This window comes from Streptomyces sp. NPDC091972 (assembly GCF_044756385.1).
Lineage (GTDB): Bacteria > Actinomycetota > Actinomycetes > Streptomycetales > Streptomycetaceae > Streptomyces.
The window spans coordinates 172,368-227,503 of record NZ_JBIVSV010000014.1 but is presented as its reverse complement, the minus strand read 5'-3'; the positions used below and the strand labels follow the sequence as shown (position 1 = coordinate 227,503).

Genomic DNA, 55,136 nt, shown 5'->3' with positions numbered 1-55,136 from the left:
TCCCGTTCCACCGCCACCAGACACGGAACGCCGCGGCCCTCCTCGTACTGGCGGCGCACCAGGTGGCCCGGGCCCTTCGGGGCGACCATGCACACGTCGACGCCCGCCGGGGGCTTGATGAAGCCGAAGCGGATGTTGAAGCCGTGGCCGAAGAACAGCGCGTCGCCGCCCTTCAGGTTCGGGGCGATGTGCTGTTCGTAGATCTCGCCCTGGAGCGGGTCCGGAACAAGCATCATGATCAGGTCGGCCTCGGCGGCGGCCTCCGCCACCGTCACCACACGCAGGCCCTGCTCCTCGGCCTTGGACTTGGACTTGGAGCCCTCGTGCAGCCCCACGCGCACATCCACGCCCGAGTCGCGCAGCGACAGCGCGTGGGCGTGGCCCTGGCTGCCGTAACCGATGACCGCGACCTTGCGGCCCTGGATGATGGACAGGTCGGCATCGGTGTCATAGAACAGCTCGGCCATGGCAATCCCCTCGCTCGTAACCGCCCGCATCGAACCGCGAGGGAAAACACCCGCCGTCGAGCGACAGTCGAAACACTATCTCATTCAATGTTGTCACACGTCTTGCACTGTGGGGGTACGGCAAGTAGGCGACGCCCCTTCCAGGGGGCGTCGGAGCACCCCCTGAACTCCCCCTTCAGGGGCCCCGGAGCGTACCGCCGACTCCGACACACGGTGTTTTCCAGCTCTGCGTCGCCACCACCCACGCCGCGTCGACGAGGAGGCGAGGGCGAGGGCGATGTCCTGCGTCCGGGCCCGGACCGTCGTCACACCGCCCGTGTCCAGGACCGTGCGCAGCGGAACGCCGGCGCGGTGCAGCACGGCCGCCATGCGGGCGTCGTCGGAGTGGATCACGCCGTAGACCTCACGTACGCCCAACCCGACGGCGCACCGGCCGAGTTCTCCCAGGAGCCGGGTGCCCAGCCCTCTGTTCTGCCAGGCGTCCTCCACCAGCAGCGCTGCCTCGGCGTCACCGTCGTCCGGCAGCAGATGCCCTGTCGCGACGAGCCGCTCTCGCGGGTCCTGCACCGCCAGGTGCACCGCGTGAGGCCGGGACAGCAGCGGCCCCAGGTAGGTGTCGGGGTCGCCCATGGCCCGGTGGTAGCGGTGCCACCGGGCGGCGGCGGAGCACCGGCGGTGCAGAGCGGCCACACGGGGCTCGTCGTCCTGGTCGATGCGCACGATCCGCAGTCCCTGTCGCATGTCCCTCTCCCTCGGCACACCGCCGGTCGGCTGGCCCAGTCACCAGACCGGGGGACGCCTCCGGTTGTGACGGTGTGCCGGTGGAAGGGGCGCACCCGCGTTTCCGCGGGACTGTCACAGACGCCTGCACCCCTCGGTCTTCCCTGCGAGAGCGGGGCGGGCCCGCGGGACCGCCCGGGACACGCGGCTTCCCCGCGTCCGCCCCCAGCGACTTCGAGAAAGGCTGTTCCATGCCGATCGGCGCAATGACCGTTCTGGACGCCGGCCCCTTCGACGGGGTGGACCCCGACGACCACGTCAGGGCGGCCATGCAGTGGCACTTCACTCCCGGGACGGGGTCCCGGTTCTGGCTGGAACGGGTCGAGCGGCTCGGTTTCGACCCTCGCCACGACGTCAAGGGCGTGGCGGACCTGGCGCTCTTTCCCGATCTGACGGACGAGCTGCGCGATGTGCGGGTGACCGATCTCGTCCCCCGCGGCTACGGTCCGGGGGTCCGACCGCTGCACGTGTTCGAGAGCGGCGGCACGACCGGGGCGCCCAAGCGGGTCGTGCAGATGGACGACTGGGCGCGGCACGGCAGCGAGCAGGTGACCCGCCGGCTCCAGGACCACGGACTGCCCGTCGGAGCACTGTGGCTGACCGTGGCACCGACCGGCCCGCACCTCGTGGGCGATGTCCTGCAACGGGCCACGGCAAGCCTCGGCAGCCCCGCGCTGGGGGTCGACATGGATCCCCGCTGGGTCAAGAAGCTCGTCGCCGCGGGTCGTCGCGACGAGGTCGACGCCTACACCGACCATCTTGTGGACCAGTGCCGGCGCGTCCTGCTCGGTCAGGACATCGGTGTCATAGCCGCCACCACGCCGATGCTGGAGCGCTTCGCCCGGGACAGCGACCTCGTGGAGGTCATCAACGACAAGGCGCAGGCGATCATCTGGGGTGGCACCCACATGGATCCAGACACCCGGGACCTGTTGCGGACCGAGGTGTTCCCCGACGTGCCGTTGATCGGCATGTACGGCAACACCATGATGCTCACCGCGCTCCTGGAGCGGGTCGGCCTCACGGCATCCGAGCCGTGTGTGTTCGACCCCGTCTCGCCGTACGTCTTCCTGAGTGTCGTGGATCCGGACACCGGGCAACAGGTCGCGGAGGGCGAGCGGGGCCAGGTGGTGGTGAGCCACGTCAGCAAGTCCATGCTGATCCCCAACAACAGGGAACGGGACACCGCGTTGCGGGTCCGCCCGGCCGAGGGCCACGCCGGGGACGCCGTCGCCGACGTCGCGCCGGTTCCCGCGGTCGCGGGTGAGACCGTCATCGAGGGTGTCTACTGATGGCCCCTGTAGCGACCACCGAGCCGCTGTACCTCGATGCCCTGGGCCCGCGGGGCACCTACCGCACGCGTGAACCGAGCACGGTGACCGACGTGTGCGGCACACCGATCGCGCGGCTGAGTCTGGTTCCCCCGCTGTACGTGGCTCGCGCGATCGGCGCCCTGCGCCAAGCGCCGCCGATCGCCGCGGCCGACATGGACCACGTGTTCGCCACCGCCGGGGAGGCCTTCGCCACCGGCACTCTGGGGGGCTTGAACCTCCGGGAGTACGAACGTCTCGTCAGCCGGACCTCGGGCACGCCCCTCGCCGTGGTGCGCGCCGCGACCCGGGGCACGGCGCACTTCGTTCGGCATGCCGCCTCCTCCGCCGACCGTGGCAGGCCGCGCGGCGCCGCCCGCGACCTCAGCGACCCCGTCCTGCATGAGACGCACACGGTGTGGGCGCGTCAGGGCGACGTGTTCGCCGTCAACGCGTCAGGCAACCATCCCGGCGTACACCGTGTCTGGCTGGAGGCCCTGGCGCTGGGCTACCGCGTCGCCGTACGCCCGTCCCGGCGCGAGCCCTTCACCCCCTACCGGCTCGTCGCGGCGCTGCGCCAGGCGGGAGTCCGGGACGACCAGCTCATGCTGCTGCCCACCGACCACGCGACCGCCGACACGCTCGTCCACGGCGCGGACCGGGCCGTCGTCTACGGCGGCGACGACGTGGTGACCAAGTACGCGCACGACGCGCGGATCCTGCCGCAGGGGCCGGGACGGTCGAAGATCCTCATCACCGCGGACACCGACTGGCGTGACCATCTGGACACCCTCGTCGCGTCCGTCGCCGGCGAGAGCGGCACCGCGTGCGTCAACGCCACCGCCATCTTCGTCGAGGGCGACCCGGCACCCCTCGCCGAAGCCCTCGCGGCACGTCTGGCCGTCCTGCCCAGTCTTCCTCCGCAAGACGAGAGGGCCCGTCTGCCGGTGTGTCCGAAGGAGCGGGCGCGAGCCATCAGCGCGTATCTGAGAACGGCGGCGGCCGGGACGCACGCCTGGCTCGGCGGCGACGGGATCGCCGACGACCTCGGAGACGGCAGCGCGGTGCTGCGCCCCGCCGTGCACCAGACCGCGAGCGCCCGCGCCCCTCAACTGCGCACCGAACTGCCCTTCCCCTGCGTGTGGATCGCCCCCTGGACCCGCGCCGACGGCTTGGCGCCTCTGCGCGACACGCTGGTGCTGTCGGCGCTGACCCGGGACCGGGACCTGTGGGAGGCCCTGGTCGCGGAACCCAGCATCGCCAACGTGTACTTCGGTGATCAGCCCACGCACTGGATGGCGCCGGGCGTCCCCCATGACAGCTATCTCTCCGACTTCCTGATGCGGAGCAAAGCGGTGTACGAGGGCCCTTCCTGAACGACGCCCGCCTCCTCGGCGCTGGCCCGCCGTGAGTGGCGCCCGGCCCCCTGGTGGGCGAAGACCGTCGCTCCCCGACCGGCCGGGGGGGGGGGCCCGGGGGGGGGGGGGGGGGGGCCCCGGCCCCCCCCCCCCCCCCCCGGGGGGGGGGGGGGGCCGGGGGGCCCGCCGGGGGGGCCCCCCGCCCCACCGCGCCTTCGCCGTGCCGGGCGCGGCGGCCCGCTTTCTCCTCGCGCTCAGTGCGGCAGGACCAGCATCACGGCCGTCCCTAGCGCCATCGCCCCTTCACCCACGTGCCGTGACGGCGTCGCCGCCGCGGCACGGCGCGCCGCGCTCACGGCCGAGCGCAGCGAGGGCATGGGGCGGGTCAGCGACCACAGCGCATACACCAGCAGACAGGACGCCAGCGACAGCGTGATCACGGAGCTGCCGAGGGGGACACCGGCGCCCGGGGCGTCGGGCCCGGTGAAGTGCGTGGCCGACTCGGGGTGTACGTGCGCCGGGCCGGTCCCGCTGTGCGGCACGCGCAGCATCCAAGCCATCGCGGCCATACCGGCGGCGTGCGGCAACCGGTGGGTCATCGCCGCCCTCCTCCGGGCCTCCCGACGGCCGACAGGCAGGAGGAACCACACCGCGCCGGCGGTGAAGACACCGCCGGCGACGGCAGCAGGCCCCGGGCGGACGTCGATCCAGGGCATCGCCGCCATGGACGCGGCCATGGCGGCGGCCAGCAGCCGGTCCACCCGGACACCGAGCCCGGTCCCGGGTGACCCGACGCCCCGCGCAGACCCTTGCAGGAGCACCGCCACAAACAGCAGCGTCAGAAGGCAGTGCACCAGGACGACGGGCGTGCCCATGTCGGGCCCTCGCCCGGTCAGGCGGTGGGGCGCGGTGCCCGCAGGTGGGCGCGCTCCGCCAGTTCCTTCTCGTCGACCAGTTCCAGCATCGGCTTGCCCGGAGCACACATCATGGTCACCACGAACCGGGTCCGCGCGTCGGAAAGCGCGTTGCCGTCCTGGTAGTGGATGGCGTCGCCGCCGGGCTCCCAGAAGGTGCCGCCCGCCTCCACCACACGCTCGGGCTCGCCCTCGAGCTCGAAACGGACCGCGCCCTCGACGACGTAACCGAAGGCGGGGCCGGAGTGCCGGTGCGGGGGCGTGCCCGGGTCGCCGGGCTCCCACTCGACGAGGATGGTCATCGCCGACGCCCCTTCCGGGACGGTGATCGGTGCTGCGTCCTGGAGCACCTTGGCCGCCGTCATCCAGCCGCCTTGTCCCTCCTGGTCACCGTGCCCGTGGTGGCCGTGGGCGGAGTGGTCGTGTGCTGTCATGTTGTCCGACACTGTGTTGCACCTTCCGTAGGCGTGAACATCGCTCGTCACTGGTGACCGGGAACTGGGCGCGTGTGTGACAACCGGCCTCCTCGCACAGTCCCTTGCACCTGTCGACCGCGGTCTTCCGGACATGAGACAGGCAGCGGTGCGGGGGCAGAGCCGGCGGACCGGGCGCGACGACTGCCACCGTGTGACCGAAGATCGTGAAAGAGATAGCGTGAGCGGATGCGGCCCGCAGCGCGTACTCTCCCCCCTCGCGCGTAGCATGTAGGGCGCAAAGCCAGAAGGGACGACCCATGCGCACTGGCGCCCACCCCGACACGTTCGACCGCGGTCTCGACGACTTCCTCTCGGCCAGGCCCCGGTTGTTCGGCATCGCGTACCGCATCCTCGGCAGTGCCGTCGAGGCCGAGGACATCCTCCAGGACGCCTGGGTCCGATGGCAGAACACCGACCGCTCCCAGATCCATGAACCAACCGCCTTCCTGACCACGGTCACCACCCGGCTCGCGATCAACCTGGCCCAGTCCGCGCGAGTTCGCCGGGAGTCCTACGTCGGGCCCTGGCTCCCGGAACCGGTCGACACCACCCAGGACCCGCACCTGGGGGCGGAACGCGCCGAGGCGGTCGAGTTGGCGGTGTTGTTGCTGATGGAGAAGCTCAACCCGATCGAACGCGCCGCCTACGTGCTGCGGGAGGCGTTCGACTACCCCTACCAGCGGGTCGCCGAAATCCTGGAGACCAGCGACGCGAACGCTCGGCAGCTGGTCAGCCGGGCGCGCAAGCACCTGGGCGCCGAGCGCAAGGAGCGCGTCAGCCCCGCGGCCCACCGGCGTCTGCTCGAAGGCTTCCTCTCCGCCGCGCGCACGGGAGATCTCTCCGCCCTCGAGGACCTGCTGACCTCGGACGTCATCAGCTATTCGGACGGCGGCGGCATCCGCGGCGCGTCCAGGATCCCTGTGGTCGGCCGTGATCACGTCTCGCGTTACCTGGCTGCCTTCGCCCCGCGGTTCTGGCCGGATGCCGAGACCCGGTTCGTCGAGGCCAACGGCCGGCCCGCCGTGCTCATCGCGCGGGACAACGCACCGGTGGCCCTGTTGTCCGTGGACGTGTCCGAGGCCGGCATCGAGCGCATCATGTGGGTGATGAACCCGGTCAAGCTGAACCCCTACGTGCTGTCCCTGAGTGCCTGACCCGCCGGTTGGCCGCCCGCCCCGAGTTCGGCCCGCCGCACCGGGCCGGGCGGTTCACCACGGGAACCACAGGTCGGCGTCGGCGGCGTCCTCCCTGCGGGCGGCGAATCCGGACAGGTCGTTCCTGACCGCGTGCTGCGGTGGCAGGGCGGCGACCACGGGGTGGTCGGCCCGGGTGGTCCGTCCGGTGCCCTCCCCCGGCGCGTCGCGGAAGTACTCGGCGTTCACGGCCCGGTACTGCGCCCACTGTGCCGGCAGGTCGTCCTCGTGGAAGACGGCCTCGACCGGGCACACCGGCTCGCAGGCGTGGCAGTCGACGCACTCCCGGGGATTGATGTACAGCGTCCGCTCGCCCTCGTAGATGCAGTCGACCGGGCACTCGATCACACACGCACGGTCCTTGACGTCGACGCACGGCTCCGCGATGACGTAGGTCATCGTCCCCACCTTCCCTTCGCCGACCGGCGGTTGTGGGCACGGGCTTCGTGCGCCCGGCCGGCGTGCGGTATGACCGGCCCGGCCGCCGGGGTGTGACACCCACGGGCGGGCCCGGGACACGGCGGCGGTGTCACAAACCCTCGCCCCACCTGGTCGTAGCAGGTGACCACCCCGAGCGATGGGAGCAATCGTGGTTGCCACCGAACAACGTCTTTCCACCACAGTGCTGGTGATCGGCACCGGCGGAGCGGGCCTGCGCGCGGCCATCGAGCTGGCGGAGGCCGGCGTCGATGTCCTCGCCGTCGGCAAGCGCCCCAAGGAGGACACCCACACCTCTCTCGCCGCCGGCGGGATCAATGCGGCCCTGGCCACGATGGACCCCGAGGACACCTGGCAGCAGCACGCCGCCGACACCCTCAAGGAGAGCTACCTCCTCGGCGACCCCCGCACCGCCGAGATCGTCACCAGGGGAGCCGCCCTCGGCATCGACGACCTGGAGCGCTACGGCATGGCCTTCGCCCGGGAGGAGGACGGTCGGATCTCGCAGCGATTCTTCGGCGCGCACAAGTTCCGCCGCACCGCCTTCGCGGGCGACTACACGGGCCTGGAGATCCAGCGCACGCTCATCCGGCGCGCGAACCAGCTGGACATACCGGTGCTCGACAACGTCTACATCACCCGCCTCCTGGTCCACGACGGTGCCGTCTTCGGCGCCTACGGCTTCGGCCTCGGCGACGGCAGGCGCTATCTCGTGCACGCGGACGCCGTCATCCTCGCGGCCGGCGGCCACACCCGGATCTGGCGGCGCACCTCCTCACGGCGCGACGAGAACACCGGCGACTCCTTCCGGCTGGCCGCGGAGGCCGGAGCCCGGCTGCGCGACCCGGAGCTCGTCCAGTTCCACCCCTCCGGCATCATCGAGCCGGAGAACGCCGCCGGGACCCTGGTGAGCGAGGCGGCCCGCGGCGAGGGCGGCATCCTGCGCAACGCGCTCGGCGAGCGGTACATGAACCGCTACGACCCCGTACGCATGGAGCTGTCCACCCGCGACCGGGTCGCCCTCGCCTCCTACACCGAGATCAAGGAAGGGCGCGGCACCCCCAACGGCGGGGTGTGGCTCGATGTCTCCCACCTGCCCCGGCAGACCATCATGAACCGCCTCCCCCGCGTCTACCAGACACTGCTGGACCTGCAGATGCTGGACATCACCCGCGATCCCATCGAGGTCGCGCCCACCGCCCACTACTCCATGGGCGGTGTGTGGGTGCGCCCCGAGGACCACAGCACGGACGTACGGGGCCTGTACGCCATCGGTGAGGCCTCCAGCGGACTGCACGGCGCCAACCGGCTCGGCGGCAACAGCCTCATCGAGCTGCTGGTGTACGGCCGCATCACCGGACAGGCGGCGGCCGCCTACTCGGAGTCGTTGACCGCCCAGCCCCGTTCGGCCGCCGCGGTGGCCGCGGCCCGGGCGGAGGTCGACGACCTGCTCGCCGCGGACGGACCCGAGAACGTGCGCGCCCTGCAGCGCGCGATCCGCAACACCATGACCGAGCACGCGGGCGTGGTCCGTGACGAGGAGGGCCTGCGCACCGGACTGGCGGAACTGGACGCCATCGAGAAGCGGATGGAGAACGTCGGCGTCCATCCGGACATCGCGGGCTTCCAGGACCTCGCCCACGCCTTCGACCTGAAGTCGTCGGCGCTGGCGGCTCGGGCCACCCTGGAAGCGGCACTGGAGCGGCGCGAGACACGCGGATGCCACAACCGCAGCGACTACCCCGACATGGACCCCGCGCTTCGAGTGAACCTCGTCTGGTCCCCGACCGACGGCATCACCCGCGAACCCATCAGCCCCATTCCCGAGGAGATCGCCGCCCTGATGGAGGACGTCTCGGCGGACGGGAAACTCGTCGAATAGCAATCCCCCCTGCCCCGGCGGAGATTTCCGGAGTTCGGGAAAGGTGTCACAGCGCCGATCAATTCCCGGTCATACCTCGTGCAGACAGCAGATGAGAATGAGTGAAAGGAACGTCCCCATGAAGGTCGTAGTGATCGGCGGCACCGGACTGATCGGCTCGAAGGTCGTCAGCAAGCTCAACGAGCACGGCCACGAGGCGGTGGCGGCCGCCCCGAACACCGGCGTCAACACGCTGACCGGCGAGGGCCTGGCCGAGGTGCTGGAGGGCGCGGCCGTCGTGATCGACGTCTCCAACTCGCCCTCCTTCGCGGACGAGGCCGTCATGGAGTTCTTCCGTACGTCCACCACCAACCTCCTCAAGGCCGAGGCGAACGCCGGTGTCACCCACCACGTCGCCCTGTCGGTGGTGGGTACGGAGCGGCTCCAGGAGAGCGGCTACTTCCGTGCCAAGCAGGCCCAGGAGGAACTGATCAAGGCCTCCGGGATCCCGTGGTCGATCGTGCATGCCACGCAGTTCTTCGAGTTCATGAAGGGCATCGCCGAGTCGGCGACCGAGGGTGACACCGTCAAGCTGGCTCCGGTGAAGATCCAGCCCGTCCATTCGGACGACGTCGCCGCCACCGTGGGCCGCACCGCCGTGGGCGCGCCGGTCAACGGTGTGGTCGAGGTGGCCGGTCCCGACACCTTCCAGCTGGACGAGCTGATCCGCAAGGGCCTGGCCGCCAAGAACGACCCGCGCACGGTCGTCACCGACGTGCACGCCCCGTACTTCGGCGCCGAGTTGCAGGAGACCACGCTGCTTCCCGGCCCGGACGCCCACATCGGCGAGACCCGTTTCGTCGACTGGCTCGCCCAGCAGCGGTAGGCGCGTCTTCATGGGCCTGTCGTTCCACTCCCCGTGGAACGACAGGCCCTATTTTTTGCACGGCGCCGTACGACCAATTTCGCATCCACGCCGCCGCAATGTGCTTCAAAAAATGACTGTCACAGCGTCCATGGTCGCTCGGTCGTTGAGGGGGAGACGATCGCCGGGTCTGTGAGCGCCTCGTGGCCGCATTCCGACAACCCGGGCCCCGGAGGAATGGAGTCAGAGGGACATGTATCCAGAGGCATCCCCCACACAGGCACCCCCCGCGGACACGAACCTCGCCGAGGCCGTCACCACCTTCGTGGCACTGCGGCCCCGGCTCTTCGGTATCGCCTACCGCGTCCTGGGCAGCGCGACGGAAGCCGAGGACGTCGTGCAGGAGGCGTGGCTGCGGTGGCAGCGGACCGACCGTTCAGTGGTGGTCAGCCCCGCGGCATTCCTGTCGAGCACGACGACGAGGCTGGCCATCAACGTGGCGCAGTCCGCCCGCGTCCGACGCGAGACCTACATCGGGCCCTGGCTGCCCGAACCCATCGACACCAGCATCGACCCGGTGGCCGGCGCCGAACGCGCCGAGGCCCTCGAACTCGCCCTGCTCCTCGTCCTGCAGAAGCTCACACCCACCGAACGGGCCGCCTATGTGCTGAGAGAGGCCTTCGAGTACGGCTACTCGGAGATCGCGGAGATACTGCGTCTGACCCCGGTCAACGCCAGGAAGATCGTGAGCAGGGCGCGCAAGCACCTCACGGACGACGAGCGGGACAGTGTCGACGTCCAGGAGCACCGCAGACTGCTCGACGCTTTCGTCGCGGCCGCCCAGGAAGGGGACGTGGCCTCGCTGGAAGCGCTGCTCACGCCCGACGCGGTCAGTCTGTCCGACGGCAACGGGCTGCGTGGCGCGGCCCGCGTACCCGTGGTCGGCCGTGCCCGGGTGGCGAACCTGTCGACCGCCTCGTCACGCTTCTGGCCGACGGTGGAGATCGCTCCCGTGCAGGCCAACGGCCGCGCCGGGGTTCTGCTGTACCGGGACGGCCGGCCCGCCACCTTCATGACCGTCGCCGCCACACGGCGGGGGATCCACCGGGTTCTGTGGGTGTTCGCCCCCGACAAGATCGCCTCCTTCCTCGGCCACCGCGCCCACCGCGCACCCCTGCCCGCGCGTTCCGGGGACGCCGTGCCACATGAGCTCACCCGGGAAGGGAACGATTCCAGCTACGCAGCTTGTCGGGGTTGAGCACCGCCCAGACCTGTACGACCAGCGAGTCCGCGATGTCGAGGGTCAGCACCGCGGCAACCCGGTCGTCGCACCGGGCGACGAGGCCGGTGCGCCCGTTGACCGATCCGGTGCGCAGGGTCACGCGCCGCTGTCCGGCCAGCAGGACCAACAGGCTGCCGGCGACCTGCTCGTCACCGCGGACGGGCCGGGTCAGCGCCCGGATCTTGCCTCCGCTGTCGAAGAAGGCCGTCGCATCGGGGGCCAGCAGCGACCGCAGCCGGGGGCCGTCGTGCTCGCTGCACGCCTGTTGCACGGCAACGGTGATCTCATGCTCGCGACGCGCCGACACGGGCCGCGCACGCCGTGCACCCAGGCTCCGACGGGCCCGCTCGACCGGTTCCGCATCCTGGTCGCACAACGCCCGCAAGGCCCGGATCTCCCGCTCCTCCACGCCGGGCCGGACCGGCGCCGGTCCCGTCAGACACGCCTCGTCCACGACCTGGGTGAGCCAGACGCGGGGGGACGGCATCCGGAGCCGCTCCGGGTCGGTGAGGTGGTACCACCGCCGGTAGGCCTCGTCGACGACGCGTTCCGCCGCGACGCGGCTGCCGAGCGCACGGCAGGCGACGTCCAGCAGGTGCCGCCGTTCGTCGAGCGACTCGGCGAGCGGTACCGCGCCAACGACATGATCCATGGAGCGACCCCCACGCCGACGAGAGTCCGGAGCGCAGCCGCCGCGACGGCATGACTCAGACGTTACCCGCCTCCGCCCGTACCCGACCGGTCGACCGGCCTGATCGCGGCAGAAGCTGCGGCATGATTTCACAACACATTGGTGCTGTGCCACTTAGTGTCACTTCCCCGTCGACGCAGCGACACCCGACGGGTCCGCCAACCGCAGCCGGGCGGGGGGCGGATACGGCAAGGTCGCGCGGTCACCCGCCCGCAGTCCGTCGAACGCGATCTCCAGGAAGCGTTCCCAGGCCCGTGGTTCGCGGTCCAGGAGCGGCTGGGCGGTCTGATGGATGCCACCGAGGAGCAGCACGACGTCGGTTCCGGTGATGTCGGCGCGGACGACTCCCTGCTCCCTGGCCCGGGCGGTGAGGTTCTCGACCGTGTCACAGAGCCGGTCGATCGCCTCGCGTACGTCCGCGTGCTGCAGTGCGGGCCGGCCGATGACGTCGCAGAACGCGCGGTCGGCGGCGAGCAGGCTGATTCCGTGTGCCATGAAGTCCTTCAGCGCACGGCCGGCGTCGTCCGCGCGCAGGAGCCGGTCCGCCGTCTCGAGCAGGCGGTCGAGCAGCTGCATCATGATCGCCGCGAGAAGGTCCTGCTTCGTCGGGAAGTGTCGGAACACCGTGCCCTTGGCGACGCCGGCCCGCTGGGCGATCGTGTGCATCGACACGTCGACGCCGCATTCGGCGAAGGCTTCTGTGGCCGCTCGCAGGAGCAGCCGCCGATTGCGCATGCTGTCCGCCCTGGCCTGCACCGCCGCAGCCTGTCCGGTCATGGAGCCTCCCTCTGCGTGTCACAACATTAACACTGAATGTGACTCGCAGGTCATTTTCGGTGTTACTCTGCACAACATGACCTCTCGGTCACCTTCTCGGGCCGCCGTGTCCTGTCCTCGCGCACGACACGGCCTGCCCGCCTCACCCCCTCACCTCTTTCGGAGATGACATGAGTTCCGTTCTCGACCCCAAGGTCGTCCTCGTGACCGGCGCCTCGTCCGGCATCGGCAGGGCGACCGCACTGGCGCTGTCCAAGGCGGGGGCCACCGTGGCCGTGGGCGGCCGCAGGACCGACCGGCTCGAAGCACTGGCACATGAAGCGCCCGGTGAGATCCTCGTCCTGGACATGGACGTCAGCGACCCCGAGTCGGTACGCAAGGCCGTCGACCGGACCGTCGAACGCTTCGGCACCCTCGACATCGTCGTGAACAACGCCGGCGTCATGCTCACCGGCCCCGTCCTGGACGCGGACCTCGCGGAATGGACCCGCATGGTGGAGACCAACCTGCTGGGCTCCATGTACACGGTGCACGCCGCGCTGCCGCACCTGCTGCGCTCCCGCGGCGCGGTGGTCCAGATCTCCTCCACCTCGGGCCGCATCTCCTCGGCCGGCGCCGCCGTCTACTCCGCCACCAAGTTCGGCGTCAACGCCTTCGCCGAGGCGCTGCGCCAAGAGGTGACTGAGCAGGGAGTCCGTGTCGTCCTCGTGGAGCCGGGCTTCGTCTCGACCGAGTTGGCCGACCACATCGCCGACCCGGCCCATCGTGCCGCGGTCAGGGCCATGGCCGAGTCGATGCGGACCCTTCAGCCGGAGGACATCGCGGCCGCGGTGGTCTACGCCGTCACCCAGCCCGACCACGTCGCGGTCAACGAGATCCTCGTACGCCCCACCGACCAGTCCCGCTGATCAGGCCCCCTTGACCACCCCCTGATCCACCCGCGGGGCGGCAACCGCCGCCCCGCACCACGCGCTTGCAGCCGGGTACGGGCACGCCGGCCGTCACAGTCGCGCGCCCCGCACGGTCTGAGCCTCGGGAGGCACAGGCCGTGCCTCCGCCCGTACCTCGGCTGAGAGGCAAGCATGAACACACGCATCGTTACCGTGGCCGAAGGAAAACAGCTCGCGCGCTCCGTGGCCATCGGTGCACACCGCCTGACAGCCGACGAGCCGGAGCCCGTCGGCACCGACACCGGCCCCACGCCGGGCGAACTCCTCCTGGCGGCGCTCGGAGCGTGCACGTCCATGGCGGTGCGGGCCTACGCGCAGCGCCACGCGTGGCCGCTGGACCGGGTGGACGTCGCGGTCCGCTTCGGCGCACAGGGGCAGGTGGTCAAGAACATAGGACTGGTCGGGGAGTTGACCCCCGCGCAGCGGGACCAGCTCCTGGCGGTCGCGGGACGCTGTCCTGTCCATCGGCTGCTGACCAAGGACGTCACGATCGTCACGGTGCCCACGCTGCTCGCGGAGCCCGCACCGCTGCCGTGACGCGTCAGGCCCGCACAGGAACGCGGGGTGCGGGCCTCCGGCTGTGAGTCCGGGCCCCGCACCCCGCGTCCGTCAGGCGCGGCCTTGGGCGCTCAGGCGGTCGCCTGCGCCGCCTCGTTGATCAGACGGGCCACGTCACCGGGGCGCGAGACGCTGACCGCGTGGGAGGCGGAGACCTTCATGACGGAGGCCCCGGCCCGCTCGGCCATGTAGGTCTGCGCCTGCGGGGGGATGTTCCGGTCCGCGTCCGCCACCAGCACCCAGGAGGGAATGTCCCGCCACGCGGGCGCGGACGCGCCCTCGGTCAGCGCGGCTTCGGCCACAGGCCGCTGAGTCGCGGCCATGACGGCCGTGGTCTCCTCGGGGACATCGGCGGCGAACTGCTCGTGGAACCTGGCCTGTTCGATGTACAGGTCCATGACCTGGCTGCCGTCGGGCAGCTTCACCGGCACGGGCCGGAGCGTGTCACCGAGGGTGCTGCCGGGGAACTTGCCCGACAGGGTGACGGCGCTCTCGCCCTCCTCCGGCAGGAACGCCGCGACGAAGACGAGCGCCTTGACCTGGGGCAGTCCCTTGGCCGCGTTGCTGATGACGGACCCGCCGTAGGAATGGCCGACGAGGACGACGGGGCCCTCGACGGACGTCACGATCTGCCGGACGTAGTCGGCGTCGGTGGTCAGTCCGCGCAGCGGATTGGCGACGGCGATCACCGGATAGTCGTGCGCGAGCAGCTTGTCGACGACGCCGTTCCAGCTGGAGGCGTCCGCGAACGCGCCGTGCACGAGGACGATGGTGGGCTTGTGCGCACTCATGAAAGTGGCCTTTCGACGTGCTGAGGGGAATGGGTCGGCGTGCGGTGTCAGTCGGTGCCGAGAGCCTTGCGCAGCACGTGGATGGCCTGCTCGACCGCGGCGGTCGAGGCCTGGGTGCCGCGGACGGTGTTCAGCATCATGAAGTCGTGCAGGGAGGCGTTGTAGCGGATGCTGGTCGTCGGCACCCCGGCCTGGACGAGCTTGCGGGCGTAGGCCTCGCCCTCGTCGCGCAGCACGTCGTTCTCGTCGACGACGACGAACGCCGGCGGCAGGTCCCGGAGGTCTTCCAGTGTCGCCCGCAACGGCGAGGCGGTGATCTGGGCGCGCTCGGCGGGGTCGGTGGTGTAGGCGTCCCAGAACCATTCCATGGCCTTGGCCGTCAGATGCGGGCCGTGCGCGAAGGTCCGGTAGCTCTCGGTGTCCTGGGCGGCGTCGGTGACGGGGTAGTACAGCGACTGGTGCACGAAGGTCACGTCGCCCCGCTGCTTGGCCATGTGGGTCAGGGCGGCGGTCATGTTGCCGCCGACCGAGTCGCCGGCGACGGCCAGGCGGGAGGCGTCGAGGCCCTCGCCGGCGCCCTCGGTGGTGATCCATCGGGCGGTCGCGTAGGCCTGCTCGATGGCGACCGGGTACTTGGCCTCCGGGGAGCGGTCGTACTCGACGAAGACCAGGGCGGCGTTCACCCCGACGGTCAGCTCGCGCACGAGCCGGTCGTGCGTTCCGGCGTTGCCGAGGATCCAGCCGCCGCCGTGCACGTAGAGGATGACGGGCAGGGGGCCAGAGCTGCCGACGGGCTTGAGGATGCGCACCCGCACGTCGCCGACCTCCGCCGGAACGGTGATCCACTTCTCGTCCACGTCGGGCTTCTCGATGGGCTGTGCCTGCACGTCGTCGAGCAGCTTGCGCGCGCCCTCGACCCCGAGCTCGTACAGCAGCGGCGGCTTGGCGGTCGCGTCGGCGAAGTCCTGCGCGGCGGGCTCGAGAACGATGTCGTTCATGGCGTGTTCCTTCTCTGGCGATTAAGGAGGACTTTTCACACCATGAGACCAGGGCCGGAGCAGATGTGTGACACCGAAGGCGCCGGGCCGCCCAACACGGCCCGGCACCGGACCCCGGAGCGCGGGCTAGGAGCGGAGTGCGCCCGGCTTGGGCAGCGGCTCGCCGTCCACGAAGAGGTCGACGTGCTCGTTGTAGAAGGCGGTCAGGCCCGCGATGCGGTTGGCGTGGATGGTCGGGAAGTCGTACCCCCAGGCGATGTCCTCGTGGGTGGCGGTGGGGCCGTCGAACGACCAGTAACCGCTCGTCGTTCCCTTGTACGGGCAGCGGGTCACCGTGTCGGTCCGCCGCAGCCGGGTCCAGTCGACGTGCGCGCGGTCGAGGTAGTAGCGCGTCGGCAGGCCGGTCTCGAAGAGTTTCACGCACGCCGGCGCCTCCGCCAGGACCACGCCCTCCAGCTCCACGCGGACGCTGCTGGAGGAACGCACGGCGTCCACACGCGAGTACGGGCTCCTGGGGTGGACGAAGACGGGTTCGTCCTCCTCGAACCAGTGGTCGATGGCCGGCCACTCGAAGCGCACGGTGCCCTGGAGCGGCGCCGGGGCGTCCTTCCCCCACACCCAGGCGGCACCGGGACGTGAGTCCCCGCCGACGGACAGAGTGTGCCGGTGCGCCGTGCCCGCACCGTGCTCCTCGGCGACCCCTTCGTCGTCGAGGACGCCGTCGACGAGGTCCCGCACCGGGATGCTGAACTGCGGATAGGCCTGCCACTCCCAGACGTACAGGGCGCGCCGCGTGTCGAAGACGGTGCGCCCGCCGATCACGCCCCTGATACGGCGGGGCACCGGCTCCACGTGCCCGACGGGTACGAGGAAGCTCGGATGCAGAACACTCTCGGTTTCCATGGTCATCACCTGAATCGGTCGGAGGTTCCGCGCCCGTTGGGACCGGACGCGGAGAGGGTGTGCGCCCGGACGCGCGCCTCTTCGGGCCGTCACGGACCGCGGGGCCGTCCGGCACTGACCCACACAGCGCTGAGCAGCGCTCTTTTCGCTGTCACAGCAGGTGGCGGAGGCCGGTCTGTGCGGGGAGACAGTCCCCGCGGAGAGGAGATCACGCCCAGCACGGGCGTATCCATTATGACGCCAACACTCATGACACTGACAAGGCAACCTTCTCATGCACACTGTGCACACTGTTGCCGAGGGCCCGACGCGGCGACACCATCCCGTACGTCCAGCCGCGCCCGACCGGAACCGCGGCTCCCCTCCCCCACCGCTCCTTCGTCGGAGGATTCGCATGTCAGCCCTGCCCCTGCTCGCCCCCTTGCGACGCGTCACGACCGATGTGCTCGAAGTCGCCTATTACGAGACGGGCTCCCCCGACGGTGACACCGTCGTCCTTCTGCACGGTTTCCCCTACGACATCCACAGTTACGTGGACGTGGCCCCCCTGTTGGCCGAAGGCGGATTCCGCGTCATCGTCCCCCACCTGCGAGGGCACGGCCCGACGAGATTCCTGTCCGACTCCCTGCCCCGTTCCGGCCAGCAGGCGGCCCTGGGGGCGGACGTCATCGCGCTCCTGGACGCCCTCGGCATCGAGCGCGCCTACCTCGCCGGCTACGACTGGGGCGGCCGCGCGGCCACGGTCGCCGCGGCGCTGTGGCCCGAACGTGTCCTCGGCCTGGTCTGCGTCAACGGCTACCTGATCCAGGACATCGGCGCCGCCATGAACCCCGTCTCCCCCGAACTGGAGGCGGGCTTCTGGTACTTCTACTACTTCCTCACCGAGCGCGGCCGCACCGGACTGGCAGCCGATCCACGGGGCGTGGCCCGGGTCATCTGGAAACGCAACTCCCCCGTGTGGGCCTTCGGTGAGGCCGAACTGGAGCGGGCCGCGGAGGCCTTCACCAATCCGGACTACGTCGACGTCGTCATCCACTCCTACCGGCACCGGCTCGGCCTGGCACCGGGCGCGGACGCGTACGCCGATCTGGAAGCCCGTCTCGCCGGCCTTCCGCCGATCACCGTCCCCACGGTCACCCTGGACGGCACCGCCGACGGCAACTTCCCGGCGACCGACGGGTCATCGACCGCGCACCACTTCACCGGCCCGCGCCTGCACGTTCAGGTCGCGGACGCCGGCCACAATCTGCCGCAGGAACGCCCCGAGGCATTCGCCGCGGCGGTGCGGGACGTACGGGCCCTGCGACGGGGACATCCCCGCCACGACTGCCTCACCCGCTGACGCCCGACCGCGTGGGACCGCGGCCCGGCGCCGCGCCGACGTCACATCCGGCCGTGCCCGCCGGTCACATCGAGCGCGGGCGGGCACGCGGCCGCCCGACCGCCTCAGGAAAGGAAACCACCATGTCGTACCCCTACCCGGAACAGAAGTACTTCGGAGACGACGGCGAGGTCAGCGCCGTGTTCCGGCCCGCCGACACCCCGCCCGATCTCGGCGAGAGCGGGCCCGGCAAGGACGCCACCCACTATCTGGCCACCACCGCGACCACCCGCGGCGAGTTCGGGCTGTACCGCGTCGAGATGAGGCCGCGGGCCGGCGGCCCGAAGACGCATTACCACAAGCGGATCTCGGAGTCGTTCTACATCCTGGACGGCACCGTGCGCATCTTCGACGGTGTGCGCTGGGTGAACGCCCGCAAGGGCGACTTCGTGCACGTGCCGCAAGGCGGGCTGCACGCCTTCCGCAACGACTCCGACGCACCGGCGGACATGCTCCTGCTGTTCACCCCGGGCGCGCCGCGCGAGGAGTACTTCGAGCAGGTGTCGACGCTGGCCCATGCCTCGGAGGAGGAGCGCTCCGCGTTCTTCGACCGGCACGACTCCTACTTCGTGGAGTAGATCCGCCCCTCCGGTGTCCCGCGGCCCCGCCGTCCTCCCCACGGTCGTGGTCGCGGGACGCCCGCCCCCAGAACGACCCGGGTTCACGGATCGGGCAGCTCGTCACACCAACCCCTTTCGTCCGGTCAACAGGGCAGGAGGCGGGGCGCAGCCGGCCTCGCCACCGTCTTCTCAGCACCTCCGGCCGTCACGTCCGGCCGTCCCGCCCCGGCGAAGGAGACCGCATGAAAGTCGTCGTTGCAGGCGTCATGGGGCGGATCGGCTCGAGATCGGTCACCCGTCCGCGGGACCACGGGGCGCACATGGTGTCCCTGTCCCGCGCCCTGGGCGTCGGCGTCGGTGCCGCAAACCCCCTGACGGCCGCCGGGAAGTCGGGCGTCGAGCACTGCGCGGCCCTGTCCGCCGTGGGCGTCGGCCGTGTCGCCGGCGCCGTCTGCGCGGGCGTGCGCGCGGACGAAGTGCTCGTAGCCCCGCTGCCACTGTGGCCAGTCGCGACCGGCGACGGCGTCGTCGCCCCCTCCTCCGCATCGCCGTCGCGGTGTCGCTGTTCGGCGTCCTGGAGGCCGCCGGACCCGAGGAGTTGCCGTTCGCAGACCTCGCCGCCGACGTGCTCGCCGCCCAGGACCACGTGACTCCCGTGCTCGGCGACGCGCAGGCGCCGTTCGGCCCAAGGTCATCCGCCACCCCGCCCCTCTCCCGCCCCTGCCCCTGCCCCTGCCTTGAGGAAGGCCTCACATGAGTGACCGGTCCCGGCCCACCACGTTGCCGTTGAACAGCGAACTTGACCAGCTTCCCGACCGCGACCGCGAGGAGACCGCCGAGTGGCAGGCCTCCCTTGACGCCGTCATACGCAACGCCGGACCCGACCGGGCGGTGTACCTGATTCGGCGTGTGCACGAGTACGCGGCCCGCGCCGGCCTGTCCGTGCCCGGGCTGCTCACCACGGACTACGTGAACACCGTCCCGGCTGCCGCACAGCCGGCGTTCGACGGCGACATCGACATGGAGACCAGGATCACCGCCCTGAACCGGTGGAACGCCGCGGCCATGGTCACCCGCGGCTCCCGGCTGGGCCTGGGCGGACACATCTCCACCTACGCCTCGGCGGCCTGGCTGTACGAGATCGGCTTCAACCACTTCTTCCGTGGCAAGGAACAGGACGGCTCGGGCGACCAGTTGTTCCTCCAGGGGCATGCCTCGCCGGGCATCTACGCCCGGGTGTTCCTCGAAGGCCGCCTCAGCGAGCAGCAGTTGGACGGCTTCCGGCGCGAGGCCGGCGGTGACGGTCTCCCGTCCTACCCGCACCCCAGGCGCCTGCCGTGGCTGTGGGAGTTCCCCACCGTGTCCATGGGCCTCGGGCCTCTTGGCGCCGTCTACCAGGCGCGCTTCAACCGCTACTTGCACGCGCGCGGCATCAAGGACACCTCCGCCTCCCGCGTGTGGGCGTTCCTCGGCGACGGGGAGACGGACGAGCCGGAGTCGCTGGCCGCCCTGACGCTCGCCTCCCGCGAGGGCCTGGACAACCTCACCTTCGTGATCAACTGCAACCTGCAACGCCTCGACGGACCCGTGCGGTCCAACTCCAAGATCGTGCAGGAGCTGGAGGCCCGGTTCCGCGGGGCGGGCTGGAACGTCGTCAAGACCCTGTGGGGCGAGGCCTGGGACCCGCTGCTGGCCCAGGACACCACCGGCGACCTCGTGCGCCGCCTGGGCGAGGAGCCCGACGCCCAGATGCAGACCCTCGCCGTGCGGGACGCCGCCTACATCCGCAAGAACTTCTTCGTCGGAGACGCCCTGTCCGCACTCTCCGCCACCCTCAGCGACGCCCAGGTGGTGGAACTCTTCGAGAACTCCCGCGGCGGGCACGAACCGTTGAAGGTGTACGCCGCCTACCGGGCCGCCGTCGAACACCGGGGAGCGCCGACGGTGATCCTCGCCCAGACGGTCAAGGGGCACACCCTCGGGTCGGCGTTCGAGTCCCGCAACGCCAACCATCAGATGAAGAAGCTGACCATGGCGCAGTTCCGCGAGCTGCGCGACGTGCTGGACCTGCCCATTCCCGACAGCGCCCTCGCCGGCGACCTCGTCCCCTTCTGGCATCCGGGAGAGAACTCGCCCGAGGTGCGGTACCTGCGCGAGCGGCGCGCCGCACTGGGCGGTCCAGCCCCCGCGCGCCGCGTGATCGCCAAGCCGCTGCCGGAGCCCGCCGCGCAGCCGTTCGAGGCGCTGCTCAAGGGCTTCGGCCACCAGGAGGTCGCCACCACCATGGCCTTGGTCCGCCTGGTGAAGGACCTGATGCGGGACGGCCGCACCGGCGCCCGCTGGGTGCCGATCATCCCCGACGAGGCCCGTACCTTCGGCATGGAGTCGATGTTCCCCACGGCCGGCATCTACTCGCCGCAGGGCCAGACCTACGACCCCGTCGACGCCGACCAGCTGCTGCACTACAGGGAGAGCGAGACCGGGCAGCTCCTCATCGAGGGCATCACCGAAGCCGGTTCCATGGCCGAGTTCACCGCCGCCGCGACCTCGTACGCCACCCACGGCGAGCCGATGATCCCCTTCTACATCTTCTACGCCATGTTCGGCTTCCAGCGCACCGGCGACCAGTTCTGGGCCCTCGCCGATCAGATGGGCCGCGGATTCGTCGTCGGCGGCACCGCCGGACGCACCACCATGACCGGCGAAGGTCTCCAGCACGGCGACGGCCACTCGCACCTCCTGGCCGCCACCAACCCGGCGGCCGTCAGCTACGACCCGGCCTTCGCCTTCGAGATCGCGGTCATCGTCCGCGACGGCCTGCGCCGGATGTACGGCGAGCACCCCGAGAACGTCTTCTACTACCTCACGGTCTACAACGAGCCCAAGCCCCAGCCGCCCATGCCCGCGCTGCCCGGCATCGAGGAGGGCATCGTCCGCGGCCTGTACCCGTTCCGACCCGGCGACCCCGCCGTCACCGGCCCCCGGTTGCAGCTCCTGGCCTCCGGCACCGCCGTCCACTGGGCGCTGCGTGCGCAGGAACTGCTCGCCGCCGACTGGAACGTGCGCGCCGATGTCTGGTCGGTGACGTCCTGGACGGAGCTGCGCCGGGACGCGATGGACGCCGACACCGCCCGCACGCGCGGCGAGACACGTGTGCCCTTCGTGACCGAGGCGCTCGCCGGTGCGCCGGGTCCGGTCCTGGCCGTCAGCGACTGGATGCGCCAGGTCCCCGACCAGATCGGCCAGTGGATCGAGCAGGACTACTACTCACTGGGCACGGACGGGTTCGGCCTGTCCGACACCCGCGAGGACGTACGGCGCTACTTCCGCGTGGACGCCGAATCGATCACCGTGACGGCCCTGGACCGGCTGGCACGGGCCGGACGAGTGGACCCCGACACCGTCGACCGCGCCCGCGACCGCTACGGCCTGGACACCTGAAGGAGCCATACACCGCCATGACGATCTCCGTAACCCTTCCCGCGCTCGGCGAGTCCGTCACCGAGGGCACCGTGACCCGCTGGCTGAAGCAGCCCGGTGACCAGGTCCAGGAGGACGAACCGCTGCTGGAGGTGTCGACCGACAAGGTGGACACCGAGATTCCCGCTCCCGCCACGGGCGTCTTGCTGACCGTCCTCGTCGGCGAGGACGAGACGGTCGAAGTGGGCGCCCAGCTCGCCGTCATCGGCCCGCCCGACGCCGCGGCGGCGACGACCGCGGTCACCGCCGCCACGGCCGCACCGGTGGCCGCACCGCAGCCCGCCCCCTCACCGGCGCCAGTCGCGCAGCCGCCCGCCGCGGCCCAGATGCCGGAGCCCGCACCCGCCGCCCCGGCACCGGCACCGGCACCGGCACTGGTGCCGCAACCCGCACCCGCACCCGCTCCGATACCCGCACCGGCACCCGCGGCCGCTCCGGCGCCGCGCCCCGCACCAGCAGCGGCAACGGCAGGGGCAAAGGCTCCGCCGACCGCCGCCCTGCGCGGGCACACCGCCCCCGTCCCCCGGCTGCGCAAGGCGGTCGGCGACAGTCTCAAGCAGGCGCTGCTGGAGCAGGCGCAGCTGACCTCCACCGTCGAGGCCGACGCCACCGGCCTGCTGCGGCTGTGGCGCCGGACAGCCGACGGCTACACGGCCCGCGAGGGCTTCACGCTGACACCGTTGCCGTTCTTCGTCCTGGCAGCCGCCCAGGCGCTCAAGGCACATCCCGTCATCAACGCCAGGATCGACGCGAGCGGCACGACCATCACGTACTACGACACCGAGAACGTCGGCATCACGGTCGACACCGACCAGGGGCCGGTGACTCCGGTGGTGCGGGGCGCGGGCGATCTGACCGTCAGCGGCATCGCACGTGCCGTCCACGACCTCACCGAGCACGCCCTCGCCGGCCGACTCACGCCCGCGGACGTGGCCGGAGCCACCTTCACGGTCTCCGACACCGGAACACGCGGCGCCCTCTTCGACACCCTCATCGTCCCGCCGCACCAGGCGGCCGTCCTGGGCGTGGGAGCCGCGGTCAGACGGCCCGCGGTCGTACAGGACGGCGACGAGGAGTTCATCGGGGTCCGCGCACTGGTCCACCTCTCGCTCTCCTACGACCACCGGCTGGTGGACGGCGCGGACGCCGCCCGCTACCTGACCACGGTGAAGAAGATCGTCGAGGCCGCGGCGTTCGAGGACCTGATCTGACGCAACGGCGGTGGCCACAAAACCTCGGACACGACCGCCGGCGGTCCTGCAGCACACACGGGCCGGGCGCGGCCCCGCCTCCACCACGGCTCGACACGACGCCGCTGCCCTGTGTCTCGCCCCTGAGGTGACCAGCGGCGGATGAGTTGTGGGGCCGAAGACCAGATATATACGCTCGCAGCCGGGGGTGTTCATGAAGGGCAAGAAAGCGGGTTTCCTGCACGGGCGCCAGAGCGAGCGAGCGGTTCTGGACCGGCATCTGGCCAAGGTGCGCGACGGCCACAGCGCGGTCCTCGTGCTGCGCGGTGAGGCCGGGATCGGCAAGTCCGCCCTGCTGGACTACGTGGCCGAGATCGCCGAGGACTGCACCGTGGTGCGGGCGGCCGGCGTCGAGGCCGAGATGGAGCTTGCTTTCGGGGGCCTGCACCAGCTCTGCGCGCCCTTTCTCGATCGGCTCGCGCACCTCCCCGATCCGCAGCGGACAGCGCTGGAGACCGCCTTCGGACTCAGCGCGGGCACTCCCCCGGACCGGTTCCTGGTGGGCCTGGCCGTCCTCAGCCTGCTCGCCGACGTCGCTGAGGAGACGCCGCTGATCTGTCTCGTCGACGACGTGCAGTGGCTCGACCGCGTCTCGGCCCAGATCGTCGGGTTCGTCGCCCGGCGCCTGATGGCGGAGCGCGTGGGGCTGATCTTCGCCGTCCGCGAGGCGGACGGCGAACGCGCCCTGCAAGGGCTGCCCGAGCTCACCCTCGGGGGGCTGAGCGAGCCCGACGCCCGTGCCCTGCTGACCTCGGTGCTTCCCGGCCGGTTCGACGAACCGGTCCGCAGCCGGATTCTCGCCGAGGCGCGCGGCAATCCGCTGGCCCTGCTGGAACTGCCCCGCAACACCTCCGCGGCCGAACTCGCGGGCGGCTACGCCTCTCCGTCGCTGCGGCCCCTCGTCGGCAGGCTCGAGCACAACTTCAGCCTGCGCGTCGCGGAACTGCCCCCGCAGACGCGGCGGCTGCTGCTGCTCGCGGCGGCCGAGCCCGTCGGCGATGTCTCACTGCTCCGCCGCGCCGCCGACATCCTCGGCGTGTCCATGAGCGAGGCCTCTCCCGCGGTGGCCGCGAACCTGCTGGAGGTGCGCACACGGGTCCAGTTCCGGCACCCGCTGGTGCGCTCGGCCGTCTACCGCGCGGCGGGGCCGGCCGAGCGCCGGGAGGCGCACCGGGCACTGGCCGAGGCCACGGACGCGCGGTCCGACCCCGACCGCCGCGCCTGGCACCTGGCCCGCTCCGCGGCGGAACCCGACGAGGCCGTGGCGGACGAACTGGCCCGTTCGGCCGACCGTGCGCAGGCGCGTGGCGGCATCGCCGCGTCGGCGGCCTTCCTGGAACGAGCGACCGAGCTGACACCTGATCCCTCCCGCCGCCGCAGCAGAGCGTTGGCAGCGGCCCGGGCCAAGTACCTCGCCGGAGCGTTCGACGCCGCTCTCGAGCTGCTGAACGTGGCCGAGATGGGCACCCTCGACGAACTGCAACACGCCCGGGCCAGCCTGCTGCGCGGGCAGATCACCTTCGGATCCCGCGGTGCCGGTGCCACCGTCCCGCTGCTGCTCAAGGCGGCCCGGGAGTTCGAGCCGCTCGACGCCGGCATCGCCCGCGAGACCTACCGGGACGCGTTCTACGCGGCCCTCACCGCGGGCCGCCTGTCCAGCGGACCCGGCCTCGAGGAGGTTGCCCGGGCCGCACGCACCGCGCCCCCGACGGCTCACCCCGGACCCACCGACCTCTTCCTCGACGGCCTGGCCCTGGCCACCACGGACGGCTACGCGGCGGGCGCCCCGATTCTGCGCCGCGCACTCACCACGCTGCGGTGCGGTGGCTTCACCGCGGAACAGTCACTGGGCTGGCTCCCGTTCGCCTGCCGCATGGCCCACAACGTGTGGGACTTCGACAGCTGGAGCACCCTGTCGGCCAAGCTGGTCGGTCTGGCACGGGAGACGGGAACACTGTCCGTGCTCCCCTCGGCGCTCCTGCTGCGGCTGGCGAACCGGGTCTTCGCCGGTGATCTGGACGACGCGGACTCGCTCGCCGTGGAAGCGGTGACCATCGGCGAGGCCACCGGCAGCCACTTCCTCGCACACTACGGGGCGCTGGTGATCGAACCCTGGCGCGGCCGCGAGAGCGAGACGCTGCAGGCGATCGGGACGATCACCGGCGACCGGACCCTCAGCGGCGAGGGAAAGACACTGACGGCTCCCCAGTGGGCGCTGGCCGTCCTGTACAACGGCCTGGGGCGGTACGAGGAGGCCTGCGACGCCGCCGCCAAGGGCTGCGAGTACCCGCAGGAACTGGGGCTCGCCCTCTCCTCCCTGGTCGAGCTGGTGGAGGCGGCAGCCCGCAGCGGGAAGCGGGAGCTTGCCGCCGAGGCCGCCGACCGTCTCGCCACCATCTGCCAGGCCAGTGGCACGGCCTGGGCGACGGGCACCTCCGCAGCGGCGCGTGCCCTGATCAGTGAGGGGGACACGGCCGACGCCCTGTACCGGGAGGCGATCGCCCGGCTGGAGAGCACCCCGGTGCGCACGGCGCTCGCACGCACCCGGCTGCTGTACGGCGAATGGCTGAGGCGTGAGAACCGCCGCGCCGAGGCCCGGGACCAGCTGGCCCGCGCCCACGAGATCCTCGACCGGGCCGGCGCGGAGGCCTTCGCCGAGCGCGCCCGCCGCGAGCTGGAAGCCGCCGGGGAGACAGTGCGCAGGCGTGCCACCGGCACCGACGAGGCGCTCACGCCCCAGGAGGCCCAGATCGCCCGGCTGGCCGGCGAAGGGCTCACCAACCTCGAGATCGGCGCGCAGCTGTTCCTCAGCCCGCACACCATCGAGTGGCACCTGCGGAAGGTGTTCACGAAGCTCGGGATCCGATCCCGCAAACAGCTGGGCGCCGTGCTGCCGGGCGGGGCGGCGACCCCCGCCTGACCCCAGGGGGCGGCGCCGTCGGCGGGGGTGCGATCCGCGTGCCGCGCCGTGCCGCGCCCTGTGGGCAGCCTGGGCGGGCCGCACAGGCGGCTTCGCCGTATCGCGGTGCGCCCACGACCTCCACTGACCATGGCCCGTGCCTCCGGGCTGTCCGGGGCCTGTCCTGTCGAGGTCCGGTCTCGGCCAGGGGGTCGAGGCGCGGGGGCCAGGAGCAGGCCACCTGGGCGTGGGGGGGGGACGGGGGCGTCCGGGGCCAGGGGGTGACGGGCCCCCGGGGGCCCGCGGGCCAGGGGGTGGGAGGCCCTGGCCACGTGACGGCCACGGTACGACCACGGGGTGCCCCACGGTCTGTCAGGGGCGCGGCAGTGCCCCTGTCGGCGGGAGGTTGGTGTCGGTGGCGAGGGAAGCCGCCGATCCCCAGCCAACAGAGGAGCCGATCGTGGACACATCTGTGATCGCAACCCGGCAGAGTCCGCAGTCGGTGATGGTGACCGTCACTGCCGCGCCCGTGGAACTCAACGACGCGGTTTTCGTGTTCGGCCGCGTCCGGCCAGGACTGCTCAGGATCGCCAACCGGATCCTCCGAGATCCAGGCGAAGCCGAGGACGTCATCCAGGAGGCCTGGCTGCGCTGGCAGGGCACGGACCGCACGGTCGTGGCCGACCCCGGTGCGCTGCTCCGCACGACGACCGCCCGACTCGCCATCAACGTGCTGCAGTCGGCACGCAGACGCCGAGAGTGCAGCGCCACCCCCTGGCTGCCGGAGTCCACGGACATCGGGATGACACCAGAAGCCCTGGCAGAGCGCCAGGATTCGGTGGAGCACGCCGTCCTCCTGCTTCTCCAGACCCTGACCCCCAATCAGCGCGCGGCGTACGTGCTGCGCGAGGCGTTCGGCTATTCCTACGACCAGATCGGCCACCTGCTCCACCTGTCCGTGGCGAACGCTCGGCAGCAGGTCTCCCGCGCACAGGACAGACTGAACAACCGGCGGCACCGGCAGCACGTGGACGCGGCCACCCATCGGCGGCTCGTGCAGGCGATCCTCACCGCCGCCCGCACCGGGGACCTCGGCCGCCTGGAGCACGTGCTGATCGGCCAGGACGCGCCGTACTCCGGCGAGGGAACGGCCGCACACGACGACGTGTCCTCCTACCGGGCCACCGCATGACCGGCACGTCGCACGGTGACGTGGGAGGCGAGGTGCGCACCGTCCCTGCCGACGACCGTACGCTGTCCTGTGCGACTGACCGGTGGGACGCCCTCGACCGCCTCCACCGCCGGATACAGGGGGCGGTGGAGCGGCGGCTGCGCGAGGAGACCGGGTTCGGGGTGAGCGATGTGCAGGCCCTGCGCCACGTGGGACGGAGGTCCGCCGCCGACGCCGATCCCGTGCGACTCGTGGAGGTGGCCAACCGGCTCGGCCTGAGTCAGTCCGCCACGAGCAGGCTGATGGGACGGCTGCGCCGACAGGGCCTGGTCATTCCGAGCGCCGTCGACCACGACCGGCGCGGCGTGCAGGTGCTGCTGACCCCGGCGGGGCACGCCGCGCTGCGTCGTACCGCGTTCCGTTACGAACAGATCGTCCGGGACGCGGTACGCGATCTCGGCTCCCAGGACGCGGATCCCCTGCTGTGGCGTTTCCTCGTCGGCGAGTGCGACGCCGGCACGGTCATCCGCTGAGGAAGCCGCGCACGGCCTCCGTGAACTTCTCGGGGCGCTCGATGTGCCCGAGATGGCCGGTCTCCGGCAGGATCACCAGGCGGGCGTCGGGAAGGAGCTGGTGCAGCATGTGTGCCCAGCGCGGCCCGCAGATGAAGTCGTCCCCGCCCACCAGGACCAGGGTCGGGACGGTGAGCCGGGGCAGTTCCCCGCGGACGTCGAACGGGGGCTCCACCCCCCAGGCCGGTGCCGCGAACATCCGCAGGGAGGCCCGCCCCGCGGCGAACTCCTCCTCGCGGCCCCAGTAGTCGTGGAAGTAGGCGGGCGAGATGGTGCGCAGCACCCTCGTCGCGCCCTCGTCGTCGGACTGGTCGAGTCGCGTGGTGAGATCCGCGACGTAGGTGGCCACTTCGGGCCGCTCGTCGGCGTGCCGCTGGACGAAACTCTGCATGTTGGCCACGGCGGCCGCCCAGAACTCCTCTCCCGTCATCGGTGAGGTGTCGTACAGGACGAGGGACGCCAGGCGCTCGGGATGGTCGAGGGCGTAGCGCTGCGCGACGAAGCCGCCGTGGGAGTGGCCCAGCAGGGTCACCTCGGTGAGGCTCAGGTGCTCGATCACCGCGTGCAGGAAGTGGGTGTAGGTGGCGAGGGTGTAGTCGCGTGGGTCGGCCAGCCGGCCGGACTCGCCCGTGCCGACCGGCTCGAGGTACACGACGGTCATACTGCGCTCCAGCTCCGGCATGCGCAGGTACTCCCAGCCGATGCCCGGCCCTCCGGAGTGGGCGACGCACACCGGGCCGGTGCCGGCGACGTGGTAGCGCTGCTCGACGGCGGCCGTGCCGTGCTGGACGAGGAGGGTGTGGGTGCCCGCGGAGAGCGGGTCCCGGGGATCGGCGGCTGGGCTGGGTAGGGGCCTGGGGCCCTGTGTGGCGTTCACAACTCACAGATGGTGCGACGGCCCGCAGCCCCGCTCAAGACATTGTGTCTGTTGTCACACCGAATTTCACACTGTTGCTCTCCGGCATGGGATGTCACAGGAGCTCCCTTCGGACGGTCAGACAGATGAAGGGTGTTGGCGACGAACAAGGAGGCGCAGCGATGAGTTGGCGCGAGAGAGCGGCCTGCCGGGATGTCGACCCCGACCTGTTCTTCCCCATCGGCACCGCGGGCCTGACTCTGGTCCAGATCGACGAGGCGAAGGCCGTGTGCGCCCGGTGCCCGGTGCGGGAGCAGTGTCTGCAGTGGGCCCTGGACGTCGGGCAGGTGGAGGGCGTCTGGGGCGGCACGACGGAGAGCGAGCGCCGCGCGACGCGACGCCGCTCGGCGCGCAAGGACGTCGAGCGGATCGGCGCGAAGGCGTCCTGACCCGGGCAACCCCGGCATGCTCCTGTCTTACGGTCATGTCACACCTTCACCACTTTCCCGGTCCTTCTGATGAGGGCAGCGAAACCCTGTGCGGCATCTCGTCGCCATGAGCCGTTTCGCTGCGCGGACCGGCCGCAAGGCGCCCCCGGTGATGTGCTGATGGTGGTAATGACATGAGCGACGCAATCGAACCAGTCACTACGGCGGGAAGCCCCAGCGGTGGCAAGATCGCCGACTGGGCGAGAACACGGATGGGCATCGCGCCCACCACCACGACCGTCACCCGCAGGGCCCGTCCGGAGCACTGGTCGTTCCTGCTGGGCGAGATCTGTCTCTACAGCTTCGTCATCCTGCTCGTCACCGGCGTGTATCTGACGTTCTACTTCCACCCGTCGTCGAACCAGGTCGTCTATGAGGGCGGTTACGCACCTTTGCGCGGCCAGTTGGTGTCCGAGGCGTTCGACTCGACGATGCACATCTCCTTCGACGTCCGCGGTGGCCTGCTCATCCGCCAGGCCCACCACTGGGCGGCGCTGATCTTCGTCGCCGCCCTGCTGGCCCACCTGATGCGTGTGTTCTTCACCGGCGCCTTCCGCAAGCCGCGCGAGCTGAACTGGGTGGCCGGTTTCGGACTGCTCGTCCTCGGCATGTTCGGTGGTCTGACCGGCTACGACCTCCCCGGCGACCTTCTGTCCGGGACCGGGCTCGCCGTGGTGAACGGGACACTTCTGTCAGTACCGGTCGTCGGTACCTACCTGTCGATGTTCCTGTTCGGCGGCGAGTTCCCCGGGCACGACCTGGTGCCCCGCTTCTACGTGATCCATGTCCTGGTCATTCCGGTGGTGATGCTGGCGCTCGTCGCCTTCCACGCCTTCCTCGGGCACCGGCACCGGCACACCCAGTACCCGGGGCCCGGCCGTACGGAGCGAAACGTGGTCGGCCCGCCGAGGCGGGTGTACGTGGTCAAGGCGGGTGGCTATTTCTGCATGGTCACCGGGATCGTCTTCACCGTCGCCGCGATCGCGCAGATCAACCCCGTCTGGGAGTTCGGCCCCTATCGTGCCGATCAGGTCTCCGCGGGATCCCAGCCCGACTGGTACATGGGCATCGCAGACGGCCTGCTGCGTGTCATGCCCGGGTGGGAGGTGGACTTCTGGGGCCACACCCTGGCCCTGGACAATCTGATCCCTCTCCTCGCCGGCGTCGGCTTCTTCCTCGTCATGGGCGCCTACCCGTTCGTCGAGGCCTGGGTCACCGACGACGATCGCGAACACCACCTGCTGGAACGCCCACGCAACCGGCCCGTGCGCACGGCGTTCGGCGTGGCATGGCTCGGCGTCTACCTGGTGGCACTGCTCGGAGCCGCGAACGACATCATCGCCGTGACCTTCCACATGTCGGTCAACACGATCACCTGGACGGTCCGCGTCGCCCTGTTCGTCGTACCGGTCGTCCTCTTCATCGTGACCAAGCGCATCGCCCTGGGTCTGCAACGCCGCGATCGCGACAAGGTCCTGCACGGTCGCGAGACAGGCATCATCAAGCGCCTGCCGCACGGCGAGTACGTAGAGGTGCACCAGCCCCTCGACCCCTACGAACTGCACGCCCTCACGGCACACGAGCAGTACCGGCCCCTCGACCCGGGACGACGCGACGCGGAGGGCCGTGCGAGCGGCACGGCGCGACGGCTGCGCGCGCGGCTCAGCCGCGGCTTCTACGGCGAGGGGACACAGATCCTCAAGCCCACCGCCCGGGAGTACAGGGAAGTCACCGGCGAACATCACTCCATCAGCAAAAAGGACTAGGAGCCACAAAGTGTCACATGTGCGCCGGGCACACGGTCCTTGAGGGTGACAGCACACCGTTTCCCGAAAGGGCCTCCCATGAACCGCAGTTCCGCTTACCAGCGGGTCCGCACCCCGCTCTCCCTCCTGGCCACCGCCTCCGTCGCCACCGCCCTCATCGCTACGGCAGTCGCCCCCGCCCACGCGGACAGAACCACGTCCGCACCGGACAGCGGGAAGAAGCCCACGGTGGTGCTCGTGCACGGCGCGTTCGCCGATTCCACCAGCTGGAACGGCGTCATCAGGAGGCTGCGGCACGAGGGCTATCCCGTCGTCGCCGCGGCCAACCCGCTGCGCGGGCTGAACAACGACGCCTCCTACCTGAAAGAGGTCCTGGCCGGGATCGACGGCCCGGTGGTCCTGGCCGGACACTCCTACGGCGGATCGGTGATCAGCGACGCCGCCCACGACGCCGGCAACGTCAAGGCCCTGGTGTTCGTCGCCGCCTTCCTCCCCGAGAAGGGAGAGAGCGCGGTCGAGTTGTCGGGCAAGTTCCCCGGCAGCACCCTCGGCGATGCTCTTCGCTCCGTGCCGGTCACCCTGCCGGACGGCTCCCGCGACGCGGACCTGACGATCGAACCGAGCAAGTTCCACCAGCAGTTCGCCGCGGACGTCCCCCGCAACACCACGGACCTCATGTCCGTCACTCAGCGCCCGATCACCAATGCCGCGCTGGCGGACGACGCCTCCGAGCCCGGCTGGAAGGACATCCCGTCCTGGGCCGTGGTCGCCACCCAGGACCGCAACATCCCGCCGCAGGCCCAGGTGTTCATGGCGCGGCGCGCACACGCCCACATCACGCGCGTGAGGGCGTCGCACGCCGTGAGTGTCTCCCACCCCGCCGATGTCGCCGGAGTGATCGAGGCAGCCGCTCGGACCGTGCGCTGACCCACCGGTGCCGCGGGGCAGGGGGCGTGCACACGGCCGCCCCCTGCCCCGCACCAACATGGTGGCCCCCTGGACCGTCGGTCCAGGGGGCCACCATGTGTGCGGTGGTCAGCCGCGATCCTCCGGAGCGACGTAGTCGAAGGTCGGGCCCGCGGTCAGGCCGTCGCCGTCGGGCATCGACATCAGGCTCTGTGCCTGCCCCTTGAGCGCGTACATCGTGCCCACCGACACCCCGAGCATCGCGGGATTCCCGTTGAACGCCTGCTCCAGGAGTTGCAGCAGCTTGCCGTACGTGATGTTGAACGCCTCCTGCGCCGTGCGGATGGCGCTGCCCTCCGGATGATCCCCCAGCCGCGGGTTGGGCCGCATCGGGCGCACCCCGGCGGGGTCGACGGTGATCGTCTCGCCCGTGGGCCCCGTCTCCGGTGTGTCCCCCGGCTGGTAGCGCCGGCCCTGCGCGAGCTCCTGGAAACGGTAGTAGTGCGAGACCGCCTTGGTCTGCGGGTGGAACATGTCCATGTCCCCGTCCCACACGTCGACGCGTGCCGCGCCCTCCCCCTGCTCCACGATCTCCTCAAGGGCGGAGAGCGCCGAGGCGAGATCGGTGACCGGGCTCAGCCGCCCGCCGGTGTGCCCGAAGGGTCCTGCGGCCACCTGGCGTGCGGGATCACCGGTGAAGACCTGTTTCTCGCCGAGTTCGGCGCACAGGTGCCGCAGGCCCTTCTCGATCGCGTCGTAGAACTGGCCGATCGTCATGTAGGCGTCTCCCTCGGCCGGGTCGCCCGGGCGGGCGGGCTGTTCGAGGCGGAGGAACATGGTGACCGCCTCCTGCCCGAACGGCAGCAGGGACAGCTGCATGGAGGGGTCGGCGTGCGGCATGGCCCGCGGGTGCGGCGACAGTATCTGCGGGATGTCGACACGAGGTTGCCCGCCGACCGCGTTCAGCAGGTTGGCCACCAGCGCGAGGTGGATCATCTCCTCGACGAACACGCTGCTGACCACTTCGACGGCATGGGCGTTCCGCTCGGGATCGAGGGAGTAGAGGGCTGTGAGGTAGGGCGGCAGCGTGGCGTGTTCCAGCTCGATGGCCCACTGGAGGTGCTCTCGCAGGTCCTCCATCGTCGTGATCGAGCGGAACGGGGTCCGGCCGGTGGGGTCTTGATGATTCATGGGGGGTCTCACCCGGGTTTCGTGCGTAGGGGTCCGGCCGCGGTCGCGGACCGGCCTGTGGTCACCGGCATGGCTGCCGGCAGGGACCGCGCGGGGCGGTCGGTGTGGTGGCGCGGGGTGGTCAGGCGGCATCCGCGCGGGAGATGCGGACGGCGGAGATGTCGAAGGCGAGCCTGACCTTGTCGCTGATGAGGACGCCGCCGGTTTCGTCGCCCGTGTTCCCGCCGAGTCCCCAGTCGGAGCGGCGCACCAGGGCGGTCCCGGAGAAGCCGACACGGTGGTCGCCGCTCTCGTCCTGCGTGGCCCCGTCGAAGGCGAGGTGGATGTGGAGAGGGAGTTCGACGTCCTTGATCCTGAGGTGGCCCATCAGACGGAACTGGCCGTCTCCGCGGTCGGCGAGGCCGGCGGAGCGGAAGACCAGCAGCGGATAGGTGGCGGCGTCGAGGAAGTCCGGACCGGCGAGATGGGTGTCCCGGTCAGAGCTGCCGGTGTCGATACTGCCGGTCTGGACGCTCATATAGGCCTCGGAGCGGCTGAGTTGGTATCCGTCCAGCTTGATCAGCCCCTCGAAGGCGCCGAAGCGTCCTCGCACGTTCGCGATCATGGCGTGCCGGACGGTGAAGCCGATGGTGCTGTGTGCCGGGTCGATGGTGTAGACACCTGTCAGCGCTGTGTGCGGGACGACGGTCGACATGCGTGGGTCCTTGCGGTCGCTGGTCACGACGATCAGTCGTTGCGAGCCGTCGCCGTGTGCCTGCCGGTGGTGGAGCGGACCGCGGCCGAGGAGGCACGGGAAGGTCCGCAGTAGGTCAGACAGGTGAGAGCCCGCGCGTGTGACACCGGTGCCGCAGCCAGGACGGCGTTCTGCGTGTCATAGCGCGTCGAGGGGCAATGGGCCGCCGTACGGTCGTCATCGCAGGATCGCCCGCGCCGGGCACTGGGATGAATCCAGTGCCGGGCCGGCTCAAGGGGAGTTTCGTCCCCGCGAGCCGGCCACACTCAGAAGGTCTCGGTGCCTGGCGCAGTACACCGGTCGTTCCGCACCCGGACTCAACGGCACACACACGCAACACTGTGTGCCACTATGTTGGGTGCATCCGGCGCAGCACATGATGCTCGTCGTCCCGGCCAGTCGCGGCCGCTCAGCCTCCCAGGATCCGGCCGCGCCTCCTATCACGAGGGATGTACCGACCATGCCCGCCATCCTCATCCACGGCGTTCCCGACACCCACCGCGTGTGGAACGGCGTCCGCCGGCACCTGACCCGCTCCGACGTCCAGGCCTGGGACCTGCCCGGATTCGGCGCCCCTCGCCCGACCGGCTTCGGCGCCGGCAAGGAGGAGTACGTCGACTGGCTCGTCGAACGCCTCGAGCGCGTCGGCGAGCCCGTGGACCTGGTCGGTCACGACTGGGGCTGCATCCTCACCGCCCGCGTCGCCTCCCTCCGCCCCGACCTGGTGCGCACCTGGGCCGGCGGCAACGGCCCCATCAGTTCCCGCTACGTCTGGCACCCGCTGGCCGAGACCTGGCAGGACCCCGTCGCCGGCGAGCGGTTCATGGCCGAACTGGACCCCGAGTCCTTCGCGAAGGACCTGGTGAACGGCTTCGACGCGCCCGCCGAACCGGTGGAGGAAATGGTCCGGCACGTCGACGGCACGATGAAGGACAGCATCCTGCGGCTGTACCGGTCCGCCGTGACCATGGGGGCGGAGTGGGAACCGGCCCTGGCGAACGTCACCGCACCCGCGTTGGTGTTCTGGGGCGAGCGTGATCCGGCCTGCCAGATCGAGTTCGGTGACGAACTCGGCGCCGCCCTGCGCGCCTCCCGCGTCCTCCATCTCGACTGCAACCACTGGACGGTGCTGGAGCGGCCCGCTGAGGTGGCCGCCGCCCTCGAGGCGCACTGGGCGCAGGGCTCCGAACGCTAGCCCGCGCCTGCAAGCGACGAGGGGCGCGGATCTGCGGACCGCCTCGGCCACGGTCGTGGAACAGTACGTCGTCCGCGCCCACGTAACGCTGCTCCGGTCCGCCCTCGCGGGCCCGCACGACGCCTGCGCGGCGCGGGCCGGTGTCACAACCTGCGGGTCCTCACGGTCTCTCCGCACAAGGGCACACCGGCGTCCGGTGCGCGCGAACGGAGACGGGAACATCATGTCGCGAGAAAACGGGTTCGTGATCGTCGGGGGCGGCCTCGCCGCGGGCAAGGCCGCCGAGGAGCTCCGGCACCAGGGCTACGACGGCCCGCTCGTCCTCGTCGGGGACGAAGCGGAACGCCCCTACATCCGACCGCCGTTGTCCAAGGGGTACCTGCTCGGCAAGGACGACCGCGAGTCCATGTTCGTGCATCCCGAGAACTGGTACCGCGAGCACGACGTCGACCTGATGACCGGGACGCGCGTGACGGCCGTCGACGCGCACACACGCCAGGTCGAGCTCACAGGCGGCCGCCGGATCTCCTACACCAAACTGCTCCTGGCGACCGGATCGTCGCCCCGCCGGCTGACGGTGCCCGGGGCGGACCTGGACAACGTGCTGTACCTGCGCCGCGTGGGAGACAGCGAGCGGCTCAAGGCCGCCTTCACCCCCGGGGCCCGGATCGTCGTCGTCGGCGGTGGCTGGATCGGCCTGGAGACCGCCGCGGCGGCCCGGACCGCCGGGGCGCTGGTGACCGTCCTGGAGCACTCCGAGCTGCCGTTGCTGAAGGTGCTCGGCCGGGAGGCGGCCGAGGTCTTCGCCGACCTGCACCGGGAGCACGGGGTCGTCCTGCGGCCCCACGCCGCCGTCGAGCGCATCACCGGTGACGGCACCCGCGCCGACGGCGTCCAGCTCGCCGACGGGACCCGACTGCCGGCCGACGCCGTGGTGGTGGGCATCGGCATCACCCCCAACGTCCAACTCGCCGAGGCGGCGGGACTGGAGGTGCGCAACGGCATCGTCACCGACGAGCGTCTGCGCACCTCGGCCCACGATGTGCACGCCGCGGGGGACGTCGCCAACGCCTACCATCCCCGGCTCGGCCGGCATCTGCGGGTGGAGCACTGGGCCAACGCCCTGCACCAGCCCCGCACGGCGGCATCGGCCATGCTCGGCAAGGAGACCTCCTACAACCGGCTGCCGTACTTCTACACCGACCAGTACGACCTCGGGATGGAGTACACGGGGTACACCGAGCCCGGCGACTACGACCGCGTTGTCTTCCGGGGGAAGCCGGCCGAGCGGCAGTTCATCGCCTTCTGGTTGTCCGGTGACCGGGTCCTGGCGGGCATGAGTGTGAACGTGTGGAACGTCATCGACTCCGTCCGCGCCCTCGTCGAGTCGGGTGCCTCCGTGGCGGACGCGGCCCTGTCCGATCCCGCGAGGCCCCTGGACAGCCTTCTGCCCTGACGGCGGCCGCGAGGGCGAGCGCAGCCCGTCGGCGCGCGGGGACGCCGGCGCGTGCGACCGGAAACCGTGTCACACGATCTGCCCGTCTCCGGTCAGCAGTGCATCGGTCGGACCCGCCGGACTCAAGCGGACGCCCCGTTCTCGGGCGCCGTGGCGGGCATCGGCAGGAATCAGGGGTGGCACCGCCTTGTCGGGTGCTGTGCGAAGAGGTGATGCCAGGTGGACCGGGTAGAGGACGACGAGACGGTGCCGATCGCGGAGCTGCTCGACGAGCGACGCCGACTGCTCGACCTGGCCTACTGGATGCTGGGGCGGAGCCAGGACGCCGACGACGTCGTGGCGGAGGCCTACCGGCGCTGGTACGGCCTGTCCGACGACCGCAGGATCCGTATGGCCGAGCCCTGGTCCTGGCTGGTGACGATCGTCGGTGGCATCTGCCTGGAGCGCTTGGCGTCGACCGGGCGGTCGCATCCGGGCTCGGTCGACGCGGCGCCCGCTCAGGGCCTGGACGAAGCGGTGAGCCGAACCCTCCTCGACGCGCTGGACACGTTGTCACCGGCCGAGCGGGCCGCATTCGTCCTCAACGACGTGTTCGGGATGGCTCCTGGGACGGTCGCCGCCATCGTCGGACAGACGGAACAGGAATGCGACGAACTCGCAGTCCGGGCCCGGCACAGCCTCGGGACCAGGTGGGCACACCCCACGACACCGCAGCAGCACGACCGTGTGGTGCGAGCGGTACGACAGGCTTGTGTGACGGAGAACCCCGCCCGCCTGACGTCCCTCCTGGCACCGGACGCCACAGTGTTCTTCGACGGAGGCGGTAAGGTCAGAACCCTGACCCGGCCCGTCCACGGCGCACGGCGCGTCACCCGCAACCTCCTGACTCTCCTGGCTGGCCGCCCCAGCACCACACTGCACTGCCAGTCCGTCAACGGCCGCACCGGAATAGTGGTGCGTTACGGCGACGAGGTCGCCGCGGTCATCAGCCTGGACGTCGCGGGCGATCACGTCGTGCAGATCTGGGCGGTCCTCAACCCCGACAAGCTCCGCCACTGGAACCGGGCGGCCACGTAGGAGAGATGAGGACGACGCGTGCGCCAGGGCTTCGATGCGCATGCCGCTCGTGTCGCTGACGACGTCGGCATCCCCGTCCGACGAGCGGCGGACCGACTGCGTCCCCTTAGCGAGCAGTCCTGACGGGACCCGACCGAACTCCCGTCTGCACCGTGTCGGCACCGCTGAGGTACCGCTTGCGAAAGGGTGAAAAGACAGTGGCAGTCACCTGGCTCGACGGAACCTCGCATCGCTATCCTGCACCTTACGGGTCCAAACCTCGTACGCTGTGACATACGATGCACCCACACGTCCCGGGTCCGAGCCGAGCGGCACCGCAGCTGCCTTCAGCGAGGCGCGGCACGGAGGGTTGAGGATGAGAGGAAGACATGGTCTCGGCAACTCGCGCAGCGCATGAGATTGAGGTCACTGCGGAGAGCCTCCAGGAGGACCTCGCCCGCCTGGAGATTCAGAAGCAGGCACTGGAGAGGGAACTGGCCGCCGTGGCCGCACACCTCGACTCCGTCCAGCGCGCCCTGAGCGCCCTGACGGTCCTCATGGCCGAGCCGTCCGGCCGTCGAGCAGCCGAGCAGCCCGAACAGGCGGTGACCGATGTTCCGGTCGTCGCGCCGTCCGTCCGCACCGCGCAGAAGCAGTCCGCGCCGCGACCGGCGGAGGCCACGAAGAAGGAGAAGCCGGCGGCCTCCTCGCGTGCGGAGGCCGACGAACCGCGCAGCTACGGTGCCCTCACCGAACAGATCCTGGAGTACTTCGCGGGCGTCGGTGACGCGGAGGTCCGCGCGCGCGACGTGGCCGCGGCGCTGGGCCGCGACACCGACTCCGGGAGCATCAACGCGGTGCGCAGCACGCTCGACCGTCTGGTCGGCAGCTCCCGCGTACGCCGGGCCGGCCGTGGTCTCTACCGCGCCCAGAAGCCCTGACCGGAGCCCTCTCGGCTCCGTGCACTGCAGGGACCATAGATGCCTCGGGCACCTGCCCGCAGGGGTACGACAAGCGCCCGAGGCGCCCACTCGTCCGTGCGTGGGCGCTCGCTTCCGTGCCGGTGGCCAAGTGTGTCACACGCTGTCGAAGTCACTGTGAAGAGTGTATAGGCATCGACATCGTCTTTGAGTCCGACGCCCCCCTCCCGGGCGGCGCGCTCCTCGGGTGCCCACGATCACCTTGGTCACTTCACCTTCGCACGGCTACTCCCCATCTGCCCCTCACGGCAACTCGCCTTTCCGTACGGGCTGTTATGCCCTTTCCACACAGCTTCACCACAACATACGTGTGACGGAAGCGGTTACTCTGCTCGTAGCCACTGCAACAAACGTGGTCCTACAGTCATCCGCGCATCGAGTTGTCGCCCGGGTCTTTCCCCGTGAGCACCATGCCGCCGGCGCCCCTTGATGCCCATGTTTCTTCCTCTGAGGAGCATTGCCTTGCACAGAAGAAAGAGGGCCGTTGGCGTGCCCGTCGGGATCGCCGTGAGCGCGTTGGTCGCGGGCTCCTTGCTCACCCTGCCCGGTCACGCACACGCCGACGACCCGAGCGCGACCGCAGACTCCCGCCAACAGGCGCTGCTGGCCGCGGCCGAGGAGTTCGACATCCCGTCGAGCGTTCTGCTCGCCCTCTCCCACCAGGAGTCGGCGTGGGAGGGCCACGGCGCCCTGCCGAGCACCGACGGCGGTTACGGACCGATGAACCTCACGGACGTCACCCCCACCATGCTGGCGGGCGGTGCCGCGGGCGCGGCCGGCCGCGCCGACCTGGACTCCCTCGCCGCGGACCCCGCACTGCACACCCTGCGCCAGGCGTCCGAGCTGACCGGGCTCTCCGTCACATCCCTGCGTGAGGACGACACCGCGAACATCCGCGGGGGTGCCGCCCTGCTCGCCTCGTACGAGAGGGAGTTGGTCGGGGCGACTCCCGCGGACCCCTCCCAGTGGTACGGGGCCGTGGCCCGGTACAGCCAGGCCAAGCAGAAGCAGGCGGCTGCCTCCTTCGCCGACCGTGTCTTCCGCACGATCCGCAGCGGCGCGTCGGCGACCACCCAGGACGGCCAGCGCGTACGTCTGCCCGCCGGACCGTCCGTCGATCCCGACCGAGGGCAGATCAACTCCCTGCGCCTGAAGACCTCGTCGACGGCGGCCGCCACCGAGTGCCCCACGACGGTCGACTGCACCTTCGTGGCCGGATCACCCGTCGGCCGCCAAGTCGCCGACCGGCCGACCAACGGCATCCGTATCGACACGATCGTCATCCACGACCTGGAGTCCACCTACGACGCCGGCGTGGCCGGCCTGGCGAACCCCACGAACCCCGCCGCGACCCACTACGTGATGTCCTCTTCCGGCGCCGTCACCCAGATGGTGCCCACCAAGGACATCGCCTTCCACGCGGGCAACTACTCGACCAATCTGCACTCGATCGGCATCGAGCACGAAGGGTACGCCGCGCACGGCGCCGCCTGGTACACGGAGGCGCAGTACCAGGCCACGGCAGACTTGGTGAAGTACCTGGCCGGACGCTTCGGCATCCCGCTGGACCGACAGCACATCGTCGGGCATGACAACGTTGCCGGTCCCAACTCCGCCTTGGTCTCCGGTATGCACTGGGACCCGGGTTACGCCTGGGACTGGAATCACTTCATGAGCCTGCTCAACGCCCCGGTCAGCGGTGTGTCCGAGGTGCCGCAGCCCGGCTCCGTCGTGTCGATCAAGCCGTCGTTCGCGGACAACGTGCAGACCCTCCAGATATGCCCCTCCGACGACCCGACCGGCCAGACGGCCACCTGCACTGAGCAGCAGCATCCGACCAACTTCGTCTACCTGCACACCGCTCCGAGCGAGACGGCTCCGCTCTTCGGCGATCAGGCGATCCACGGCACCGCGCCCGGCACCGACCGGGTCAACGACTGGGGCAGCACGGCTCAGGCAGGGCAGCAGTTCGTCGTCGCGGACGTTCAGGAGGACTGGACCGCGATCTGGTTCAGCGGTGCGAAGGTGTGGTTCCACAATCCTGGTGGTGCCAACACCCGTACCAGCTACGGAGTGAAGATCATCAAGCCCGCGGGCACCACACCTGTGTCCCTCTACGGCTCCAGCTACCCCGACAAGGCCGAATATCCGGCCGGCCTGGGCGCCTCCACGCAGGCGCCGCTGAGCATGTACGCCATTCCGACCGGTCAGGCATATGTGGCTACGCGGGAAGCGGCCGCTACCGACGACTACTTCCCCTCGAGCGGAGCGGTGGTCATCGGAGGCAAGAAGATGTACACCATCCAGTACAACCACCGTGTCGCCCTCGTCTACGCGAACGACGTGACCGCGACCACGGCCGTGCACCACTGGGAGAACGGCAGCAACTGAGCCGCCGGCCAGGGTAGTTGAGTAACCGCAAGAGGGCTCTCACGCGACGTGCCGTCAGGCACACCGGGTGAGGGCCCTCGACTTTCCTGTCAACTCCCGCCGTGTCGACCCGAGCTCCCCCATTCGGTACCCGCCGACCCGTCACATGCGGGGGTCCTCGCCGGTCAGTAGGGACATGAGCCATTCCCTCGCGTCGAAGACCGGCACCGACGAACCTGTCACCGTCATCAAGACCTACACCGTGCCGACGGACGAAGCCGACCACTTCACCGTCGTATATCAGGAGAACGCCCGCATCATGGCGGCCCAGCCCGGCTTCCTCCGCTCCCGCCTGCACCGTCCCCTCCGCGACGGCGCGGAGACCCGCTTCGTCCACATCGCGGAGTGGACGTCGGGGACCGCACTCGACAAAGCCACCGACAATCCCGAGTGGCACGCCTCACTGCAACGCATGTTCGACGACCCCAACCTGCACATCACCTCGGAACCGGCGAGCTACCGCGTCGTGGTCGAGCTTCATCCCTCCTGACACCACGTCACCCGGCACTCTGGCCGCGCACCGCTGATGCCTCCGTCAGCTGTGGCGTGTCGGCGTGCCGGGCGTCTGCCCGCGGAGGAGGCGTCTTCATGCGGGCTGGGCGGCCTGACCCAGATGGTGTGACCCTGTCGAGGGGCATCATGTCGGTCAAGGACGCCTACGGCAGCCAGTGAGACCGCCCCTCGTGGCTGAGGCGCACACCGTCGTGAATCGCTGGTGGCCGTTCGGCCGACCGCATCTACGGGTGCGTGTCCGTGATCGCGATGATCTCGTCGAGGCGGTCCAGGGCGGCCTGCAAGTCGTCGACCTTGGCCTGGATGCGCTCGCGCTCAGCTCGCAGCATGGCTCGTTGCCCGGCGTCGGTGTGCCCGGAGTCCCAGCACGGCAGGAGTTCCGCGATCGTTCGGCTGGTCAGGCCGGCGGTGAACATCTGCTGGAAGAAGCGCACCAGGGTGACGGCGTCCTGTCGGTAGAGGCGCTGGCCGGACGGGCTGCGCTCCGCGACGAGCAGTCCCTGCTGCTCGTAGTAGCGCACGGCGCGGACCGAGACGCCCGCGCCCCGCGCCACCTCGCCGATGCGGATCAGCCGCTCGGGCGTGGCCTGCGTGACGGTCATGGTGATTCCCCTCACCCCGGCCCTGCGGACCAGCGCTTGCCTCTGACGTTGGCGTCAGGTTTTAGCGTACCGGCCATGGACATCAACAACGCCGTCGCCCTTGTCACCGGAGCCAACCGCGGGCTGGGCCGCGCCTTCACCCAGCGCCTGCTCGAACGGGGCGCCAGCAAGGTCTACGCCACGGCCCGCCGGCCTGAGAGCGTGGACCTGCCCGGGGTCGAGGTACTGCCCCTCGACATCACCGATCCCGCATCCGTGAGGGCCGCCGCCGAGGCCGCCCCGGACGTCTCGCTCCTCATCAACAACGCGGGAATCAGTACGGGGACCGACCTGGTGACCGGTTCGCTGGACGCGGTCCGGCAGGAGCTGGAGACCAACATGTTCGGCCACCTGGGAATGATCAGGGAGTTCGCGCCGACGCTCGCCAGGAACGGCGGTGGCGCGATCGTCAACGTCCTCTCCGCCATGTCGTGGTTCGGGGGCAAGGGCGCCAACGCCTACCACCTGACCAAGGCCGCCGCCTGGGCCATGACCAACGGCGTCCGCCTGGAGCTCGCCGAGCAGGGCACGCTCGTGACGGCGGTGCACCTCGGCCTGGCCGACACCGACATGGCGGCGGGTTGGCCCGTGGAGAAGATCGCCCCCTGGGACCTGGCCGACGCGGCGCTCGACGGTGTCGAGGCGGGCTCGGCCGAGGTTCTCGCCGACCAGTGGAGCCGGGGCGTCAAGACCCGGCTGACGCTGACGCCGGAGGAGTTCAACGCCGAGATGGAGCGCGCCCTGGCGGCGCTTCTGGCGGCCTGAGGGACTCCGCGCACCACGCCGGTTTCGGTCCCCTGCTTCCGAGGTCGGTCGATCGACACTCCCTCCGCAGGTGTGGATCTTCACGTTGTGGCCTAGCGTCGGCGGGAGTGGCAGTCGCGGGTGCCTGCCTGGTGCCGAGGCCGCCGGAGGCCCGGACCTCGACGACGGCACCGGTACGCCGCTGGCCGTCGACTCCGCGGCGGCCGGCTCCCTGAACACGCACAAACGGCCATGACGACCTGGACGGTCGATGCCACCCGGGGCGCGACCGCGGCCCCAACTTCGCCCCTCCCTGGCCTCGGACGCGCGGTACTTCAGAGCGTCGACCGCCGCCCGCGAGACGTCCGGGACGTTGGCGGTGGCGCGCTCCGGCCCCGCGGCCCCGGCTGACCTCCCCGTCAGGTCACCGGCCCCGCGCTGGGCGGTGCGGGGTCGTAGGCGGACTCTTCCGTGAGGTCACGTAGGCGTGTGGCGGCGGTGAGCATGTCCTGGTGGGTGGTGAAGAGGGCGTTGACGCCGAAACGGAGCAGGTCGGGTGCGCGCATGTCGGCGATGACGCCGCGCTCAGCGAGGGCGACGGTCAGACCGCGGGCGTGGGGGTGTCGGAGGGTGACCTGGCTGCCGCGACGGTCGGGGTCGGCCGGGGTGACGGGGGTGAAGCCCAGCGGGGTGAGGAGTTCGCCCGCGCAGCGCAGGAAGAAGCCCGTCAGGGAGAGGCTCTTGGCGCGGAGCCGGGTCAGGTCGACGCCGTCGAAGGCGGTGAGGGCCGCTTCGAGGGCGGTCAGGGACAGGATCGGCGGGGTGCCGATGCGGGCACGGGCGATGCCGGGGGCGGGCGTGTACGAGTCGGCCAGCGCGAAGGGGTCGGCGTGGCCGGTCCAGCCCGGCAACGGGGTTTCCAGCGCGGTGTGGTGGCGTCGGGCGACGTAGAGGAAGGCGGGAGCGCCGGGGCCGCCCGAGAGGAACTTGTAGCCGCAGCCGACCGCCAGGTCCACGCCCAGGCCGTCGACGTCCAGGGGCAGGGCGCCGGCGGCGTGGCACAGATCCCACAGCACGAGGGCGCCAGCCTCGTGTGCGGCTCGGGTCAGTGCCCGCATGTCGTACAGCTCACCGGTGCGGTAGTCGACGGGCGAGTAGCTGACGACGGCGACCCGTTCGCCCTCGGCGGCGAGGAACTGCGGGAGGTCCGCCGGGAGTACGTGCCGTACCTCCAGTTCGCGGCGGCGGGCGACTGCGTCGGCGAGGTAGCGGTCGGTCGGGAAGTGCCCGGGGTCGGTGACCAGCAGGGGTCGGTCCGGGCGGAGCGCGGCGGCGGCGTCGAGTGCCGTGAAGAGCTGCACGCTGGTGGAGTCGCCCACGATCGTCTGCCCCGGCGCCGCCCCGATGAGCGTGCCGACGGCGTCGCCGACGCGCAGCGGCGCCTCCCACCAGCTGGCCGCGTTCCAGGAGCCGATGAGTCCGGTCGCCCACTGGTGCCGTACGACGTCGTCCAGGGCGGCCGGCACGGCGGCGGGCAGCGGGCCCAGGGAGTTGCCGTCTAGGTACACGACGTCCGGCGGGAGCAGGAAGCGTGACCGGAGGTCGGCCAGGGGGTCGTCGGCGTCGAGCTGTGCGGCCTGCTCGTGCAGGGTGGCGGTTGCGGAGAGTGCGGTGGTCATCGGTGTGCGGTCTCCTCGTGGGCGCGGCCGGCGTCCGCCGGGAAGATGGCGGCCGCCATGTCCCGGAGGGTGTCGGCGACCGCGCGGGCGCCGGGTGCCCCGGGTTCGATGAGGGTGTAGTGGCCGGTGCCGGGCAGGACGACCGTCCTGAGGTCCTTGTGCACGGCCGCGTAGTCGCTGAACTGGGTGAGGGGGACCTCCTCGTCCGCGGCGCCGTGCAGGAGAACCGTGGGAACGCCGGTGGTTCCCGTGTCGCGCAGCAGGGTGAGGGGGTCGACGTCGGGCAGGCGCGATGCGAAGTGCTCCTCGCCGCCGAGGAGTTGCAGGGCGGCGTCGTTGCTGAGGCGGTCGCGGCGGGTGGCGGTGAGGTCGGTGATCGGAGCGAGGGCGAGCACGGCCGTGGGCAGGGTGCGGGTGTGCCAGCGGGAGCCGGGCGGCAGCAGGCCCCGGGCGGCGCACCACAGGGCGAGGTGGCCGCCGGAGCAGTGGCCTGCCAGGACGTAGGGGCGTCCGTCGGGCAGTGTGTCGACGATGCGGGCGACGTCGTCGAAGGTCTCGGGGTAGCCGCCCGCGCCGCCGGACCGTCGGAAGCCCGGGAGCAGGACGTCGAAGCCCTGCGTGTTGAGCCAGGCGGCGAACGGGGTCAGGTGCATGCGGTCGTAGCGCCAGTAGCCGCCGTGCAGGAGGACCACCAGCGGAGCGTTCGGGTCCTCGGACGGCCAGGCGTCGTAGGTCTGGTGGGGGTGGTCGCCGTAGCGGCCGTGCACCGGTGCCAGAACCGGCTTCAGGCTCAGCACCCGCTGTTCTTCCTCGGCCGCGAAGGCGGAGATCGTCCTAGATGTCACCGCGCACCTCCCACAGTTCCGGGAAGACCTGGCGGGCCGCGCGCTGTTCGAGCCAGGCGAGTCCGGCGGATCCGGCGCTGCCCGGTTTGGCTCCCATGGCGCGGCGGACCACGAGGACGTGGTCGAACCGCCATCGGGTGACGAGTTCGGCGATGTCGGTGAGGAGTTCGCCCAGCGCGAGGTGGGGGTGGTGCTGGGGTCCGGCGTAGACGCGTCTCCAGGTCTCCTCCACGCCGGGGTCGCTGTCGTAGGGGCGGGTCACGTCCCGTTCGCGGACGTGGGCCGGGACCGGCAGGCCCTGGCGGTGCAGGTAGGCCAGCACGTCGTCGTACAGGGACGGTTCACGGTAGGTCTCGGCGAGCGCCTCGTGGACGGCCGGGTCGCCGCGGTGGGCCCGCAGCAGGCCGGCGGACTTGTCGCCGAGGAGGAACTCCATGTGCCGGTACATCGCCGACTGGAAGCCCGAGGCCCGGCCGAACGCGGCCCTGAAGCCGTTGAACTGGGCAGGGGTCAGGGCGGCGATGGGCGCCCAGGCGCCGTTCAGAGCGGTCAGCGCACGGCGGCTGCGCACCAGCGCGTCCATGGCGGCGGGCAGGTCGTCCTTGGCGAAGGCGACCTTGGCGGTGCGCCACTCGTGCACGATCAGCGTGAACCACAGCTCCATCACCTGGGTGGTGACCAGGAAGCCCATCTCGTCCGGGGCCTCGGTGAGGGGGTGCTGCAAGGTGTTGAGGACGGAGGCGCGCACATACGTGTCATAGGGGCTGGCCCCCTCGAAGGGGCAGGTCAGGGCGTCGTCGGTCGCCGGTGCGTCGAGGGTGGTGGTGCGGTCGGTCATCACATCTCCCAGGAGTGCGTAGGGGTCACACACCGAGGTGGGCGCCGCCGGAGGCGTCGATCCACTGGCCGGTCACCCAGCGGGCGTCGTCGCTCGCGACGAAGGAGACGACGTCCGCGATGTCCACCGGGTCGCCGAGCCGGCCGAACGTGGAGGCCTCGGAGTAGCGGCGGCGGATCTCCGGGTTGGCGAGGGTGGGGTTGATCTCCGTCTCGGTGTAGCCGGGTGCGACGGCGTTGACGGTGATGCCCCGGGGGCCGAGTTCCTGGGCCAGGGAGAGGGTGAGGTAGTCGAGGGCGGCCTTGGTCATGGTGTAGGAGACGATCGCCGGGAAGGCGACACGGGTCGCGACGGAGGAGATGTTGACGATCCTGCCGCCGTCGCGGAGACGGTCCAGTCCGCGCTGGATGATGAAGAACGGCGCCTTGGTGTTGATGGCGAAGACGCGGTCGTAGTCGGCCTCCGTCACCTGGGCGATCGGGCGGGGGACGGTGATGCCCGCGTTGTTGACGAGGATGTCCAGGCCGGCCGGGGCGTCCTGCTGCGCGAGGGCGTCGTCGAAGGCGGACCACAGGGTGTCGGCGTCGCCGGGGACACCGAGTTCGGCGTGGACGGGGAAGGCGCGGCCGCCGTCGGCCAGGATCTCCTTGACGGTCCGCTCGGCCGCCGTCAGGTCGTGGCCGTAGTGGACCGCGACGAGGGCGCCCTCGCGGGCGAGGCGGTGGCTGATGGCTCTGCCGATGCCCCGGCTGCCTCCGGTGACCAGGGCGGTCTTCCCCGTGTGACGGGCGGTGGCGGTCATCGTGGGTCTCCTTCGCTGCGGGGTGGCGTGGTGGTGGCGATCTGGCGCCGGCATCGACCGGGGTCTCCGGTGCGCATCGGGCGTCGAAGTCGAGGGCGATCGGCGTACACGGTCTCGGATGTGCCTCAGGCGTCGAAGTCGAGGGTGATCTCGGGGGTGCGGGGCCGGGCGCGGCAGACGAGGGTGTAGCCGGCGGCGCGGTCCCGTTCGTCCAGGGCGTGCTGGCCGTCCGCCGTCACCTGCCCGGCTACGACCTTCGCGCGGCAACTGCCGCACACGCCCTCCCGGCAGGCGTAGGGCACGTCGGGGTGGCTGCGCAGCAGTGCGTCGAGCAGGACCGGGTCGTCCGGCAGGGCGGTGGCGGCGCGGCGGCGCCCGTCGAGCAGGGCGGTGACCCGGTACTCGCCCGCCCTCGGTGCCTGTGTGACCGGCTCCGGCTGCCGTGGCTGCGTGCCGTCGGCGGTGAACAACTCCCAGCGCACGAGGGAGGGTTCTGCCCCCAGGTCGGCCAGCACCTGCCGTGCGGTGGCGACGAGTCCGGGCGGTCCGCACAGGGCGAACGTGGTGTCCGGGCCCGGACGGGCGTCCACGGCCGCCAACAGCCGGCGCACTCCGGACGCGTCCAGCCGCCGGGCGAGCGGACCGCCCCCGCTCCCCCGGTCCTCCCGCGTCAGCACGTACAGGACGGTGAAACGGTCGACGAACTCGTCCTTGATCTCGGCCAGTTCGTCGGCGAGCACGGCGTCGGCGGAGGTACGGACCGAGTGGACGAGGCTGACCCGGCAGGCCGGGTCCCGGCGCAGGGCGTGGGCGGCCATCGGGGCCAGCGGGGTGATGCCGGTGCCGCCCGCGAGGAGGACGTGGTGGGCGCCCGGCAGCCGAGGCAGGGCGAAGGCCCCGGTGGGCGCGGAGAGTTCCAGTCGCGCGCCCGGCGCGAGCCGGGTGGTGGCGTACTCGCCGAAGCCGCCGGGGCCGGAGCGTTTGATCACCAGGCGGAGTGCCGTGGGTGTGTGCGGTGGCGGGCAGATCGAGTAGCTGCGGCGCAGTTCGGCGCCGGAGGCCTGCCGGTGCCGGACGACGACGTGCCTGCCGGGGTGGTGGGCGAAGACGTCGCGCAGGCCGGTGGGTACGTGCAGGGTGACGGCGACCGTGTCGGCGCTCAGGTGACGGACCTCGATGACGTCCAGCGGGTGCCAGCCGGTGCGGCGGGCCGGACCGGCCGGTGCCTCCTCGAGGAGGGCGGGCGGGGCGGTGTTCACGGTGTGCCTCACAGCGCGGTCAGGTGGGGGAAGGGCTCGCGGCACGCCGTGCACCACAGCACCGACTGGCAGCGGGCCGGTCCGAAGGCGCTGTGCGGGCGGGTGGCCCGTGAGCCGCAGTGCGGGCAGGGCACGGCACCCAGTGCGACGGGTACGGGGCTTGCGGGCGCCGGGGTCACGGGTGGGGCGATGCCGTGCGCGGCGAGGGCGCGCCGCCCCTCGGGAGTGATGCGGTCCGTCGTCCAGGGGGGTGTCAGGACGTGCCGGACGCGGCCGTCGGGGTGGCCGCAGGCGGTCAGGACCTCCCGCACGGCGGCGGTGATCTCGGGCAGCGCGGGGCAGCCCAGGTAGGTGGGCGTGATCTCCACCTCCAGCACGCCGTCGGTGCCGGGGGCGACGCGGCCCACCACACCGAGGTCGCCGAGGCCGATCACCGGCAGTTCCGGGTCCGGGAGCGCGGCCACCCGCTCGCGCACCTCCGCGGCGGAGAGGCCGACCGTGACCGGTGCGGGTACGGGTACGGGTGCTGGCGTAGGTGCGGGTGCCGGCGTGGGTGCGGGTGCGGGTGCGGGCGCGTTCACCAGGTGCCTCCGGGGAACTGCCGCCGTACGCTCTGGAGTTCGGCGATCAGCGGGCCGAACTCCTCGGTGTGCAGGCCCGCGCGCCCGCCGGTGGCGGTCCAGGTGGGAGTGGGCACGGTGAGTCCCGCCTCGGTGACGACGTCGGTGACCTGTCCGAGCCATGTGCCGCGCAGGGGTGCCGGGGAGGGCACGGCGCCGGACGCGGCCAGGCGGCGCAACACGTCGTCCTCCGCGAAGAGTTCGTCGGTGTAGGGCCACACCCGTTCCAGGGCGAGTCGCATGCGGCGCGCGCTCTCGGCGGTGCCGCGTCCCAGCGTCACCGTCCAGCGGTCGGCGTGCAGCCGGTGGAAGGCGACCTCCTTGGCTGCCCTGGCCCCGAACGCGGCGAACTCGGGGTCGGCGCAGTGCGCGAGGCTCTCGTAGTAGAGGACGGCGTAGTGGGTGTAGGCGAGCTGCCGGGCCACGGTCACGGCGAAGTCGCCGTTGGGCAGCTCGGTCAGCAGGGCGTTGGTGAACTCGCGCTCGGAACGCCCGTAGGCGAGGTCGTCCTCGGTGCGGCCGGTTCCGTCGAGCCGGCCGGCGCGGGTGAGCAGGGCGCGGGCGTGGCCGATCAGGTCGAGGGCGATGTTGGACAGGGCCAGGTCCTCGTCGATGGTGGGCGCGCGGGTGATCCACTGGCACAGCCGCTGTCCGAGGACGAGGGCGTCGTCGCCCAGGCGCAGCAGATGCCGTGCCAGGTCGGGATCGGCGGCGGACGGCGGTTGGCCCGGCGCGGTGCCGGGGCGCACCGCCGCGACGTCACTCGTGGTGCTCACCTTCGGGGCCTTTCTCGGTCAGCGGCGCGTAGTGCTCGGGGTAGCGGTACGGCTTGTGGCGGGCGCCCGCGAAGTACGGGTCGCGCTCGTCCGGGGAGGCCGTGTGCACGGCGTCGGAGCGGACCACCCACAGCGACAGGGGATCGCCCCGACGCGTGTACAGGTCGCGGGCGGCGGCCAGGGCCGCGTCCGGGCCGGCGGCGCGCACCGATCCGACGTGCTGGTGGGCCAGGCCCCTGCGGGCCCGCAGGAACACCTCCCAGGACGCCGGCGCGCCCTCCCGTGCCGTGCTCATACGGCCGCTCCCCGTGGTTCGTCCGTCCTCGTGGCGTACGCGACGGCGGCCTCCCTGACCCAGACACCGTCCTCGTGCGCGGCCAGGCGGTTCGCGATGCGCTGCCGCGCCCAGTGCGTGTCGTCGCCCAGAGCCGTGCGGTAGGTGTCCCAGTCGACGGGCGTGAAGTCGTAGTGGCCGCGCTCCTCGTTCCAGCGGATCGCCGGGTCGGGCAGCGTCAGGCCCAGGCGCTCGGCCTGCGGGACGCAGGTGTCGACGAAACGCTGGCGCAGCTCGTCGTTGGTGTGGCGCTTGATGCCCCAGGCCATCGCGCGGCGGGAGACCGCGGCCCCCAGCGCGGCGGTCCGCGCGTCGGCGCCGCCCGCCTCGGTGTCCGGCGGCCCGAACATCAGGGCCACGGCCGGCAGCCACCAGCGGTTCACCGCGTCCTGCGCCATCGCCTTCTGCTCCGGCGTCCCCTCGCACAGCGCGCGCATCAGGTCGTAGCCCTGGCGCACGTGGAAGGCCTCCTCCTGGCAGACGCGGCGCATCGCCCGCGCGTAGGGCCCGTAGGACGTACGGCACAGGGGTGCCTGGTTGATGACGGCGGCGCCGTCCGTCAGCCAGGCGATGGCACCGGTGTCCGCCCAGGTCAGCGCGGGATGGTTGAAGGTGGCCGAGGCGCGCTGGCGGCCGTGGTGGAGAGCGTCCAGCAGGTCGGCGCGGTCCACGCCGAGCGTCTCGGCCGCGGAGTACAGGTACAGGCCGTGGCCCGCCTCGTCCTGGACCTTCGCGAGCAGGACGGACTTGCGGTGCAGGGACGGGGCGCGGGTGAGCCAGGCGCCTTCCGGCTGCATGCCGATGATCTCGGAGTGGGCGTGCTGGGCGATCTGACGGACCAGCATGCGGCGGTAGCCGTCGGGCATCCAGTCGCGCGGTTCGATCGTCTCGCCGTCGGCGATGAGCGCGTCGAAGTGCGCGAGCAGGTCGTCCTCGGCCGTGGCCGTGGCGTCCGCGGTGGCGGTGATGCCGTCCGCGGTGGCGGTGGTGCCGTTCGTATTGGCGGTGACGTCCGCGGCAGCGGTGGCCTCCGTGGCGGCGGCGGTGGTCGACGTGGTCACCGTGCACCGCCCGCGTGTCCGGCCGGCCTCGCGGTGCCGCCCCGCTCCCGGCCAGCGCCCGGGCATCCGGCGGCCGCCGCGGCGCCGCCCTCCCCCCGGACACCGCCCGGCCGTCCGGTGACCGCCGAGGCGGCGCCGTGGTGCGGGGACCGTTCCGGGGCCCGGACCCGTACCGGCTGCCTGGGCACGCGCATCACTCCTTCGGTTCGACGACCGCCCGCGCGGGGCGCCGGGCGGAGCGGGTTGCTTCGTTGCGGTAAGAGGCCGGGTGCACGGCCCGGCTATCCCCGCCGGGTGAGGTTCGCAGGCGTGACAAAGCTCACGGGAGGGCCCGGGGAGTGCGGCCGGGCGGTGCGGCCTCTTGAGGAGGTGACAGTCGTAGACCGCGGCGGCCGGCACGCCGAGGCGAAAGGGGAAACCATGAGCACCATCAGGGAGTTGCTGGTCGAACTCACCGGCACCGCCGAGTACGCCGACCGGATCGGCGACGACGCCGACCTGGCCGCCAGCGGCATCGACTCCGGGGACCTGGTGCGCCTGGTCCTGCTGGTCGAGCAGCGGCTCGGCGTCGAGATCACCGCCGAGGACATGGAGGAGCTGCGCACGATCGGCGACTACGAGCGTTTCGTGGCCGAGCGCGCGGGGGCCGGCGCGAGCGGCGGTGCGTGATGTGGCTGACGCAACTGCTGGAGCGCAACCGCCAGTGCCGGCCCGGCCGTGTCGCGCTGGTGGACGACGACCGCAGCGTCACCTGGGCCGAGCTGCACGACCGTACGCTGCAACTGGCTCATGGGCTTGCGGAGTTGGGCATCGAGCGGGGTGACCGCGTAGCCGTGCTCTCCAAGGACCGGATCGAGGTCCTGGAGAGTTACTTCGCGCTGGCCCGGCTCGGCGCCCTGTTCGTGCCGCTGAACCACAGCCTGGCCGAGCCCGAGGTCGCCGGGATCGTCGAGCGGGTCGGCGCGGTGGCCGTCCTCGGCGAGTCCGAACTGCTGGACCGTCACGCCGGCCTGCCGGACTCGGTGCGTGTCCGGGTGGCCTTCGACAAGCCCGCCTTCGCGGCCCTGGGCACCCTTGCCCCCGAGCGGGACCTGCCGGACGTCGCCGACACCGACCCGATCGCCGTGTTGCACACCTCGGCGACCACCGGACAGGCCAAGGGGGTGACGGTCGACAGCGCGTCGTTCCGCGCGATCGCCCTCGGCTGGCTGGTGATGGCCCGCCCCACCGACGACATCGTGATGGTCAACTGCTGCCCGCTGTACCACGGCAGCATGGTCGTGTCCCTCACCTACCTGGCGGCCGGCGCGACCGTCGTGCTGATGCCCGGGTTCACCCCGCAGCGGGCGCTGTCGGCGGTGGAGCGCCACCGTGCCACGCACATGTGGCTGGTGCCGCAGATGCTGCGTTTCATGCTCCAGGCGAAGGCGTCCGCGCACACCGACCTGTCCTCCCTGCGGGAGGTGCTGTACGGGGCCGCTCCCATGCCACTCGACGTCTACGCCGACGCCGTCGAACGGCTCGGGTGCGGTTTCCGGCAGGTGTACGGCATGACGGAGGTGGGCGGCCCGTTCGTCACACTCGGTCCCGACGAGCACCCCGCGCCCGGGGACGTCACCGCCCGCATCCCGTGCGGACGGGTCGTGCCGGGCATGTCCGCCCGTGCCGTGGACGAGGCCGGCCGGGAACTGCCGCCCGGCGAGATCGGCGAGATCGTGGTGCGCGGGCCGGGCGTCATGCAGGGCTACTGGAACGACCCGGAGGCCACGAGCGAGATCACCCGGGACGGCTGGATCAGGACGGGTGACCTCGGCTTCATGGACGACGAGGGCCGCATCAGCCTGGTGGACCGCACCAAGGACGTGATCATCCGTGCGGGGCAGAACGTCTACCCCTCGGAGATCGAGCGCGCGCTGATGACCCACCCGGCGGTCCGGGACGCGGCGGTCGTCGGCATGCCCGACGAGGACTACGGCGAGGTGCCGCTGGCCTACGTCGCCCTGGAGCCGGGTGCGGAGGCGGGCACCGCGGAGTTGCTCGCACACGTCGCGGGGCTGCTCGCGCCGTACAAGCGGCCGCGCCGGGTGGAGTTCATCGAGCAGGTGCCGCGCAATCCCGCCGGGAAGATCATCAAGAAGCTGTTGCGGGTATGAGCGCGTGCGAGGGCGGACGGCGATGACCGAGCGCCCGACACAGCCCGGGCCGGCCACGACGTCCGCGTCGTGGCCGGCCCGGGCTGGTGTGGAGCTTGGGTCGGCGGTACAGGGCGGCGAGAGGCCCGTGCGGCCAGGGCGATCCCGCGAGGAGCCGGCGTCAGCGCTTCAGGGCTCCGGAGAGCCTGTGCGCCCGGGCCGAGCCCGCGAGGAGCCGCAGCACCGTGGCAAGCCGTTGCCAGGGCTGGGCGAGGAGCTGACCGCGCTGCGTCCGCTCCTTCTCGCCGCCGGGCTCGGGCTCGGTGTCGCGGCAGTCTCCGAGCCGGGAGCGGAACCGGCCGGGCCCGCCGAGGCGGCCGCCGCGGCGTCGATGCCCGAGCAGCGTCGGCTGGAGTTCCTGGCCGGCCGGCGGGCCGCTCGCAGGGCCCTGCGAGCGGTGGGGCTGGACTGCGGTGAGATCCCCCGCTCGGGGCGCCTGCCGGTCTTCCCGCCGGGCCGGGCCGCGTCGATCTCGCACAGTGCGGGGATCGCCGTAGCCGTGGCGCACAGGACCGACGGAAGGCTGCCCCCCGGCTGTGACCTGGAACTGCGGCCCCTCCCCCGCGCAGCGGCCCGTCTGGTGCTGCGTGCGGACGAGGAGCCATTGCTCGCGGTCTGGTCGGTGACCGCGTTGTTCTCCGCCAAGGAAGCGGCGTGGAAGGCTTTCGCCCTGGCGGAGGGGGGCCTACGGGACTTGCGGGCCTCCGCCTCGTCCTGCGGGGACGAACTGCGTGTCTGCCGTCGCTCCGATCCCGCGAGCGCCGTACGGGTGCGGGTCGTGCACCTCGGCGCGGCGATCGGGGCAGCAGGAGTGTTCAGCTATGTGACCGGCCCGGACGCCGCCCACCGCTGACAGGAAGCCGCCCGCCCCCGGGTGTGCCGGGGACGGGCGGGGCGACGGGTCAGCGCTCCGGCGTCGTGCCGCCGTCCTGGTAGGAACGCCGCACCGCGTCGGCCGCCTTGTCGGTCTGGGCGTCGTACTTGTTGCCCGTACGCTCGTCGACCATGCGCTCGGCGCCAGAGACGCCCTTGTCCGCCTGGTCGGGGTGGCCCTTGGCCATCTCCTTGGCCTTGTTCATCATGTCGCCCAGCTTGCCCATGGGGGGTACCTCCAAGAGGTCGCGTGCGTCGTACCCCGCCGCAAGTACCCCTCACGGCGAGGGCGAATCACCCCAGGTCGCCCACCCGGGCGGCCATGTTGCCCGCCGGGTGCCGGTTGTCGTGGATGAGCTGGTGGGCGAAGCCGATCTCGTCGAAGTCGAAGGTGCGGGACAGACACGGGTCGATGATTCCCTGGTCGATCAGCCGGGTGACCTCACGTGCTTCCCGTGCCGTCGCGACGTGCGAGCCCTGAAGCCGCTTCTGCCGCATCCACAGGAAGCGCAGGTCGACGTCGCCGTTGTAGCCGGTGGTGCCGCCGCAGAGCACGACCATGCCGCCGTTGTCGCACAGGTACAGGGACGTGGGGATGGTGTCGGCGCCGGAGTGCTCCAGCACGATGCGCGGGCTGCGGCGTTCGCCCAGCACCTCCCAGAAGGCCCGCCCGAAGGCCCGGGCCCCCGACAGCCAGCGTGCCATCGCCGCTTCGTCGGAGGTGTCCGGCAGCCGCCCCCAGTGGTCGAATCTCCGCCGGTCGATGAAGCCCTCGGCGCCCAGCTTGAGGCAGAACTCGCCCCGCTCCTCGCTGGAGACGACCGCGACGGGGATGCCGCCGACGTGCCGGACGAGCTGGATGGCGATGCAGCCCAGTCCGCCGGCGCCGCCCCAGATCAGTACCGGGTCGCCCGGGCGGACCGTGTGCGGCGGCCAGCCGAAGAGCTGGCGGTAGGCGGTGGCGGCGGTCGCCATGT

At 71.3% G+C, this 55,136-nt stretch carries 54 protein-coding genes (2 of these 54 cut by a window edge); 29 read left to right on the top strand and 25 right to left on the bottom strand.

Translation table 11 applies throughout. From position 1 onward, the window contains the following. On the bottom strand, positions 1 to 467 hold the 5' end (the start) of the coding sequence (gene ilvC, locus ACIQJT_RS33985; protein ID WP_402649638.1) for a ketol-acid reductoisomerase. It extends 538 nt beyond the left edge of the window; 467 of the gene's 1,005 nt are visible here — the first part of the coding sequence; the start codon lies at positions 465 to 467; its stop codon lies beyond the left edge, outside the window. Positions 468 to 560: 93 nt separating this feature from the next. Then, positions 561 to 1,208 (bottom strand): GNAT family N-acetyltransferase, encoded by a 648-nt coding sequence (locus ACIQJT_RS33980; protein ID WP_402649637.1) that lies wholly within the window; start codon positions 1,206 to 1,208, stop codon positions 561 to 563. A gap of 230 nt (positions 1,209 to 1,438) precedes the next feature. Between ACIQJT_RS33980 and ACIQJT_RS33975 the strand changes: the two genes are divergently transcribed. After that, positions 1,439 to 2,539 (top strand): phenazine antibiotic biosynthesis protein, encoded by a 1,101-nt coding sequence (locus tag ACIQJT_RS33975; RefSeq protein WP_402649636.1) that lies wholly within the window; start codon positions 1,439 to 1,441, stop codon positions 2,537 to 2,539. Continuing rightward, positions 2,539 to 3,933, top strand: coding sequence for an aldehyde dehydrogenase family protein (locus ACIQJT_RS33970; RefSeq protein ID WP_402649635.1), 1,395 nt, complete (start codon positions 2,539 to 2,541; stop codon positions 3,931 to 3,933). The genes ACIQJT_RS33975 and ACIQJT_RS33970 overlap by 1 nt, the downstream gene beginning before the upstream one ends. A 236-nt stretch (positions 3,934 to 4,169) precedes the next feature. Here ACIQJT_RS33970 and ACIQJT_RS33965 read toward each other — a convergent pair whose 3' ends face one another. Together ACIQJT_RS33965 and ACIQJT_RS33960 are read right to left on the bottom strand one after the other, a co-directional pair. Continuing rightward, positions 4,170 to 4,790 carry a DUF5134 domain-containing protein gene (locus ACIQJT_RS33965; RefSeq protein WP_402649634.1) on the bottom strand — a complete coding sequence of 207 codons (621 nt, stop codon included), beginning with the start codon at positions 4,788 to 4,790 and terminating at the stop codon, positions 4,170 to 4,172. Between the two features lie 17 nt (positions 4,791 to 4,807). Further along, positions 4,808 to 5,263, bottom strand: coding sequence for a cupin domain-containing protein (locus ACIQJT_RS33960; protein ID WP_402649633.1), 456 nt, complete (start codon positions 5,261 to 5,263; stop codon positions 4,808 to 4,810). A gap of 299 nt (positions 5,264 to 5,562) precedes the next feature. Here ACIQJT_RS33960 and ACIQJT_RS33955 point away from each other — a divergent pair, with 299 nt between their 5' ends. Beyond that, positions 5,563 to 6,459 (top strand): RNA polymerase sigma-70 factor, encoded by an 897-nt coding sequence (locus tag ACIQJT_RS33955; protein WP_402649632.1) that lies wholly within the window; start codon positions 5,563 to 5,565, stop codon positions 6,457 to 6,459. Positions 6,460 to 6,513: 54 nt separating this feature from the next. Here the strand turns inward: ACIQJT_RS33955 and fdxA are convergent, their stop codons facing one another. Next, positions 6,514 to 6,897: a ferredoxin gene (gene fdxA, locus ACIQJT_RS33950; RefSeq protein ID WP_402649631.1), complete on the bottom strand. Its 384-nt coding sequence runs from the start codon at positions 6,895 to 6,897 to the stop codon at positions 6,514 to 6,516. A gap of 190 nt (positions 6,898 to 7,087) precedes the next feature. Between fdxA and ACIQJT_RS33945 the strand changes: the two genes are divergently transcribed. The 3 genes from ACIQJT_RS33945 (at position 7,088) to ACIQJT_RS33935 (ending at position 10,920) form a co-directional block, all read left to right on the top strand. After that, positions 7,088 to 8,818 carry an L-aspartate oxidase gene (locus ACIQJT_RS33945; RefSeq protein WP_402649630.1) on the top strand — a complete coding sequence of 577 codons (1,731 nt, stop codon included), beginning with the start codon at positions 7,088 to 7,090 and terminating at the stop codon, positions 8,816 to 8,818. Positions 8,819 to 8,936: 118 nt separating this feature from the next. After that, positions 8,937 to 9,683: an SDR family oxidoreductase gene (locus ACIQJT_RS33940; RefSeq protein WP_365459680.1), complete on the top strand. Its 747-nt coding sequence runs from the start codon at positions 8,937 to 8,939 to the stop codon at positions 9,681 to 9,683. Positions 9,684 to 9,915: 232 nt separating this feature from the next. Further along, positions 9,916 to 10,920, top strand: coding sequence for an RNA polymerase sigma-70 factor (locus ACIQJT_RS33935; protein WP_402649629.1), 1,005 nt, complete (start codon positions 9,916 to 9,918; stop codon positions 10,918 to 10,920). Here the strand turns inward: ACIQJT_RS33935 and ACIQJT_RS33930 are convergent. Beyond that, positions 10,874 to 11,596, bottom strand: coding sequence for an RNA polymerase subunit sigma (locus tag ACIQJT_RS33930; protein WP_402649628.1), 723 nt, complete (start codon positions 11,594 to 11,596; stop codon positions 10,874 to 10,876). The genes ACIQJT_RS33935 and ACIQJT_RS33930 overlap by 47 nt on opposite strands. Positions 11,597 to 11,755: 159 nt before the next feature. Continuing rightward, positions 11,756 to 12,412, bottom strand: coding sequence for a TetR/AcrR family transcriptional regulator (locus ACIQJT_RS33925; RefSeq protein WP_402649627.1), 657 nt, complete (start codon positions 12,410 to 12,412; stop codon positions 11,756 to 11,758). Positions 12,413 to 12,582: 170 nt separating this feature from the next. Here ACIQJT_RS33925 and ACIQJT_RS33920 point away from each other — a divergent pair, with 170 nt between their 5' ends. After that, a complete protein-coding gene (locus ACIQJT_RS33920; protein WP_365459692.1) occupies positions 12,583 to 13,320 on the top strand; it encodes an SDR family NAD(P)-dependent oxidoreductase in 738 nt (245 codons plus the stop codon). Positions 13,321 to 13,494: 174 nt separating this feature from the next. Then, the gene (locus ACIQJT_RS33915) at positions 13,495 to 13,899 is read left to right on the top strand and encodes an OsmC family protein (RefSeq protein WP_402649626.1); all 405 of its coding nucleotides are present in this window, start codon (positions 13,495 to 13,497) and stop codon (positions 13,897 to 13,899) included. Positions 13,900 to 13,991: 92 nt separating this feature from the next. Here ACIQJT_RS33915 and ACIQJT_RS33910 read toward each other — a convergent pair whose 3' ends face one another. The 3 genes from ACIQJT_RS33910 to ACIQJT_RS33900 form a co-directional block, all read right to left on the bottom strand. Then, complete coding sequence (locus ACIQJT_RS33910) at positions 13,992 to 14,711, bottom strand: alpha/beta fold hydrolase (RefSeq protein ID WP_402649625.1); 720 nt, start codon at positions 14,709 to 14,711, stop codon at positions 13,992 to 13,994. 47 nt (positions 14,712 to 14,758) lie between these two features. Then, positions 14,759 to 15,709, bottom strand: coding sequence for an alpha/beta hydrolase (locus ACIQJT_RS33905; RefSeq protein WP_365459701.1), 951 nt, complete (start codon positions 15,707 to 15,709; stop codon positions 14,759 to 14,761). A gap of 126 nt (positions 15,710 to 15,835) precedes the next feature. Continuing rightward, entirely contained in the window at positions 15,836 to 16,612 is a 777-nt protein-coding gene (locus ACIQJT_RS33900) for a DUF427 domain-containing protein (RefSeq protein WP_365459705.1), read from the bottom strand. A gap of 394 nt (positions 16,613 to 17,006) precedes the next feature. Between ACIQJT_RS33900 and ACIQJT_RS33895 the strand changes: the two genes are divergently transcribed. From ACIQJT_RS33895 to ACIQJT_RS33860, 8 genes are all read left to right on the top strand, one after another. Beyond that, complete coding sequence (locus ACIQJT_RS33895) at positions 17,007 to 17,954, top strand: alpha/beta hydrolase (protein WP_365459708.1); 948 nt, start codon at positions 17,007 to 17,009, stop codon at positions 17,952 to 17,954. A gap of 122 nt (positions 17,955 to 18,076) precedes the next feature. After that, entirely contained in the window at positions 18,077 to 18,571 is a 495-nt protein-coding gene (locus ACIQJT_RS33890; RefSeq protein ID WP_402649624.1) for a cupin domain-containing protein, read from the top strand. A gap of 481 nt (positions 18,572 to 19,052) precedes the next feature. Beyond that, positions 19,053 to 19,310, top strand: a complete 258-nt coding sequence (locus tag ACIQJT_RS33885) for a hypothetical protein (RefSeq protein ID WP_402649623.1) — start codon at positions 19,053 to 19,055, stop codon at positions 19,308 to 19,310. Further along, entirely contained in the window at positions 19,307 to 21,994 is a 2,688-nt protein-coding gene (gene aceE, locus ACIQJT_RS33880) for a pyruvate dehydrogenase (acetyl-transferring), homodimeric type (RefSeq protein WP_402649622.1), read from the top strand. Before ACIQJT_RS33885 ends, aceE begins: the two co-directional genes overlap by 4 nt. 17 nt (positions 21,995 to 22,011) lie before the next feature. Further along, on the top strand, positions 22,012 to 23,244 hold the full coding sequence (locus ACIQJT_RS33875) for a 2-oxo acid dehydrogenase subunit E2 (RefSeq protein WP_402649621.1): 1,233 nt from the start codon (positions 22,012 to 22,014) through the stop codon (positions 23,242 to 23,244). A 193-nt stretch (positions 23,245 to 23,437) separates the two neighbouring features. Then, on the top strand, positions 23,438 to 26,203 hold the full coding sequence (locus tag ACIQJT_RS33870; protein ID WP_402649620.1) for an ATP-binding protein: 2,766 nt from the start codon (positions 23,438 to 23,440) through the stop codon (positions 26,201 to 26,203). Positions 26,204 to 26,642: 439 nt separating this feature from the next. Further along, entirely contained in the window at positions 26,643 to 27,374 is a 732-nt protein-coding gene (locus ACIQJT_RS33865; protein WP_402649619.1) for a sigma-70 family RNA polymerase sigma factor, read from the top strand. Next, entirely contained in the window at positions 27,371 to 27,886 is a 516-nt protein-coding gene (locus tag ACIQJT_RS33860) for a MarR family winged helix-turn-helix transcriptional regulator (RefSeq protein ID WP_402649618.1), read from the top strand. Before ACIQJT_RS33865 ends, ACIQJT_RS33860 begins: the two co-directional genes overlap by 4 nt. Here ACIQJT_RS33860 and ACIQJT_RS33855 read toward each other — a convergent pair. Next, positions 27,876 to 28,802, bottom strand: a complete 927-nt coding sequence (locus ACIQJT_RS33855; protein WP_402649617.1) for an alpha/beta fold hydrolase — start codon at positions 28,800 to 28,802, stop codon at positions 27,876 to 27,878. The genes ACIQJT_RS33860 and ACIQJT_RS33855 overlap by 11 nt on opposite strands. 161 nt (positions 28,803 to 28,963) lie before the next feature. Between ACIQJT_RS33855 and ACIQJT_RS33850 the strand changes: the two genes are divergently transcribed. The 3 genes from ACIQJT_RS33850 (at position 28,964) to ACIQJT_RS33840 (ending at position 31,962) form a co-directional block, all read left to right on the top strand. After that, entirely contained in the window at positions 28,964 to 29,230 is a 267-nt protein-coding gene (locus ACIQJT_RS33850; RefSeq protein WP_402649616.1) for a WhiB family transcriptional regulator, read from the top strand. Between the two features lie 173 nt (positions 29,231 to 29,403). Next, positions 29,404 to 31,035, top strand: coding sequence for a cytochrome bc complex cytochrome b subunit (locus ACIQJT_RS33845; protein WP_402649615.1), 1,632 nt, complete (start codon positions 29,404 to 29,406; stop codon positions 31,033 to 31,035). Positions 31,036 to 31,113: 78 nt separating this feature from the next. Beyond that, positions 31,114 to 31,962 carry an alpha/beta hydrolase gene (locus tag ACIQJT_RS33840; RefSeq protein ID WP_365459741.1) on the top strand — a complete coding sequence of 283 codons (849 nt, stop codon included), beginning with the start codon at positions 31,114 to 31,116 and terminating at the stop codon, positions 31,960 to 31,962. A gap of 108 nt (positions 31,963 to 32,070) precedes the next feature. Here the strand turns inward: ACIQJT_RS33840 and ACIQJT_RS33835 are convergent, their stop codons facing one another. Together ACIQJT_RS33835 and ACIQJT_RS33830 are read right to left on the bottom strand one after the other, a co-directional pair. Beyond that, entirely contained in the window at positions 32,071 to 33,132 is a 1,062-nt protein-coding gene (locus tag ACIQJT_RS33835; protein WP_365459744.1) for a ferritin-like protein, read from the bottom strand. A gap of 121 nt (positions 33,133 to 33,253) precedes the next feature. Next, a complete protein-coding gene (locus ACIQJT_RS33830; protein WP_402649614.1) occupies positions 33,254 to 33,826 on the bottom strand; it encodes a YceI family protein in 573 nt (190 codons plus the stop codon). Between the two features lie 499 nt (positions 33,827 to 34,325). Between ACIQJT_RS33830 and ACIQJT_RS33825 the strand changes: the two genes are divergently transcribed. The 6 genes from ACIQJT_RS33825 (at position 34,326) to ACIQJT_RS33800 (ending at position 41,472) form a co-directional block, all read left to right on the top strand. Next, positions 34,326 to 35,060, top strand: coding sequence for an alpha/beta fold hydrolase (locus tag ACIQJT_RS33825; RefSeq protein WP_402649613.1), 735 nt, complete (start codon positions 34,326 to 34,328; stop codon positions 35,058 to 35,060). Between the two features lie 223 nt (positions 35,061 to 35,283). Beyond that, positions 35,284 to 36,516: an NAD(P)/FAD-dependent oxidoreductase gene (locus ACIQJT_RS33820; RefSeq protein WP_402649612.1), complete on the top strand. Its 1,233-nt coding sequence runs from the start codon at positions 35,284 to 35,286 to the stop codon at positions 36,514 to 36,516. A gap of 219 nt (positions 36,517 to 36,735) precedes the next feature. Continuing rightward, positions 36,736 to 37,593 (top strand): sigma factor, encoded by an 858-nt coding sequence (locus tag ACIQJT_RS33815; protein ID WP_402649611.1) that lies wholly within the window; start codon positions 36,736 to 36,738, stop codon positions 37,591 to 37,593. 368 nt (positions 37,594 to 37,961) lie between these two features. Beyond that, positions 37,962 to 38,513, top strand: a complete 552-nt coding sequence (locus tag ACIQJT_RS33810; RefSeq protein ID WP_402649610.1) for a hypothetical protein — start codon at positions 37,962 to 37,964, stop codon at positions 38,511 to 38,513. Between the two features lie 474 nt (positions 38,514 to 38,987). Next, positions 38,988 to 40,943: an N-acetylmuramoyl-L-alanine amidase gene (locus ACIQJT_RS33805; protein ID WP_402649609.1), complete on the top strand. Its 1,956-nt coding sequence runs from the start codon at positions 38,988 to 38,990 to the stop codon at positions 40,941 to 40,943. A 175-nt stretch (positions 40,944 to 41,118) separates the two neighbouring features. Continuing rightward, positions 41,119 to 41,472 (top strand): antibiotic biosynthesis monooxygenase family protein, encoded by a 354-nt coding sequence (locus ACIQJT_RS33800; protein WP_402649608.1) that lies wholly within the window; start codon positions 41,119 to 41,121, stop codon positions 41,470 to 41,472. 247 nt (positions 41,473 to 41,719) lie between these two features. Here the strand turns inward: ACIQJT_RS33800 and ACIQJT_RS33795 are convergent, their stop codons facing one another. Then, positions 41,720 to 42,097 carry a MerR family transcriptional regulator gene (locus ACIQJT_RS33795; protein ID WP_402649607.1) on the bottom strand — a complete coding sequence of 126 codons (378 nt, stop codon included), beginning with the start codon at positions 42,095 to 42,097 and terminating at the stop codon, positions 41,720 to 41,722. Positions 42,098 to 42,172: 75 nt separating this feature from the next. Here ACIQJT_RS33795 and ACIQJT_RS33790 point away from each other — a divergent pair, with 75 nt between their 5' ends. After that, positions 42,173 to 42,901: an SDR family oxidoreductase gene (locus ACIQJT_RS33790; protein WP_402649606.1), complete on the top strand. Its 729-nt coding sequence runs from the start codon at positions 42,173 to 42,175 to the stop codon at positions 42,899 to 42,901. Positions 42,902 to 43,299: 398 nt separating this feature from the next. Here the strand turns inward: ACIQJT_RS33790 and kynU are convergent, their stop codons facing one another. The 9 genes from kynU to paaA all read right to left on the bottom strand — a co-directional run bounded on the left by kynU (position 43,300) and on the right by paaA (position 51,001). Then, entirely contained in the window at positions 43,300 to 44,559 is a 1,260-nt protein-coding gene (gene kynU, locus ACIQJT_RS33785) for a kynureninase (RefSeq protein ID WP_402649605.1), read from the bottom strand. Further along, the gene (locus tag ACIQJT_RS33780; RefSeq protein ID WP_402649604.1) at positions 44,556 to 45,404 is read right to left on the bottom strand and encodes an alpha/beta hydrolase family protein; all 849 of its coding nucleotides are present in this window, start codon (positions 45,402 to 45,404) and stop codon (positions 44,556 to 44,558) included. Before ACIQJT_RS33780 ends, kynU begins: the two co-directional genes overlap by 4 nt. After that, positions 45,394 to 46,242, bottom strand: a complete 849-nt coding sequence (locus ACIQJT_RS33775; protein WP_402649603.1) for a tryptophan 2,3-dioxygenase — start codon at positions 46,240 to 46,242, stop codon at positions 45,394 to 45,396. Before ACIQJT_RS33775 ends, ACIQJT_RS33780 begins: the two co-directional genes overlap by 11 nt. 25 nt (positions 46,243 to 46,267) lie before the next feature. After that, entirely contained in the window at positions 46,268 to 47,044 is a 777-nt protein-coding gene (locus ACIQJT_RS33770) for an SDR family oxidoreductase (protein WP_402649602.1), read from the bottom strand. Positions 47,045 to 47,169: 125 nt separating this feature from the next. Further along, positions 47,170 to 48,303 carry a 2Fe-2S iron-sulfur cluster-binding protein gene (locus ACIQJT_RS33765; RefSeq protein ID WP_402649601.1) on the bottom strand — a complete coding sequence of 378 codons (1,134 nt, stop codon included), beginning with the start codon at positions 48,301 to 48,303 and terminating at the stop codon, positions 47,170 to 47,172. Between the two features lie 8 nt (positions 48,304 to 48,311). Continuing rightward, entirely contained in the window at positions 48,312 to 48,779 is a 468-nt protein-coding gene (gene paaD / locus ACIQJT_RS33760) for a 1,2-phenylacetyl-CoA epoxidase subunit PaaD (protein ID WP_402649697.1), read from the bottom strand. A 101-nt stretch (positions 48,780 to 48,880) separates the two neighbouring features. Continuing rightward, a complete protein-coding gene (gene paaC / locus ACIQJT_RS33755) occupies positions 48,881 to 49,672 on the bottom strand; it encodes a 1,2-phenylacetyl-CoA epoxidase subunit PaaC (protein ID WP_365460175.1) in 792 nt (263 codons plus the stop codon). Positions 49,673 to 49,682: 10 nt separating this feature from the next. Continuing rightward, the gene (paaB, locus tag ACIQJT_RS33750; RefSeq protein WP_402649600.1) at positions 49,683 to 49,994 is read right to left on the bottom strand and encodes a 1,2-phenylacetyl-CoA epoxidase subunit PaaB; all 312 of its coding nucleotides are present in this window, start codon (positions 49,992 to 49,994) and stop codon (positions 49,683 to 49,685) included. After that, on the bottom strand, positions 49,991 to 51,001 hold the full coding sequence (paaA, locus tag ACIQJT_RS33745; RefSeq protein ID WP_402649696.1) for a 1,2-phenylacetyl-CoA epoxidase subunit PaaA: 1,011 nt from the start codon (positions 50,999 to 51,001) through the stop codon (positions 49,991 to 49,993). Before paaA ends, paaB begins: the two co-directional genes overlap by 4 nt. A gap of 513 nt (positions 51,002 to 51,514) precedes the next feature. Between paaA and ACIQJT_RS33740 the strand changes: the two genes are divergently transcribed. The 3 genes from ACIQJT_RS33740 to ACIQJT_RS33730 all read left to right on the top strand — a co-directional run bounded on the left by ACIQJT_RS33740 (position 51,515) and on the right by ACIQJT_RS33730 (position 54,139). Continuing rightward, positions 51,515 to 51,763 carry an acyl carrier protein gene (locus ACIQJT_RS33740; RefSeq protein WP_094051564.1) on the top strand — a complete coding sequence of 83 codons (249 nt, stop codon included), beginning with the start codon at positions 51,515 to 51,517 and terminating at the stop codon, positions 51,761 to 51,763. Next, positions 51,763 to 53,247 (top strand): class I adenylate-forming enzyme family protein, encoded by a 1,485-nt coding sequence (locus ACIQJT_RS33735; RefSeq protein ID WP_402649695.1) that lies wholly within the window; start codon positions 51,763 to 51,765, stop codon positions 53,245 to 53,247. Before ACIQJT_RS33740 ends, ACIQJT_RS33735 begins: the two co-directional genes overlap by 1 nt. Positions 53,248 to 53,434: 187 nt before the next feature. Then, a complete protein-coding gene (locus tag ACIQJT_RS33730; protein WP_402649599.1) occupies positions 53,435 to 54,139 on the top strand; it encodes an enterobactin synthetase in 705 nt (234 codons plus the stop codon). Between the two features lie 49 nt (positions 54,140 to 54,188). Here ACIQJT_RS33730 and ACIQJT_RS33725 read toward each other — a convergent pair whose 3' ends face one another. Both ACIQJT_RS33725 and ccrA read right to left on the bottom strand, forming a co-directional pair. After that, on the bottom strand, positions 54,189 to 54,386 hold the full coding sequence (locus tag ACIQJT_RS33725) for an antitoxin (protein WP_053849222.1): 198 nt from the start codon (positions 54,384 to 54,386) through the stop codon (positions 54,189 to 54,191). Positions 54,387 to 54,453: 67 nt separating this feature from the next. After that, on the bottom strand, positions 54,454 to 55,136 hold the 3' portion of the coding sequence (gene ccrA, locus ACIQJT_RS33720) for a crotonyl-CoA carboxylase/reductase (RefSeq protein WP_402649598.1). It continues 547 nt past the right edge of the window; the window shows 683 of its 1,230 coding nt (coding positions 548-1,230); the start codon falls outside the window, past its right edge — the gene reads right to left on this strand; the stop codon is at positions 54,454 to 54,456.

Coding starts and splice junctions, on each gene's coding strand:
- ACIQJT_RS33980 (WP_402649637.1), bottom strand. CDS start 1,208: ATGCGACAGGGACTGCGGATCGTGCGCATCGACCAGGACGACGAGCCC.
- ACIQJT_RS33975 (WP_402649636.1), top strand. CDS start 1,439: ATGCCGATCGGCGCAATGACCGTTCTGGACGCCGGCCCCTTCGACGGG.
- ACIQJT_RS33970 (WP_402649635.1), top strand. CDS start 2,539: ATGGCCCCTGTAGCGACCACCGAGCCGCTGTACCTCGATGCCCTGGGC.
- ACIQJT_RS33965 (WP_402649634.1), bottom strand. CDS start 4,790: ATGGGCACGCCCGTCGTCCTGGTGCACTGCCTTCTGACGCTGCTGTTT.
- ACIQJT_RS33960 (WP_402649633.1), bottom strand. CDS start 5,263: ATGACAGCACACGACCACTCCGCCCACGGCCACCACGGGCACGGTGAC.
- ACIQJT_RS33955 (WP_402649632.1), top strand. CDS start 5,563: ATGCGCACTGGCGCCCACCCCGACACGTTCGACCGCGGTCTCGACGAC.
- fdxA (WP_402649631.1), bottom strand. CDS start 6,897: ATGACCTACGTCATCGCGGAGCCGTGCGTCGACGTCAAGGACCGTGCG.
- ACIQJT_RS33940 (WP_365459680.1), top strand. CDS start 8,937: ATGAAGGTCGTAGTGATCGGCGGCACCGGACTGATCGGCTCGAAGGTC.
- ACIQJT_RS33935 (WP_402649629.1), top strand. CDS start 9,916: ATGTATCCAGAGGCATCCCCCACACAGGCACCCCCCGCGGACACGAAC.
- ACIQJT_RS33930 (WP_402649628.1), bottom strand. CDS start 11,596: ATGGATCATGTCGTTGGCGCGGTACCGCTCGCCGAGTCGCTCGACGAA.
- ACIQJT_RS33925 (WP_402649627.1), bottom strand. CDS start 12,412: ATGACCGGACAGGCTGCGGCGGTGCAGGCCAGGGCGGACAGCATGCGC.
- ACIQJT_RS33920 (WP_365459692.1), top strand. CDS start 12,583: ATGAGTTCCGTTCTCGACCCCAAGGTCGTCCTCGTGACCGGCGCCTCG.
- ACIQJT_RS33915 (WP_402649626.1), top strand. CDS start 13,495: ATGAACACACGCATCGTTACCGTGGCCGAAGGAAAACAGCTCGCGCGC.
- ACIQJT_RS33910 (WP_402649625.1), bottom strand. CDS start 14,711: ATGAGTGCGCACAAGCCCACCATCGTCCTCGTGCACGGCGCGTTCGCG.
- ACIQJT_RS33905 (WP_365459701.1), bottom strand. CDS start 15,709: ATGAACGACATCGTTCTCGAGCCCGCCGCGCAGGACTTCGCCGACGCG.
- ACIQJT_RS33900 (WP_365459705.1), bottom strand. CDS start 16,612: ATGGAAACCGAGAGTGTTCTGCATCCGAGCTTCCTCGTACCCGTCGGG.
- ACIQJT_RS33895 (WP_365459708.1), top strand. CDS start 17,007: ATGTCAGCCCTGCCCCTGCTCGCCCCCTTGCGACGCGTCACGACCGAT.
- ACIQJT_RS33890 (WP_402649624.1), top strand. CDS start 18,077: ATGTCGTACCCCTACCCGGAACAGAAGTACTTCGGAGACGACGGCGAG.
- aceE (WP_402649622.1), top strand. CDS start 19,307: ATGAGTGACCGGTCCCGGCCCACCACGTTGCCGTTGAACAGCGAACTT.
- ACIQJT_RS33875 (WP_402649621.1), top strand. CDS start 22,012: ATGACGATCTCCGTAACCCTTCCCGCGCTCGGCGAGTCCGTCACCGAG.
- ACIQJT_RS33870 (WP_402649620.1), top strand. CDS start 23,438: ATGAAGGGCAAGAAAGCGGGTTTCCTGCACGGGCGCCAGAGCGAGCGA.
- ACIQJT_RS33860 (WP_402649618.1), top strand. CDS start 27,371: ATGACCGGCACGTCGCACGGTGACGTGGGAGGCGAGGTGCGCACCGTC.
- ACIQJT_RS33850 (WP_402649616.1), top strand. CDS start 28,964: ATGAGTTGGCGCGAGAGAGCGGCCTGCCGGGATGTCGACCCCGACCTG.
- ACIQJT_RS33845 (WP_402649615.1), top strand. CDS start 29,404: ATGAGCGACGCAATCGAACCAGTCACTACGGCGGGAAGCCCCAGCGGT.
- ACIQJT_RS33840 (WP_365459741.1), top strand. CDS start 31,114: ATGAACCGCAGTTCCGCTTACCAGCGGGTCCGCACCCCGCTCTCCCTC.
- ACIQJT_RS33835 (WP_365459744.1), bottom strand. CDS start 33,132: ATGAATCATCAAGACCCCACCGGCCGGACCCCGTTCCGCTCGATCACG.
- ACIQJT_RS33830 (WP_402649614.1), bottom strand. CDS start 33,826: ATGTCGACCGTCGTCCCGCACACAGCGCTGACAGGTGTCTACACCATC.
- ACIQJT_RS33825 (WP_402649613.1), top strand. CDS start 34,326: ATGCCCGCCATCCTCATCCACGGCGTTCCCGACACCCACCGCGTGTGG.
- ACIQJT_RS33820 (WP_402649612.1), top strand. CDS start 35,284: ATGTCGCGAGAAAACGGGTTCGTGATCGTCGGGGGCGGCCTCGCCGCG.
- ACIQJT_RS33810 (WP_402649610.1), top strand. CDS start 37,962: ATGGTCTCGGCAACTCGCGCAGCGCATGAGATTGAGGTCACTGCGGAG.
- ACIQJT_RS33805 (WP_402649609.1), top strand. CDS start 38,988: ATGTTTCTTCCTCTGAGGAGCATTGCCTTGCACAGAAGAAAGAGGGCC.
- ACIQJT_RS33800 (WP_402649608.1), top strand. CDS start 41,119: ATGAGCCATTCCCTCGCGTCGAAGACCGGCACCGACGAACCTGTCACC.
- ACIQJT_RS33795 (WP_402649607.1), bottom strand. CDS start 42,097: ATGACCGTCACGCAGGCCACGCCCGAGCGGCTGATCCGCATCGGCGAG.
- ACIQJT_RS33790 (WP_402649606.1), top strand. CDS start 42,173: ATGGACATCAACAACGCCGTCGCCCTTGTCACCGGAGCCAACCGCGGG.
- kynU (WP_402649605.1), bottom strand. CDS start 44,559: ATGACCACCGCACTCTCCGCAACCGCCACCCTGCACGAGCAGGCCGCA.
- ACIQJT_RS33775 (WP_402649603.1), bottom strand. CDS start 46,242: ATGACCGACCGCACCACCACCCTCGACGCACCGGCGACCGACGACGCC.
- ACIQJT_RS33770 (WP_402649602.1), bottom strand. CDS start 47,044: ATGACCGCCACCGCCCGTCACACGGGGAAGACCGCCCTGGTCACCGGA.
- paaB (WP_402649600.1), bottom strand. CDS start 49,994: ATGAGCACGGCACGGGAGGGCGCGCCGGCGTCCTGGGAGGTGTTCCTG.
- ACIQJT_RS33740 (WP_094051564.1), top strand. CDS start 51,515: ATGAGCACCATCAGGGAGTTGCTGGTCGAACTCACCGGCACCGCCGAG.
- ACIQJT_RS33735 (WP_402649695.1), top strand. CDS start 51,763: ATGTGGCTGACGCAACTGCTGGAGCGCAACCGCCAGTGCCGGCCCGGC.
- ACIQJT_RS33725 (WP_053849222.1), bottom strand. CDS start 54,386: ATGGGCAAGCTGGGCGACATGATGAACAAGGCCAAGGAGATGGCCAAG.